The sequence below is a fragment of the Streptomyces sp. NRRL F-5122 genome (assembly GCF_001507435.1).
In the GTDB taxonomy this organism is placed as follows: Bacteria; Actinomycetota; Actinomycetes; order Streptomycetales; family Streptomycetaceae; genus Streptomyces; species Streptomyces lannensis.
Window position 1 is genome coordinate 1 of sequence record NZ_LMWH01000048.1, and the last position, 55,287, is coordinate 55,287.

Below are 55,287 nucleotides of genomic sequence, written 5' to 3' on the forward strand. Positions count from 1 at the left end.
AAACGCCCGGTTACATTCCGAACCCGGAAGCTAAGCCTTTCAGCGCCGATGGTACTGCAGGGGGGACCCTGTGGGAGAGTAGGACACCGCCGAACAAATATTGAGAGAGAGCCCCAACTCCGGGTGGATACCCGTGAGTTGGGGCTCTTTCGCGTTTCCGGCTCCGCTTGCCGGCGTTCATCGATCATGTGCGGCCGGGGCTCCGCGGAAAATTGGGGCGCATCTGCCGCGTGCGGCCGTTAGCGTGGCCGCATGTCTCACGTCATCCGATCCATACGTCCCGAGGACTGGCCCGCCGCGAAGAAGCTGCGGCTCGCCGCGCTCCAGGACCCGGTCGCCCATCTCGCGTTCCTGGAGACCTACGAGGACGCGCTCGCCAAGCCGGACTCGTTCTGGCAGGAGCGGACGGCGGGAGCCGCGGAGGGAGAGACCGGGGCCCAGCAGATCATCGCCGAGGCACCGGACGGGACATGGGCGGGCACCTTGACCGTGCTGCTCGAGGAGGCCGGCACGACGGACTGGGCCGGGTTCGATGTGGAGCGGAGACAGGGGCACGTCGTCGCGGTGTTCGTGCGGCCCGAGCACCGTGGGACCGGGCTGACCAAAGCGCTGTTCGACGCCGGTCTGGAGTGGGCGTGGGGACGCGGTGCCGAGCGCGTGCGGCTTATCGTGCACGAGGACAACGTGCGGGCCAGGGCCTTCTACCGCAAGGCGGGGTTCGTGCCGAGCGGGATCACCGTACCGCTGTCCGGGGACGGTGAGGACTCGGAGCTGGAGATGGTGATCGAGCGGTACTAGTGGCTCGGCACCGGCAGGTCGTACTGCGGCCAGCGTGCGCGGGCCTGCTCGCGTGAGCGGAGCAGGGCCAGAGTCGGCAGGCCGCGGGCTGCTCCGGTGGAGAGCAGCTCGGGGAGCTGTGGGAGCGGGGCGACCGCTGCCACGTCGTCCAGGACGAGGGTGAGTGGTGGGTCGAGGCGACCGGAGGATGACCGTTCGGCCATGCGCCGGCCGCGCTCGACCACGCTGGAGGAGAGGGCCGTCAGCAGGGGCATGGCGCCGGGGTGCTGCCTGGGGTCCTCGATGGATTCACCCACCACATAAAGCGTGCCCCCTTCGTTGACGAAGGAATCCAAGGCGAGGCTGTCACTTCGGTTGGATGTGCATGCCTCGCGGATATTGACCGTGAAGAGGCAGGACAGGGCACGTGCCGTGAGCTCCTGTGCCACGTCCTTGCGTTCGGGATGCGAGGTGAGCGCTGCCTCCAGCTCGCCGGCCGAGCCTGACGCAGCCTTGGGGTTCGTCCGCAGTACCCGTACCGCCTCCTGGACCTGGGTGCCCTGGGCCCAGCGGTGGATGTGCCGGGTGGTGCGGCCGTCGACGGCCGCCGCGTGGAGATAGCTCCGCAGGAGCGTTTCCGCGACGTCCGCGACCGCCTGGTCGATGCGGGCCGTGGGTCGGACCGGAGCGAGCAGCGCGACGGCCCGGGCCGTGGCGGTCGCCTTGTCCTCGCAGCCGGCGGACGGTGCCCAGTGGAGCCGGGCCGGGGTGTCGCACAGGTGCGAGGGGTCGTAGAGGAGGACCGGGCCGAGCTTCGCGCGGGCATCCTTGGTCTCGGACCACAGCGCGGGGCTCGAAGTGACGACCAGGACGGGTCCTTCGGCGTCGCGTACCGCCTGGGCGGCGGCGGGATGACGGATGTCGGGCGCTCCGAGGACCACGGACGCGGGCGTCAACGAGGCGGACGGTGAAGCTCCGAGGCCGCCGCTCTGCTCGCTCACCACGCCGACGTGCTCGGCGGTCCTGACGGGTTCCGCAGTGGCGGCGGCGAGCTGTTCGACAGTGGTTTGGGCGGGTGCCTGTGCCGGAGCCGTGGGCTCGGGGTCATGGTGCTCCCCCGCACCGGGGCGGGGGGCGGGAACCGGTGCCGGATCGGCGACGAGGGCCGTGCCGGTGTCCCGGGCCGAGACGTCCGGGACAGGGCTCGGTGGGCCCGCGACCCGGGCCGGTGACAGGGTTTGGATGGGCGTGGCCCTACGGCGCGCCCGTACCGCCTTCCAGCGTGCCACCGTGCCGATCGCGAAGACGGTGAGCACGAACAGCACCATCAGTTCGCCTATGAACAGGCCCCAGAACAGCCCGTATCCGGAGAGCTGGTCCGCGGGGGTGTCGGGCCAGGCGGCCGCGATGTCGTGCGGCTCGGCCATGAGATGGCGCATCGCCACCGGTGTGTTGCTGAGCCCGACGCCATGGGGCCATGCGCCCTGGGCGAACCAGCCGGAGAGGCCGGTGGCCGTCCACACCATCAGCGTCACACCGAGCAGAAAGGCCAGTACACCCACCAACAGGCCGTCGGAGATGCCGCCCTGGCCGTCCCGCTGCTCCTTGCCTGGTCTCATCGGGACCCCATGTCTATGCCACCGTGGACTCGGACGAGCCGTCCATGTCGCTCAGCCGCTGCTCCATGAATGCTGCCGCGCGCTCTTCCGCCTCCAACTCCGCCGCGCGCAGGGCGTCGTCCGTCCGCCGGTCGCTGGACGACTCCGTCATGGCGCGGTCGGTGAACACGAGCGGCCGCTCCGACTCCGTGACCAGGTGCTTGACGACCTGGACGTTGCCGTTGACGTCCCAGACCGCGATGCCCGGTGTCAGCGTCGGGATGATCTCCACAGCCCATCGAGGCAGGCCGAGAACGCGGCCGGTCGCCCGTGCCTCGTCCGCCTTCTGGGCATAAATCGTCCTGGTGGACGCCATCTTCAGGATGGCGGCGGCCTCTTTCGCGGCCGCCCCGTCCACCACGTCACTGAGGTGGTGGACGACCGCCACGAAGGACAGGCCGAGCCGTCGCCCGAACTTCAGCAGCCGCTGGAACAGCTGGGCCACGAAGGGGCTGTTGATGATGTGCCAGGCCTCCTCGACCAGGAAGATGCGCTTCTTCCGGTCGGGGCGGATCCAGGTGTGCTCCAGCCACACGCCCACGATCGCCATCAGGATCGGCATGGCGATCGAGTTGCGGTCGATGTGGGACAGGTCGAACACGATCAGCGGCGCGTCCAGGTCGATGCCGACCGTCGTGGGCCCGTCGAACATGCCCCGCAGGTCACCGTCGACGAGGCGGTCCAGGACCAGCGCCACGTCCAGGCCCCAGGCCCGGACGTCGTCGAGGGCGACGTTCATCGCCTCGGCCGACTCGGGCTCGGGGTGGCGCAGCTGCTCGACGATGTCCATCAGCACCGGCTGGCGCTCGACGATGGTCTCGTTGACGTAGGCGTGGGCGACCTTCAGGGCGAAGCCGGAGCGCTCGTCCAGGCCGTGTCCCATCGCGACCTCGATGATCGTGCGGAGCAGGGCGAGCTGTCCCGTCGTCGTGATCGAGGGGTCCAGCGGATTGAGCCGGATGCCGTGGTCGAGCGCAGCCGTCGGGTCGAGCCGGATCGGCGTTATGCCCAGCTCCTCCGCGATCAGGTTCCACTCGCCGACGCCGTCCTCGCCCTGAGCGTCGAGGACCACGACCTGCCGGTCCCGGAACCGCAGCTGGCGCAGGACGTATGTCTTCTCCAGGGCCGACTTGCCGTTGCCGGACTCGCCGAGGACGAGCCAGTGCGGAGCAGGGAGCTGCTGACCGTAGAGCTGGAAGGGGTCGTAGATGTATCCCTTCCCGGAGTACACCTCGCGGCCGATGATCACGCCGGAGTCGCCGAGGCCCGGTGCGGCCGTCGGCAGGTAGACGGCCTGGGCCTGGCCCGTGGAGGTGCGGACGGGCAGCCGGGTGGTCTCGACTTTGCCGAAGAGGAAGGACGTGAAGGCGTCGGTCAGGACGGACAGCGGATCCCGCATCAGGTCCTTACCTCCGAATGCCGGTGGCGAAGGGGAGCGTGTTGACGAAGGCGCGGTGGTGCTCGCGGTCGCACCACTCCAGCTTCAGATAGGACTTGCCGGCCGAGGCCCGGATGGTCCGCTTGTCCCGGGCCAGGGCCTCCGGGGAACGGGCGGACACGGTGATGTAGCCGACCAGGTTGACGCCGGCCGCGCCGCTCGCGAGGTCCTCGCCCCGCTGGTCCAGACGGGAGTGGGAGGCGATGTCGCGGGGGTCGACGGTGCGGTTCATCTTGGCGGCGCGGCTGGCCTCCGCCTCGTCGTTCGTCTTCTCGGTCAGCATGCGCTCGATGGCGACCTCGGTGGGTTCGAGGTCCATGGTGACGGCGACCGTGCGGATGACGTCCGGGGTGTGGACCAGGAGAGGCGCCAGGAAGTTCACGCCGACCGGCGTCATGGGCCACTCCTTGACCCACGCGGTGGCGTGGCACCAGGGCGCACGCGTCGACGACTCCCGGGTCTTGGCCTGGAGGTAGGTGGGCTCCATGGCGTCGAGTTCGGCGGGCCAGGCGTTGCGCCTCGTCATCGCCTGGATGTGGTCGATGGGGTGGTCGGGGTCGTACATGGAGTGGATGAGGGAGGCGAGCCGTCCCTGGCCCAGGGGCTGCCGTACGCGGATGTCGGCTTCCTGGAGCCGCGAGCAGATGTCGGTGAGCTCGCGCGCCATGACGACCGCGAGGCCCGCGTCCCGGTCGACCTTCCTGCCGCCGTGTGGGCGTGCGGCCCGCGCCATGGTATGGGCCTCGGCAGCCAGTTCACGGGTGTAGTGCATGCAGGCCACGAGGTAGGCGCGGTGCTGCTCGCTGCTGGTGGACACCATGGACTGGAGCTGGTCGTAGGACTGCCGCAGCCACGTGGGGGCGCGTTCGTCACCGCGCTGGGCGACGTCCTTCGCGTGTGCGTCCGGGTCCGCGGGCAGGGTCCGGGCGAGCATCTGGAGGCGGGTGACGAAGCCGTCGCCGTTCGCCACGTGCTTGAGGAGCGTGCCGAAGCGGTCGACGAGGGCTTCCTGGTCCTCGCTGTCGCGCAGGCCCACGCCGGGACCCTCGATCTCGATGGCGGCGGTCACGGTCCGCCGGTCGGCGTGCAGCAGTACGGCGATCTCGTCGGGCCCGAACGGGGCGGCGAGCCAGCTGATACGCCCGATGCCCGGGGGAGGTCCGATCTCGACCTCGCGTCCGTCGAGGGCGGTGCCGGCTTCCATCACGCTGCTTCGATACGTCGTTCCCTGCCGCAGCGTCCTCTTGTACGTGCGGTTGATCTCGAACCACCTGTAGAACGTGCGGTGCTTGTAGGGGACGTACACGGCGGCCAGGGCGAGCAGCGGAAAACCCATCAGGAGCACGATACGCAGCGCGAGGAAGGGGACGAGGAGGCCGCACATCATGCCGAGGAACGCGCCCGCGATGATCAGCACGATCTCGCCGGACTCGCGGTTGCGGCCGATGATCGCGTTCGGCCGGGCGCGGCCGATCAGATATGTCCGGCGGGGCGTGACCGGATGCGACAGGTGGGACTCGGTCGTCAACGCCCTTCACCTCCCGTGCGGTTGGTACTGCTGTTGGGGGTCCTGCCGGCGTGCGGAGTGTCGGCCGGGCTGGTGCGCGGTGGGGGCGTGGCGGGGACGGATCCGCCGCCGGGGGCGCGGGTGCTGTGCGCGGCCACGCCGCCGGACACCGGGTTTGCGGGGCGCGGCGGTTGGTTGCCGCCACCGCCGCCGCCGTTGCTGTCGGCGCGTGTGCTGTGGGTCTTGATGCCCTGGGCGACGAGGGTCGCCGGGGAGCTGATGACGGCGGCGGCCTTGCGTTCGGCGCCCTGCATGATGCGGTTGCTGCGGGAGGCGGCGATCTCGTCGCCGAATCCGGGCACGAACCGGTAGATCATGGCGCTCGCGAAGATGGCGAGCAGGACGATGGCGAGCCCGGAGACCACGGCTGCCAGGGAGTCGGGTCCGTTGTCCGTGGCCAGCGCGCCGGCGAGCCCGAGCACTATGACGATGACCGGCTTGACCAGGATCACCGCGATCATGATTCCGGCCCAGCGGCGGACGTGGCCCCAGAGGTTCTTGTCGACGAGGCCGGAGTAGACGACGACGCCGAGGAGGGCGCCGACGTAGAGCAGGACGGCCCGCAGGAACAGTTCCAGGTAGAGGACGCCCGCCGCGAGGATCGACACGAGCGACACCAGGATCAGCATGATGGGGCCGCCGCCGATGTTCGACCCCTTGCTGAGCGCGCCGGAGAACGCGCCGAAGAACGTGGTGGTCTGGTCGCCGGTTGCCTTGGCGAGGACGTCACTGACGCTGTCGGTCGCGGAGACCACCGTGTAGAGGACCAGCGGGGTGAAGGCCGAGGCCAGCACGGTGAGCCAGAGGAAGCCGACCGCTTCGGAGAGGGCGGTGGTGAGCGGGACGCCCCGCACGGCCCTCTTGGCGACGGCCAGCAGCCACAGCAGGAGGGTGAGGATGGTCGACGCGGCGAAGACGATCTCGTACTGGTGCAGGAACTGCTGGTTGGTGAAGTCGACGCTGGCGGTCTCCTTCACGGCCTCGCTGAGCTTGTCCACGGTCCAGGACGCGGCGTTGGCACAGCCCTTGGCGAGGGAGGAGAGGGGGTCGAGGGGATCGGTGAGGGTATCGGGACCGGGTCCTCCGGAGGTGTCGCCGTTTTCGCAGTATTGCTTGGCGGGGCCGATGAGGAGGTCGCACGGATCGTTCGATGTCGTGGGAGTAGGCGTTGGTGACGGTGCGGCCAAAGCCCGCGCAGCCAGCGGAATGGTCAGCGCCTGAGCGGCGGCCACTACAGCCGCGAGTTTGAGTACGAAGCGCGGGCTACCGGGCATATGTGAACCCTCCGTACTCCTCGATGGCCTTGCTGATCTCGTCGGACGTTGCGGCCTTGTCGTCGCCGGGCACGGGGGCGGGGCCGTCGGTCTGGGAATCTCTGACGATCTTCCAATCACCGTTGAGCCACTGCAGGTCGAAATTCCACGTCTTCCACGTTGAGCTGACCGGATCGGTCGAGCCCTGGCCGGACATGCCGATGAGGCCCATGTACCACACTGAGACCTTGGCGTTGTCGGCGGTGTAATGCGTGCTCTTGGTGCCAACGGGGACTGTCCGCGACACGAAGGTGCTTCCTGTCGGCGCGTTGCCGTTGGTATCCAGCCCCAACTTGGCGAGGAAATCTGTCGAATAGGCCTGATCCATCGGGCCTTGAAGCTTGCCCGCGGCGGTCGGCGTGTAGATGGCGTCGACGATGCTGTGCCGGCTCTCCTTGTTGAACATGCCGTCGGACCCCAACACCACCGCATAGTTCGCCGCAGCCGACGCCGCCCCCTGTTGGTCGTGGGCGAAGCCCGAGGGGATGCCGGACGACTTCGACTTGACCGGGCGTGTGCCGGAGGCCGCCGTCGCGGACGTGTTCGGCTTGTTGTCGCCGCTGTCCGAAGAGGAGTCCCCTCCCCCGCGGTTCGCGAAGGCGATCGCCGCGATCAGGAGGACCACCACGCCGACGACCGTCACCAGGCTGCGGGACGACGACCGGCCCCGCCGGGCGCCCCCGTACACGTCACCGCCCCGCTCGGGCAGCCGTGTGCGGGTCTGTCCCACCCCGCCGTACTGTTCGTCGCCCCCGCCGGAGGCACCGTCATCGAGATTCACGCCGCGCACGCCCCCTCGACCTCGTAGCCGATTCGCATTTCGTGTCGGAACTCGTAGAAGTACGACGGTAGCCGTGCTGGCTTCCGCGCGGGCGCGGTGTGGTGACTCGACATCTGGGGAACGCAACCTCAGCCGGTGGGCGCGACGGACGGGTGGGTCGGAGGGTGGGAACCCTGCGCACCCGGGCGGGGACTGATGGTGCGTCAGGGTCGTGGTGGTCCGGGGCGGGGTCTAGACGGCCATGCCGTACACGATCGTGAAAAGCGTGCCGAGCGAGCCGATGATGAAAACCCCGGTCAGGCCCGCGATGATGAGGCCCTTGCCCTGCTCGGCGCTGAACGTGTCGCGCAGGGCCGTTGCGCCGATGCGCTGTTTCGCCGCGCCCCAGATCGCGATCGCCAGGCAGAGGAGGATCGCGATGGCCATCACGACCTCGACCATCACGCGAGCCTCGTTGCCCAGGCTGCCGAAAGGACCCCAGTCTGGGGCGATACCGCCGATGATCGTGTTGATGTCGCCTTTTGCGGCTGCGAGATACATGTAAGTCACCGCCCCTAGTGGGTAGTTCCGTACCCCTGCCACCGTCGCAGAGGTCAGGGTCATTGTCGCTGACGATGGCGCTGTCGCATGTCGACTTGGCGTCATTGATTGGCGGGTTTCGTACGTGTCCCTTGCCATCGGCCCGCGCGGGACCTTCTCGGGGGCGTGGGACGGTTCACCGAGGGGCATTTGGTTACTCTGTGTATCATGCCTGGTCACGCCGGGCAATGAGGGTCGGGCGGAACCTCCGGTGCGGCTCCGTCGGTGACCTCCTCCGTGCGGCGGGGACCTGGATCGACCCGCGACGCGGCCCGGACGTGTTGACCGTTCCGTCGGGGTGTCACCCGTACGAGCGGAAGGCTATCGCTGGACGGCGGAACGGGCCGCGGCCGGGTGCCGTGGCCCGTTCCGCCGGTGCGCCGGCGGACGGGGTCCCCACGACCCCCGCCGCCGGCCTCCCCGGTGGCCGGAGGTCAGCCCGTCGGGGCCGTGACGACGGCCGGTTGCTCGGTCTCAACCGCCTTACGGAGAAGGCGGGAGGGCGCGATGTCCGCCGAGAGGCCCTTCGCGGGCCGGTCGTTGGCGGCTGTGCGGGTCGCGATGCCGTCGCAGAAGCGGTACTTGGCGAGGGCGGCCGGTGTGCTCGCGCAGTCGTGTGCGCCGGCTCGGGTGCCGCGTTCGTTCGTCCGGGCGGAGCGGGGCGGGCGCAACGTACGGCCTCCTGAGCATCCGGTGACAGGGGCGGTGAGGGGATGTGCCGCACGCCGGTGCGGTGTTCCCGGCGGCGGCTCGGCGGCCCGTGGACGACGATGACTTGTTGCGTCCGCGACAACAAGAGGTCTCGGGAATCCTGACGTCCGCCTTACCGAACGAGGGCCTTGCCTTACGTGTCGATGGCCGCTCGATGGTGGTCCGCTGGGCACGGCTTGACCGGACTCCCGGGAGATGCGACGCATTTCCCCGCGGGGCCCGCGCGTGTCCGCCCGGCGAGCCGCCGGGCACGCTCGGATCGATTGTTCAGTGCTCGCTTATATAAGCACATGCTGATAGCTTGCCTCCCATGCACGCATTCGATGTGCTGGGAGACCCTGTGCGCCGCAGGATCCTCGAACTGCTGGCCGACGGGGAGATGACGTCCGGGTCGGTCTGCGAGGTCATCACGGCGGAGTTCGGGATATCGCAGCCCGGTGTCTCCCAGCATCTGAAGGTGCTGCGCGAGAACGGGTTCGCGACGGTGCGCCCCGAGGGGACGCGACGCCTGTACGCGGTGAACTCCGAGCCGCTGCGGGACGTCGACGAGTGGCTCGGGCGCTTCCGGCGCTTCTGGGCCCCTCGGCTGGACGCGCTGGAGACGGAGTTGGCACGGGGGAAGCGGGAGCGCCGCCTCGGGCGCCGGACGGGAGAGAGTGAGGGCTGACGACATGGACGTCACGCACGAGATCAATGCGGTACGGCGGCAGGTGGGCCGGCGGGAGTTCAAGGCGGGCGAGGCGCGGGTGGTGACGGTCTCGCGGACGTACGGCACCTCGCTCGACGACCTCTGGGACGCCTGTACGAACCCCGAGCGCATTCCGCGCTGGTTCCTGCCGGTCTCCGGAGAGCTCCGCGTCGGCGGGCGTTTTCAGCTCCAGGGCAACGCGGGCGGCACCATCGAGCGCTGCGATCCGCCGAAGAGCTTCTTCGCGACGTGGGAGTACGGCGGTGAGGTGAGCTGGATCGAGCTGCGCCTGACGTCGGTCGAGGACGGTGGGACACGGTTCGAACTCGAGCACATCGCGCATGTGGACGACGAGCGCTGGGCGGAGTTCGGCCCGGGGGCCGTGGGCGTGGGCTGGGACACCGGTCTGCTGGGCCTTTCGCTGTACCTGGCGACCGGGGCCTCGATGGACCCCGCGGAGGGCATGGCGTGGCTGATGTCCGACGAGGGCCGCCGCTACGTGACGCTGAGCAGCGAGGCCTGGCGGGAGGCGAACGTGGCGTCCGGTGAGCCGGAGGAGTCGGCGCGCGCCGCGGCGGAACGGACGACGGCGGCGTACACGGGCGCCTAGGCCCCGCGTCCGAGAGGGCTCGCCGTGCCGGTGGACGGCCCGGTCCCCGTGCGTGCGGGTGCCCTTTCGGGGGAGGAGTCGTGAGTCGCACCGGTGCGTCCGAAAGGGGGACGCGGCAACCGGCGGCGTGCCCGTGCCGACCTGCGGCGACAGAGGCTCACAGAGGAAATTCAGATTGCTCGCGGGGTCTTTCTCACCTTCCTGGGCCACAGTGGGAGGTGATGAACCGCATCCCACGCCCCCCAGGCAACCGGCGGCACGCGTTCTTCGGTGCCTTCGTGATGCTGGCCGTCACGACCTCCTCCGTGTCCGCCGCCGACGGCGGCCCCGGACCGCTGGGCGTCACCACCGTGGCGAAGGCCACCGCGGCAGGTGCGAGGGTCGGTGCGCTCTTCGAGACGGGCGACGCACAGGCGGGCGGCCACTTCTGCACGGCCTCCGTGGTCCACAGCGCACAGGGCGACCTGATCGCGACCGCCGCGCACTGTCTGGGCGGTGGCGCGGTGTGGTTCGCTCCCGGGTACCGGGAGGGCAAGGCGCCCTACGGGGTGTGGAAGGTGACCAGGACGTTCGTCGACGACGCCTGGAGCGGTGACGAGGACGAGGACAGCGACGTCGGTTTCGCCACGCTGGAATCCATCGGCGGTGTCGACGTCGAGGACGTCGTCGGGGCCGACAAGTTCGTCACCGGACGCGGGACCGGGGCGACCGCGGTGACCGTCACGGGGTACCCCGACTCCGCGGAGACACCGATCACCTGCACCAACAAACCGACCGCGCTCAGCGGTACGCAACAGCGCATCGCCTGCCCGGGATTCACCGCCGGCACCAGCGGCAGCCCCTGGGTGAACACCCACGGCGAGGTCGTGGGTGTGCTCGGCGGCCACGAACAGGGCGGCTCCACGCCGGACGTCTCCTACAGCGTCGTGCTGGGGGACGAGGCGCAGGACCTGTACCGGACGGCGTCGGCTCCCCGATAGCGACGGGTGCCGGACGCGGGCAGGCCGTCCGTGGACGGACCGCCGAACGCATGCGGCAGTCGTGCTTGCCCCGGGTGGCCGATCTCGTACCCCCGTGTGGCCGGACCAGGACTTTTCGGGTCCGGCTCCCCCGCGCGCCCCTACACTGACCCTCGGCGGACTCCCGTGCGAAGAGGGGCGGTTGACGGTGCGTAAGGCGTGGATCTGGACGACGGTCGCCGTCGGTGCCGCGCTGAGCTTCGTGATGGTCCTCGTCGTCGGCGTCTACATGGTCGCCGGCAACCTCGCGAACGGCATCGGGGGAGGGTCCGTCGGGCTCGCCAAGAACGCCGTGCCGGCCGCGTACGCGACGCTCGTACAGAAGTGGGGCAATCTGTGCCGCGCGATCAACCCCGCGCTGCTCGCCGCCCAGCTCTACCAGGAGAGCGGCTTCAACCCGAACGCCAGGAGCCCCGCGAAGGCAGAGGGGATAGCGCAGTTCATCCCCGGCACCTGGGCCGCGCACGGCATCGACGGCAACGGCGACGGAGTTGCCGACGTGTGGGACCCGCGCGACGCGATCCCCTCCGCCGCCTCGTACGACTGCAAGCTCGCCTCCTATGTGAAGGACGCGCCCGGGAACCCGACGGAGAACATGCTGGCGGCGTACAACGCGGGGGCGTACGCGGTCATCAGGTACGGGGGCGTGCCGCCGTACCGGGAGACCCGGAACTATGTGAAGACCATCACCACCCTGGCGAAGAGCTTCGCCGCGCCCGTTCAGCGGCTCCAGCCGTCCAGGCAGGCGGCCGGCGCCATCTACTACGCACAGAAGAAGCTCGGCACGCCGTACCTGTGGGGCGGCAACGGTACCCCCGAACAGGGCGGCCGCTTCGACTGCTCGGGACTGACCAAGGCCGCGTACGCGAGCGTGAACATCACGCTGCCGCGTGTCGCCAACGACCAGTACAACGCCGGGCCGCACCCGAAGCGGGACGAACTGCTCCCGGGCGACCTGGTGTTCTTCTCGCACGACCCCACCGATTCCCGTGCCATCCATCATGTCGGGATCTACGTCGGCGGCGGCTACATGATCGACGCGCCGAGGACCGGTGCCGTGATCCGCTTCGACCCGATCGACACCTCGGAGTACTTCGGGGCGACGCGTGTCACCGAAGATGGCGCGAAAGCACTGCCCACGACGGTGTGAATCGGGGTGCGAACGACACGTCGAAGGATGCGTCCTGGCTGGAACTATCTCCTGCGAGTGCCCGCTGAGCTGCGAAGACGAGTCTCTCTTCGATAACGTCTACGTGATCATTCGGTGGAATGCGGAACGTCGGGAAGACGACTGTGCGTTCCTTCTGACGTAGAGCGCCGACGTGGACGGACAGCTTGACGTGGAGCGTATCTACGACCACGGGGGTGGTGGAGCGGCGCGCACGCGCGCGTCCGCGGAACGCGACAGAGTACGAAGGGGCCGCGCACCATGGCTGGACTCGCCGAATCCGGGTCGAACCCCGACGTCGATCTGCTGTACGACATCAATGGCCTGGCCAAGGACGTGCCGCACTGGCTCGACCGGGGCCTGGGGTTCGTCGGCGAGTACGGCATTCTTCTCGCCATGGTTCTGCTGGTCGTGGGGTGCTGGTGGGCCGTGCGTCGACGCGGTGGCGAGGGCGTCGCGTCCTCCGTCGCCGCGCTCGTCTGGGCGCCGCTGGCCGCGGGCATCGCCGTGCTGGTGAACATGCCGATCCGGGGCTTCGTCCAGCGCCCGCGCCCGTTCGTCGACCATCAGGGGATCGACGTCCTCGTCTCCGGCAGGAGCGGTTTCTCCTTCGTCAGCGACCACGCCACGCTCACCATGGCGATGGCGGCCGGACTGTTCGTCGCCCACCGGAAGTTCGGCCTCGCCGGTCTCGGCCTCGCTCTGCTCGAGGGGTTCAGCCAGGTCTACATGGGCGCGCACTACCCGACGGACGTCGTCGGCGGCTTCGCGCTCGGTACCGCGGTGGCCCTGCTGCTCTCCCCGCTCGCCACGGCCCTGCTCACCCCGGTCATGAAGGCGATCGAGCACTCGCCGCGCGCGGGACGGCTGATCCGCGCCCGTGACGCCCGGGCCGCGGACCCCGTGATCGCCGACACCAGGACGGACTGCGCGACGGAGGAGCGGGGTCTGGCGGCGTGAGGCGGGGGCGGCCTCTCGGCCACCCCGACACCCGCCCTCGTCCGGCGAACGCCCGTCACGGCGCCCGGTGCGGGTGCTCGCCTCCGTCAGAGCGCCTGCGGGAAGGTGAAGAACCCGTTCGGGTCGTACTGGTGCTTGAGCTGTGCCAGCCGAGGGGCCGCGTCGCCGTAGTACGCCTTCCGCCAGTCCGTCAGGGTGGCGTCCGTGTAGTTCTGGTAGGCCGCGCCGGAGGCGTAGCCGCGCATCGACGTGTGCGCGGACGTCAGCCACGACTGGGCCGTCGTGCCCGAGGTGCCGGGCTGCCAGCTCGCGATGTACTGCGCCAGCATGCGTGAGCGGCGGTGCACGAACGCCGTCGCCGTCGGTGAGACCCGGTTGACCGCCCCGCCGAGGGCGGTGAACGCGACACTGCCCGCGCCGCCCCGCGCCTGCGCGACCTGGGCGAGAATCGTCTGGATGCCCGCGGCCGGGATGGAACGGTCGAAGAAGTCGGAGCGGGCCGCGTACGTCTCGCGGCCGAGGGCACCCTGCGCCGAGCGCCCCGGCGTCGAGCCCGGCAGATGGCACTGGGCGTCGGTGGGGAAGGACGAGCAGCCCGCGTAGGACTCCATCGCGCTTTCATACGAATGCCGGTTGAGCGAGACACTGCGGGCCGGGGCCCCGACCCGCGCGGCCAGACGGTCGACCGCGTTCTGGAGTTCGCCGTACGTGCCGAGCGAGAACGCGGCGACGGAGACGGTCGGTGTGCCGCCGTTCTCGAGGTGGCAGGAGGACCAGATCTCGTCCGGCTGGTCGGGGCCCCACTCCTGCCAGGCTCCGAGCACCGCGGCGGCCCGCGACCACGGCCAGGTCATATAGGCCGACACCGCCTGGGGCGCCGGGTGGGTCCTGAAGCGCAGCTCGGTCACGACGCCGAAGTTGCCGTTGCCCGCGCCGCGCAGGGCCCAGAAGAGGTCCGTGTTCTCGGTGGCGCTCGCGACGACCTGCTTGCCGTCCGCCGTGATCAGGGTCGCCTGGGTGAGGCTGTCGCAGGTCAGTCCGTACGCCCGGGAGACCACGCCGTGGCCGCCGCCGAGCGTGAGACCCGAGACGCCGACGGTGGGGCAGGAGCCCGCGGGAATCGTCACGCCCTTCGCGGTCAGCGCCCGGTAGACGTCGATGAGCTTGGAGCCGGCACCGACGACCGCCTCGCCGGCGCTCGCCCGTATCGTGTTCAGCTTGCCCACGTCGATGATCAGACGGTCGTCCCCGGAGGACCAACCGGCGTAGGAGTGGCCCCCATTGCGTATGGCGACCTTGACGCCCCGGGCGCGTGCGTACGCCAGCACGGTGCGGATGTCGTCCGCGTGTGCCACGTATGCCACCGCCGCGGGCTTCAGGGAGTCGAAGCGGGTGTTGTAGAGCTGCCGGGCCGTGGCCCAGGCCCGGTCACCGGGGCGGACCAGGGCGCCGTCCAGGTCCTTGGACAGGGCCTTCAAGTCGGCCGCGGCACGAGGGCTGCTCGTGGCCGTGGTGGTGGCCGCGGCCGGTGTCGCGGTCGTCGTGGTCGCACGCACGGACGTGCCGGTGGCGGACGATGTGCCGCTGGTGCCGCCACCGCTGCAGGCGGTGGTGACCGCCGCCGCGACCGTGGCGGTGGCACCGCCGATGAACGTACGCCGTTGCATGTGCGCCTCCCATGGGTTCCGAGCAATGAGATGGGCCCACGCGGCGGAAAAGTTCGCGAGGAAATGCCACAGAATCGTCACGACGCCCAGGGTGAGCGCGACCGAAATGCCCGGAACAGCCCCAGCATGTCCGCCCCCCCAGGCGAGTTGTGCGGCCGGGGGCCGCCGAAGCGGCCCCCGGGACAGCACATTTAGGCGCTCGCGTGCTTCTCGGCGTCCGTTCTGGCCAGGCTGCGGGCTCTGCGTGCGGGACCTCGCCAGCCACAACTGCATCGGGCCACGCAGAAACGGCCCTGATCGACGGTCGAGGTGCGGTGCTCCAGCGGAATGGTGGGGGTGTCCTGTCGCTCCACGCCCACAAGGTTACCCGGGGCAAGTGTCCGGCCATGCGGTGCGCGTGACGGCTCCCCCGACCCGTCGTTAAGCGGAACGACAGGAGGGCACCGGGACGGACCGGCTGGGGGTAGGCAGGTGATGGTGGTGCGGCGGCACGGTCGGGTCGGTGCGGCGATCGTCGCGACAGTGGGACTGCTCGTCTGCGGCGCCCCGCTCACCGGATGTTCCGGTGGCGGGTTCGCCCTTGATGACGCGCGCTCCGGCTCGGGCGCCGTCGCGACGCTCCGGCAGGCGGCCTCGACCCTGGTGCGCGCGGGCAGCTCCAGGGCCCGTACCTCGATGGAGATGGCCACGGGCGGGACCCGGGTCACCATCCGCGGCGAGGGCGTCTACGACTACCGCGAGCGGCTCGGCCGCCTCAGGGTGACCCTGCCGCAGGACCCGTCGGGCGCCGAGGAGCACCGCCCCATCACGGAACTGCTGGCCCCGGGCGCCCTGTTCATGAAGAACCGCGGTGCGGGCGTGCCCGCCGACAAGTGGGTGCGGGTCGACACGACCGCGCTCAGCGACGGCAACCTCGTCACGGGAGGCGCCACCGACCCCTACGCGGCGGCGGAGTTGCTGCGGGGGGTGCGGCAGGCCACCTACGTGGGGCGCACCGAGGTCGCGGGGACGCCGGTGCGGCACTATCGAGGGGTCGCCGACATCGGGCTCGCGGCGCGGAGCGCGACCGGCGACAACAAGGTGTCGTTGCAGGCCGCAGCGAAAGGGTTCGCCACGGCCGAGGTGCCCTTCGACGCCTATCTCGACGATCAGGGCCGCATCCGCAAGATCCGCCACCGGTTCAGTTTCGTCAACGGCCGGCAGAAGACCGCCGTCGCCGTGGCCTCCACGACCCTGCTGTACGCGTTCGGCGCCCCCGCCGACGTACGGCTGCCGGACACCAAGGACATCTACGCCGGGAAGATCGCCGCGCAGTGACCGGGCGCCTGCCGGTCACGCGGGCCGACGACGGCTCGCGCCGGGGCGGTCCCGTTCGCCCCGAACCGGGCGGGTAGCGACCGCCGCCCGTCCGGGAACTGGCGCGGCTGAGGGGCCGGAAATGGTCCGTCCGTGCCATGCGCGGTGCGTAGCCGCTCCCTACTCTAGGAAGCTGGTGACAGCAGAAAGAGGTGATGCACGTGGCTCGGGTCGGCGGTACGGCAGTTCAGGACCACGTGGCCCTCGCCGAGATCGAACTGTGCGGTGACCTGATCATCGCGGCCTCGGCCGCACACGAGGACCGGCTCAGCCTGGAGAGCATCGACGAGGTGCTGAAGGTGGCCGAGGAGAGGGACATCCGCGGCGAGTGAGCGCGCCGCCGAGGGAAAGCGGCGGATCCACCGCCCCGGTCGCGCGGAATGTCGGGAACATCACGTCCGCAGGAGGCGGCCGATCGCCTTCGTCGCCTCCTCCACCTTCGCGTCGATCTCCGTTCCGCCCTTGAGCGCGGCGTCCGCCACACAGTGGCGCAGATGCTCCTCCAGGAGCTGGAGGGCGAAGGACTGGAGCGCCTTCGTGGAAGCGGAGACCTGCGTGAGTATGTCGATGCAGTACACGTCCTCGTCGACCATCCGCTGCAGGCCCCGGATCTGGCCCTCGATGCGGCGCAGCCGCTTGAGGTGCTCGTCCTTCTGCTTGTGATAGCCGTGGATGCCGCGGTCGTGGTCGGTCACCACGGTCCCGGTGGCTTCGGAGGGCGCTGCCGCGCCGGTCTCGCTCGTCATCGCGTCCTCCTGTCGACTGCCGTTCCGGGGGGCAGGATCCGGACAGACGACCGTCGGTCCGGATTCCGCGCATCCCGGTACGGACACATACCCCTGGTGGGTATATGGTAACGAACTTTGCTGGGTATAGGGCCCTTGGCCGGCCACGTGGTCGCACCCGCACCGCCCCCGTGCGGACCACCGTGTTCGATGGGCGACACTGGAGGACGGCCCCTTAGCCGTGGCCGGATGATGCGCTTAGCATCAGCCTGACCGAAACCGAAGGATCCTGAGGACCCCACGTGCGCTTTCGTCTGACCCCCAGGGAGACGAGCTTCTACGACATGTTCGCCGCATCCGCGGACAACATCGTCACGGGCTCGAAACTCCTGATGGAACTGCTCGGGGCGGACGCCTCCGCCCGGGCCGAGATCGCAGAGCGTATGCGGGCCGCGGAACACGCTGGTGACGACGCCACGCACGCGATCTTCCACCAGCTGAACTCCTCGTTCATCACACCGTTCGACCGCGAGGACATCTACACCCTCGCTTCTTCCCTCGACGACATCATGGACTTCATGGAGGAGGCCGTCGACCTGGTCGTCCTCTACAACGTCGAGGAACTGCCGAAGGGCGTCGAGCAGCAGATCGAGGTGCTGGCCAGGGCGGCGGAGCTCACAGCGGAGGCCATGCCGAATCTGCGCACGCTGGAGAACCTCACCGAGTACTGGATCGAGGTGAACCGCCTGGAGAACCAGGCGGACCAGATCCACCGCAAGCTGCTCGCGCACCTGTTCAACGGCAAGTACGACGCGATCGAGGTCCTCAAGCTCAAGCAGATCGTGGACGTGCTGGAGGAGGCGGCGGACGCCTTCGAGCACGTGGCCAACACCGTGGAGACCATCGCGGTCAAGGAGTCCTGAGGCGTCCATGGACACCTTTGCTCTGATCCTGACCATTCTGGTCGCGCTCTTCTTCGCGTATACCAACGGCTTCCACGACTCGGCCAACGCCATCGCGACATCGGTGTCGACCCGTGCGCTGACACCGCGGGCGGCGCTGGCGATGGCCGCGGTGATGAACCTCGCCGGCGCGTTCCTCGGCAGCGGGGTCGCGAAGACGGTCAGCGAGGGCCTGATCCAGACTCCGCAGGGCGGCAAGGGGATGGGGATCCTCTTCGCGGCACTGACCGGTGCCATCGTCTGGAACCTGATCACCTGGTACTTCGGTCTGCCGTCGTCCTCGTCGCACGCGCTGTTCGGCGGACTGGTGGGCGCGGCGCTGGCGGGCGGTACGACGGTCTACTGGTCCGGGGTCCTGGACAAGATCGTCACACCCATGTTCCTGTCGCCGGTGGTGGGCCTGATCGCCGGTTACCTGGTGATGACCCTGATCATGTGGATCTTCCGCCGGAGCAACCCGCACAAGGCCAAGCGGGGATTCCGTATAGCGCAGACGGTGTCGGCGGCCGGCATGGCCCTCGGCCACGGTCTGCAGGACGCCCAGAAGACGATGGGCGTCGTGGTGATGGCGCTGGTCATCGCCGATGTCGAGGACTACGGGGATCCGATCCCGGTGTGGGTCAAGCTCGTCTCCGCCGCGATGCTGTCCCTCGGTACGTACGCGGGCGGCTGGCGCATCATGCGTACGCTCGGCCGCAAGATCATCGAGCTTGACCCGCCGCAGGGTTTCGCGGCGGAGACCACCGGCGCGTCGATCATGTTCGCGACGGCGTACCTCTTCAAGGCCCCGATCTCCACGACGCACGTCATCACGTCGGCGATCATGGGTGTGGGCGCGACGAAGCGGCTGAACGCGGTGCGATGGGGCGTCGCGAAGAACATCGTCCTGGGCTGGTTCATCACGATGCCCGCGGCCGCGCTCGTGGCGGCGGCCGCCTTCTGGCTGATCAACCTGGCCTTTCTGTAATCGTCACGAGGTCCCGGCACCCACGGGACCGTTTTGCCGCCCGACTCCCGCCGCGGATGCCACCCAGTGTCGTGTGGCCCGCATCCCCCTCGGCGCCGTCCGCTTCAAGGGACGCCCCGTGCCCGGCCCCTCGGTGCCGCCTTCCCCGCACCCACGCCGGTGAGCTCCTCCAGGCAATCTCCTTCCTGCCCCCGTTCCGGAAAGCGCCGAGCGGTTTCCTGCTCCTGGCTCCTCCGTGCTTGCCCCCCTCCCAGTGAGCCACGGCATGACATGCGACGGGTCGCTCATCGGGGTGTCGGCCCGATGACCCCGTCCCCGCACAGGGGCCGCCCCGTCCCCGAGCCTTGCGGCCGTCGTCCGAGATCATGCGCCCCGTGGCCGGGCCCGGGCCCGGGCCCCGTGGCCGGGGTGGGGTTCGAGATGCGGGTGCCGATCGGGGGGCAAGACTGGAGCTATGACTAGCAAGGCACTCCTCGAAGGCGGGCCGGCGGATCTGGCAGGCCAGATCGTGCCGGTCGTGCCCCCGGGACAAGAGCTGAAGATTCCGCACCGCGGCGGATACGAGCACTACAAGGTCACGTCGCGCCACGAGGACACCAAGGAGGGGCAGGTGAACGTCTACCGCTGGTGGGAACGGACCGAGCTCGCCGAATGAACAACGCGAACGGGCCCGCCCCCGGGAGCCGGGGGCGGGCCCTCTTCGGCCTCGCGGTGGCACCGCCATGCAGCACCGCGAGGGGTTTCCACAGACCGTCGGATCAGCCGAAGCGGCCCGAGATGTAGTCCTCCGTCGCCTGGACGGACGGGTTGGAGAAGATCCGCTCGGTGTCGTCGATCTCGATCAGCCGGCCGGGCTGGCCGACGGCCGACAGGTTGAAGAACGCCGTGCGGTCCGAGACACGCGCCGCCTGCTGCATGTTGTGCGTCACGATGACGATCGTGAAGCGCTCCTTCAGCTCACCGATCAGGTCCTCGATGGCGAGGGTGGAGATCGGGTCAAGGGCGGAGCAGGGCTCGTCCATCAGCAGGACGTTCGGCTCGACCGCGATCGCGCGGGCGATGCACAGACGCTGCTGCTGACCACCGGACAGGCCGGAGCCCGGCTTGTTCAGGCGGTCCTTCACCTCGTTCCAGAGGTTCGCGCCCTTGAGGGACTTCTCGACGATGTCGTTCAGTTCCGACTTCCGGTAGTTGCCGTTCAGGCGCAGACCGGCGGCCACGTTGTCGAAGATCGACATCGTGGGGAAGGGGTTCGGGCGCTGGAAGACCATGCCGACCTCACGGCGGACGGAGACCGGGTCGATGCCGGTGCCGTAGAGGTTCTCGTCGTCCAGGAGGACCTTGCCCTCGACACGCCCGCCGGGCGTGACCTCGTGCATGCGGTTGAGCGTCCGCAGGAACGTCGACTTGCCGCAGCCGGAGGGACCGATGAACGCCGTCACCGATCGCGGCTCGACCGTCATCGAGATGTCCTCGATCGCCTTGTGGGAGCCGTAGTAGGCGGTGAGTCCGCTTACGTCGATTCGCTTGGCCATGACTACTTCACTTCCAGTATCAGTCGCTGATGGCCGCGTCAGCGACCGGTCTTCGGGGCCTTCCAGCGGGCGATGCCGCGGGCAACCAGGTTGAGGATCATCACGAAGGCGATCAGGGTGAGCGACGCCGCCCAGGCACGGTCGTACGCCGCGTTGGCGCCCGCGCTGTTCGCGTACTGCTGGTAGATGTACAGCGGCAGCGACTGCTGCGCACCCTCGAACGGGTTCGCGTTGATGAAGCGGTTGCCGAACACCAGGAGCAGCACCGGCGCGGTCTCACCGGCGATACGGGCGATCGCCAGCATGACGCCGGTGGTGATGCCGCCGATGGAGGTCGGCAGGACCACCTTCAGGATCGTGCGCCACTTCGGCACGCCCAGCGCCAGGGAGGCCTCGCGCAGCTCGTTCGGGACGAGCTTGAGCATCTCCTCCGTGGAGCGGACCACGACGGGCATCATCAGGATGGCCAGGGCCAGCGAACCGGCGAAGCCGAAGGGCTGCATCTTGAAGATGAGCATCAGGCTGAGGATGAACAGACCCGCGACGATCGACGGGATACCGGTCATCACGTCGACGAAGAACGTGACGGCCTGAGCGAGACGGCCGCGCCCGTACTCCACGAGGTAGATCGCGGTGAGCACACCGATCGGCGCACCGATCACGGTGGCGAGGCCGACCTGCTCGAGGCTGCCGAGGATGGCGTGGTAGATGCCACCGCCCGGCTGGGAGTCCGCGACGATACCCATCGAGTGGGTGAGGAAGTAGATGTCGAGGACCTTCACACCGCGCGCGACGGTCGTCCAGACGAGGGAGACCAGCGGGATGACGGCGAGCAGGAAGGCGACCCACACGAGCGAGGTCGCGATGCGGTCCTTGGCCTGGCGACGGCCCTCGACCTGCGCGGCGACGACGTAGGTGCCGATGAGGAAGAGGAGCGCGGCGATGACGCCCCACTGGACGTGGCTGCTCAGGCCGGCGGCGGCACCGATGCCGCACGCGACGGCGATCGAGCCGAGGGCGACGGCCCAGGGTGTCCACTTGGGGAGGCTGGCGCCGCGCAGCGTGCTGGGGCGCTTGTCGGCGACGGCTGCGTGGCTCATGCGTTGGCCCCCGAGTACTCCTTGCGGCGAGCGATGATCATGCGAGCCGCGCCGTTGACCAGCAGGGTGATGACGAACAGGACGAGACCGGAGGCGATCAGCGCGTCACGGCCGTCCTCGGTCGCCTCGCTGAACTTGCTGGCGATGTTCTGGGCGAAGGTGCCGCCGCCCGGGTTGAGCAGGCTGGCGTGGATCAGGAAGTCCGGGGAGAGCACGGTGGCCACGGCCATCGTCTCGCCGAGCGCGCGGCCGAGGCCGAGCATCGAGGCGGAGATGACACCGGAGCGGCCGAAGGGCAGCACGGCCATCCGGATGACCTCCCAGCGCGTGGCGCCGAGGGCCAGGGCCGCTTCCTCGTGCATCCGCGGGACCTGGCGGAAGACCTCGCGGCTCACGTTGGTGATGATCGGCAGGATCATGATCGCGAGCAGGATGCCGACGGTGAGCATCGAGCGGGGGGCGCCGCCCTCCCACGAGAAGATGCCGGTCCAGCCGAGGTAGTCGTTCAGCCAGCTGAAGACGCCGCCCAGGTTCGGTACGAGGACCAGGGCGCCCCACAGGCCGTAGACGATGGACGGTACGGCGGCGAGGAGGTCGATCACGTACGCGATGGGCCCGGACATCCGGCGCGGGGCGTAGTGCGTCAGGAAGAGCGCGATGGCCACCGCGATCGGAACCGCGATGATCATGGCGATGATCGAGGAGACCACCGTGCCGAAGGCCAGTACGGCGATACCGAAGACCGGCGGGTTGAGGTTGGTGTTCCACTCGAAGGTGGTCAGGAAGTTGCCGTGGTCCTTGCCGATGGCGAGGGTCGCACGGTAGGTGAGGAAGACCGCGATCGCGGCCATGATCACCAGCAGCAGGATGCCCGACCCACGGGAGAGACCGAGGAAGATCCGGTCTCCGGGTCGGGTGGCGCCACGGGCCGCGCGCTTCGTCTCGCCCGTGGTCGGCTGGGGGGCAGGGGGAGGCGCTTCAGTGTTCTGTGTGGATATGTCCATCGGGATCTCCGGTCTGCGGAGCCGCACGCGCTGTGCGACTCCTGGCGGCGGTGCACCGGACGGTGCGGTCCGGTCCCGTGGTGGGACCGGACCGCACACTCAGGTCAGCTCAGGCCCTCGATGGTGGTGCGGACCTTGGCGATGATCGCGTCGGGGATCGGCGCGTAGCTGGCGTCGGCGAGGATCTTCTGGCCGTCCTCGCTGGCGATGTAGCGCAGGAACGCCTTCGTGGCGGGCAGGGTGTCGGCCTTGTTGCCCTTGTCGCAGGCGATCTCGTAGGTGACCAGGACCATCGGGTACGCACCGTCGGCCTTGGTGTTGTAGTTCAGCTGCAGGGCCAGGTCCTTGCCGGTGCCGATGACCTTGGCGTCCGCGATCGCCTTGGTGGCGTTCTCGACGCTGGCCGCGACCGGGGCGGAGGCGCCCGTGTCGATCTGGACCGAGCTCATGTCCTTGGCGTAGGACAGCTCGAAGTAGCCGATGGCGCCGGCGGTCTGCTTGACCTGCTGGGCGACACCCGCGGACTGCGGAGCGGACTGGCCACCGGGAGCCTCCCAGGCCTTACCACCCTCGTACTTGCCCCAGACCGACGGAGCCGCGGCCTTGAGGTACTTGGTGAAGTTGTCCGTGGTGCCGGACTCGTCCGAGCGGTGGAACGCCTGGATCTTGGTGGAGGGGAGCTTGGCGTCCGGGTTCAGCTTCTTGATCTCCGGAGCGTTCCAGGTCTTGATCTGGTTGTTGAAGATCTCGGCGATGGTCTTCGCGTCCAGAACCAGGTTGTCGACGCCAGGCAGGTTGTAACCGAGGGCGATCGGGCCGCCGACCATCGGGAGGTCGATGCCCTGGCCGCCGGAGCAGACCTTCTTGGAGGCCGTGACCTCTTCGGGCTTGAGGGCCGAGTCGGAGCCGGCGAAGGCGAGCTGGCCCTGGTTGAACGACGTCACACCAGCGCCGGAACCGCTGGCCTTGTAGTTGATCTGCACGCCACAGGCCTGGCTGAACTGCGCGACCCACGCGTCGATCGCGTTCTTCTGCGCGGACGAGCCGTCGGCGAGGAGCTGACCCTTGGCGTCGTCACACTTGATCGAGCTGGCGTTGGCCGTGGACGACGACGAGGCGCTGCTGCCGCCACTCTTGCCGCTCGTGTCGTCGGAGCCGCACGCCGTGAGGGCCAGGGCGCCGGAGACGGCGAGAGCACCGAGGGTGAGGGCCCGCCGGTTCATGCGCTGAAGCTTCACTTTCGGGAGTTCCTTCCTGAAGCCGCCGTCCTGTCCGGCGGCGTGCGAAGTGTTGGTGATACGAGCGCGTATTCGAGGCCGCGCTCGCCATCAGGTAAGGCCGAAATTAGGCAGAACAGGTGAAGCCGCTTATGGCCGTAAGTGAACGGAGGGTGAACCCCTGTGGTCGGTGCGGTTAGATCACGGAACGCTTACATCGAGGACACGGCGCGGTCCCGGGGGTCGACCCCGATTGTCGTCACTCTGCGCAACCGACTTGGGCTGTTCATGTCCGAGAAGTCCCGTCGTTCCGGCATCTTCGCCGGTTACGGAGCGCATTCCCCTTCTCTTCGTGGGAGGCCTCGGTGGACCCCGCGGGGGAAGGGCGCTCGAGCTGTCTCCAGGACCCAAGTTAGCTGCCGCGGGTGCGGCGGGCGCGGTGTCGGCCACGGGTATGGGTGATGAATTCGGTGTGCGCGACCGAACACGTGTATGTGGAACGTGTGTACGGCCGCGAAGGATGCCTCCAGGGCCGGAGGCGCCTCTTCGACGGCGGCGAACCCGGGTTACGTGGGATTCAGCGCGTTCAGCAACGCGTCGACCAGATCGCGGTCGCGCGGCTGGGTCAGGCGGTGTCTGGCGGCCGTCGGCGGGAGCCAGAGGATGCGGTCGACCTCGTTGTTCGGGATGAAGTGACCGCGCGCCCCCTCCGCCGCCCAGTACCGGACCTCCTTGGGACGGCCGTTCGCCTCGTAGCGGGCCGTGGGCAGGGGCGATCCGGGCACGGCGAGATAGCCGGTCTCCTCCTCTACCTCCCGCAACGCACCCGCGAGGGGATCCTCACCACGCTTCAGCTTGCCCTTCGGGTGCGACCAGTCGTCGTACTTCGGCCGGTGGACCAGACAGATCTCCAGCTCGCCGTCGACGGGCGAGCGGCGCCACAGGACGCAACCCGCCGCGCGGATGGTGTCGTCGGTCATCGGGTGCTCCGGCTCCTCTCCGTGCCTGCGGCGCGCCCGTCGGCGCGCCGTGCCGTCGTACGAGTGCCTCGTCGTCGAGGCGCCTTGCGCACCGGCGCCTAAGGAGTCACCACCGTCTGCTTCTGCCATGCCTGCTGGAAGGCGAAGCGGGCCGCCTCCACCTCGTGCCGCTGGTCGGCGTGGAGCACGCCGAGCGCGTACGCCGTCGCGGGGGCGATGCGAGGGGTGCGCGCGGCGGCGGCCGCGGCGGCCGCCGCCTCCGCGGCGTCACGGTGGCGGTTCAGCGCCTCGCCGGCCGCGAGCAGACGGACGTCCACGGCCGTTTCCGCCCCGTGCAGCACCTCACGGGCATAGCGGTGCAGGCGCAGCAGCAGCCGGACCTGGTGCCAGGGGCCGTCCTGCGGGTGCGGGGACGGGTCCGGCGACAGTCCGTGGACCAGCGCCTCCGCGTTGTACGGGTGGCCGGCGGTGACCAGCGGCAGAGCCGTCACCGCGTCGCACAGCCGTTCCTCGGCCGCCGCCGCGAGCGGGCGCAGGTCGGCGTCGGCCGCGGCGGGCGTGAGCGGGACCTCGCTGGCGAGAACGGCGACACTGTCCGCCACCGCGTGGAACCGGCTCGAACCGAGGGCCTGCAGGGCCGCGGAGTGCGCACGTGTCCGGGCCAGGGTCAGCTGGCGCTCCAGCAGGGCGCCCGCCTTCGCCGCGCCGACGGTCAGATTGCCCCGCTCCGGGATCGCGGTCTGGGGGTGCGGGCCGGCGCCGGCGGTCTCCCCGGCGCTCGAGGACTGGGCGGGGAACACCGACGAGCCCGACAGCCGGTGCAGGGCGAGGAGCAGGCGCTCGAGCCGGGCCGCGTACGCGTGCTCGCGGGCCAGCGTGCCGGAGAGCCAGGCGAGCTCGGGTCTCATCGCCTCGGACCAGTCGGCGTCGAGGAGCGGCCGGAACGTGTGCAGGGTGCCGCTGATCCGGCGGGCCGAGCGGCGCAGGGCCAGCGCCGCGTCGGCGGCGTCCTCCGTGCCGCCGTCGCCGGCTCTGGAGTCCTCTCCCGCTCTCGACTTCGCCCGCGCGGGAGAACCGCCCTGAGCGGGGGGACCGCCGGCGGTGCCGTTCTCCCGGTGCTGCCGCAACGAGCGCAGGAACTCCGTGGCCTGGGCCCGCAGGTAACCCGCGAGGGCGTCCCCGGACGTCGGCGCGGCCGTGGGGTCGGTCGGGGGATCAAGGTGTTGCTGTGCCACGCCGGCGCCTCCGGGCGTCTATGAGCATCTCCTGGATGTTCCGCAGGGGCTGGCCGTCCGCGTCGGTGGCGTGACGGATCCACTCGCCGTCCGGGCCCAGATGCCAGGAGGACGTGGTGTCGGACATACCGGTCTCCAGGAGCCGGTTGAGTGCCGCCCGGTGGGCCGGGTCGGTCACCCTGACGAGTGCCTCGATGCGGCGGTCGAGGTTGCGGTGCATCATGTCGGCGCTGCCGATCCACACCTCGGGCTCGCCTCCGTTGCCGAAGACGAAGACCCGGGAGTGCTCGAGGAAGCGGCCGAGGATGGACCGGACACGTATGTTCTCGGACAGGCCGGTGACGCCCGGGCGCAGCGCGCAGATGCCGCGCACCCATACGTCGACCGGGACTCCGGCCTGCGACGCGCGGTAGAGCGCGTCGACGATCGCCTCGTCCACCATCGAGTTGACCTTGATGCGGACGCAGGCGGGCCGACCGGCCCGGTGGTGCTGGATCTCCTTGTTGATCCGTGAGATCAGGCCGTCGCGCAGGGACTTGGGGGCGACCAGCAGACGGCGGTAGGTCTCCCGGCGCGAGTAGCCCGACAGCCTGTTGAAGAGGTCGGACAGGTCGGCGCCGACCTGTGGGTCCGCGGTCAGCAGCCCCAGGTCCTCGTACAGCCGTGCGGTCTTCGGGTGGTAGTTGCCCGTGCCGACGTGGCTGTAGCGGCGGAGCGTTTCGCCTTCCTGCCGCACGACGAGCGACAGCTTGCAGTGCGTCTTCAGGCCGACGAGTCCGTACACCACATGGCAGCCCGCCTCCTCCAGCTTGCGGGCCCACTTGATGTTGGCCTGCTCGTCGAAGCGGGCCTTGATCTCGACCAGCACCAGGACCTGCTTGCCGGACTCGGCCGCGTCTATCAGTGCGTCGACGATCGGCGAGGTCTCCGAGGTCCGGTAGAGCGTCTGCTTGATCGCGAGGACGTCCGGGTCGGAGGCCGCCTGCTCCAGGAAGGCCTGGACCGAGGTGGAGAAGCTGTCGTACGGATGGTGCAGCAGGACGTCCCGCTCCCGCAGCGCCGCGAAGATGTCGGGTGCCGACGCCGACTCGACCTCGGCGAGGTCGCGATGGGTGCCCGCGACGAACTTCGGGTACTTGAGCTCCGGCCGGTCGAGGTTGGCGATGCCGAAGAGGCCGGTCAGGTCCAGCGGGCCGGGCAGCGGGTACACCTCGGCCTCGGAGATCTTCAGCTCGCGCACGAGGAGGTCGAGCACGTACCGGTCGATGGACTCCTCGACCTCGAGGCGCACCGGCGGCCCGAAGCGACGCCGCATGAGCTCCTTCTCCAGGGCCTGGAGCAGGTTCTCGGCGTCGTCCTCCTCGACCTCGAGGTCCTCGTTGCGGGTGATCCGGAAGGTGTGGTGCTCCAGCACCTCCATGCCGGGGAACAGCTCCTCCAGGTGCGCCGCGATGACGTCCTCGATGGGGACGTAACGCTGCGGGGAGGCCTCCAGGAAGCGGGAGAGCAGTGGCGGGACCTTGACCCGTGCGAAGTGGCGGTGGCCCGAGACCGGGTTGCGCACGACGACCGCGAGGTTGAGCGACAGGCCCGAGATGTACGGGAAGGGGTGCGCGGGGTCGACGGCCAGCGGGGTGAGGACCGGGAAGATCTGGTGGCGGAAGAGCGTGAACAGGCGGGCCTGCTCCTTCTCGCCCAGTTCGTTCCAGCGCACCAGGTGGATGCCCTCGTCCGCCAGTGCCGGGGCGACGTCCTCGTGGAAACACGCAGCGTGCCGGGCCATCAGCTCACGGGAGCGGGCCCAGATCATCTCCAGCACCTCGCGGGGCTGGAGTCCGGACGCCGACCGGCTGGCGACGCCCGTGGCGATGCGGCGCTTCAGACCGGCCACCCGGACCATGAAGAACTCGTCCAGGTTGCTGGCGAAGATGGCCAGGAACTTCGCCCGCTCCAGAAGCGGCGTGTTCGGGTCCTCGGCCAATTCGAGCACACGTTCGTTGAACTGAAGCCAGCTGCGCTCCCGGTCGAGGAAGCGGCCCTGGGGCAGAGCCCCCTCGGCCACGTCGTACGACGAGAGGTCGGCGTCGATGTCCGGCTCCAGCTCGGAGACCGTCGCGGCCAGGGTGTGCGGGCGGTGCGCGGCGATGGACCCTACGGAGGGTTGCAGGTGCTGCTGGTTCGCGCGGTCCGAAGACTCTCCGTCACTCGGGGCGGTGGGGGACGTGTGGGCCGCTGCCTGGGCGTTCTGCTGGCTCATGGACCCATTCTTCCGCGCGGACCGGGTGGCGGGCGCGTCGGAAGGCCGGGACGGTGGTGCAGTGAAGGCATGACCGTGCCCCGCACCGGCCCCGTTCTCCGAGGGGGGTGTGTGTTCTGGCACGGCGGTGTTCATTGGCCGAGCGTCGCAAGCCCGTCTGAATCAATGGTTACGGCGACATGACGTGCGGGATAGCGGGGAGGGGCTCGCGGACGTCTACAGACGGCGCTGTGGCGTACGGGGGCGCTGGAAGCCCGGCGCGCGCCGTCTCTGTCGGGGGGCGTGCCGGGCGGCCGGTCGTGGTCCGCCGAAAATGTTCTCCCGAACGTGAACCGGTCGCGGGGGCTCGTCCGATGAGGGGGCGTGAGGGATACGAGAAGTGACGGGGAGCTGCTGCGTGCCGCGGCAGACGGGGACCGTCGCGCCTTCGAGGAGCTGTACCGGCGCTATGCGCCGTGGCTCACCGCACGGCTTCGCGGCCGGTGCGCCGACCCGGGGGTCGTGGACGACGTCGTACAGGAGACCTTCCTGGCCGTCTGGCGCGGTACCGCGCGCTACCGCGAGGACGGCGACGTGGCCGGCTGGCTGTGGCGCGTCGGCGCCCGGCGGCTGGTGGACGCGCTGCGCGGCGACGGCGCGCGCGGCCGGCTCCGTCAGACGCTGGCCCGGCTGCGGCACCGGCACGAGGCCTCCGCGGAGGAGCGCGTCCTGGCGGGGGTGGAGCACGGCGACCTGGCGGGAGCCCTGACCCGGCTCTCGCCCGATCTGCGGGCCGTCCTGCAGGCGACGGTGATCGACGGACTGACGACCAGGGAGGCGGCCGTCCTGCTCGGCATTCCCCCCGGAACGGTCAAGACGCGGGCGCTGCGTGCACGCAAGCGTTTGCGGGAGGAGCTGGCATGAGGGACGACAGGCACGACGGCACCGGATGGCACGCGGACATCGACGACCTCCGCGCCTATGCGCGCGGCGAGCTGCGGGCGCCCCGCCTGTGGTCGGTCGACACACACCTCGTCACGTGTGCGACCTGCCGTGGCACACTCGCCGAGGTCAGCGATCCGCCGGCCCTGGACGCCGGCTGGGAGCGCCTCGACGCCGAGCTGGATGCGCCGAGGCCGGGTTTCGTCGAGGGACTGCTGCTGCGGATCGGCGTCGCGGACCACACCGCGCGGCTGCTCCTGGCGACACCTGTGCTGCGGGCCTCCTGGCTGGGTGCGGTCCTGCTGGTCCTGGCCATGACCGTGGCCAGCGTGTACACGTCGGACTCCCCCGTCCTGTTTCTGGCACTCGCCCCGCTGCTGCCCCTGGCGGGCGTCGCGCTCTCCTACGGCCCCGCTCTCGACCCGACCCATGAGCTGGCGATCGTCGCGCCGCTGCACGGCTTCCGCCTGCTGATGACCCGCACGATCGCGGTGCTCGTCGCGAGCCTGGGACTGAACGGGCTGGCGACGCTGGCCCTCCCCGGATACGGACTGCGCGCCCTGGCCTGGCTGGTGCCTGCTCTGGCGCTGACGGCGACGGGGCTCGCGCTGACGGCACGTCTCGGCCCCGTCCTCGCACCCGCCCTGGTCAGCGGAGGCTGGGTCGCCCTGCTGATGGTGACCGAGGCGACCACGCACGGGATGCTCGCGGCCTTCACGGGGCCCGGCCAGGGTGTCGCGGCGGCGGTCGCCGTGCTTGCGGCCTGTGTGCTCCACCGCATGCGTGACCGGTTCGACGCCTCGCCGGTCCCCTCCCCCTTCACCCACTTCGCCCGCAGGAGCACCTCATGACCAGTGCCCCCACCGTCTCGGCCGCCGGCCTGACCCTGCGCTACGGCCGCACGGCCGCTCTGGACGACGTCACCCTCGGCCTCGGCGAGGGCGTGACCGGCCTGCTCGGGCCCAATGGCGCGGGCAAGACGTCCCTGCTGCGGGTGCTCGCCACGGCCGTGCCCGCCGACCGTGGCGCGTTCACCGTCCTCGGGCACGATCCGGCCACGGCCGCCGGACGCCGGGAAGCACGGCGCAGGCTCGGCTATCTGCCCCAGAACCCGGGCTTCCACCCCGAATTCACGGCCTTCGCGTTCGTCGACTACGTCGCGATCCTCAAGGAGCTCACCGACCGGGGCGCACGTCACCGCGAGGTGCGGCGCGTGCTCGAGGCCGTCGACCTGACCGATGTGCGCGGCAAGCGCATCAAGCGGCTCTCCGGCGGTATGCGCCAGCGGGTCGCCCTCGCCGCCGCACTCGTCGGAGACCCCGGCGTGCTGCTGCTCGACGAACCCACCGTCGGCCTCGACCCGGAGCAGCGCATGCGGTTCCGGGAGCTGATCGCCGACGCGGGCGCGAGCCGCACGGTGTTGCTGTCCACCCATCAGACGGAGGACGTGGCCATGCTCTGCCACCGTGTGATCGTCATGGCACGCGGCCGCGTCCGCTTCGCGGGCACCCCGGCCGAGTTGACCGCCAAGGCGGCGGGCCGGGTATGGATCGGCACGGAACGCGACCCGGGCGCCCGCGCCGGCTGGCGGACCGGTCTGGGCACGTTCCGGAACGTGGGCGACCCGCCGAAGGGCGCCGATCTGCTCGAACCCACCCTGGAGGACGGCTACTTGCTCGTCCTGGACGGAGAACCGGCGGAGGTGGCGTCCGTATGAGCACGGTCGTCGAAAGGACCTCCGTGGTCCCCGCTCGCGTGCGGACCGGCCGTCACTCGGCCTCAGCCGTCGTCGCCCTCGCCCGCTTCGAGGCCCGCGAACTCCTCCTCACGATCCCGGTTTTCGTGTTCTTCGCGCTCTACCTCGGCGCCACGGTCTGGAAGCCGCTCTTCTCCCGGGACGGCATGGATGACTTCCCCGTCCTCCAGAACGCCGATCGCGCCACGCAGTCCGGCTCCCTGTTCCTGGGCATCGCATGCCTCGTATGTGTGCACGCCGCCGCGCTGCGGTCCCGGCGCCACGGGACGGACCGGCACTTCGGCGTCCTCGTCATGGAGCCCTGGCGGCGCACGGTGGCGCACGCGCTGTCCGTGGTGCCGTTCGCGGCGGTCACCGCGATGGTCACCGCGATCGAGTACGGCTGGGCGGCCCTGAAGCCGGGTGCCGTGGGCCGGGGGTCGGCGGCCGAACTGGCCGTGGCGCCTCTCGTGGTGCTTCTGTGCGGCGCCGTGGGAGTGCTGCTCGCGCGGTTGTACCCCCGCATGGCCGGAGGTCCGCTCTTCGTGGTCGTGGGGTTCGCCACGTTCATGGTCGCCTCCTCCGTCACCGGCGGCCGGCTGCACTGGCTGAACTGGCTGCAGCCGGTCCTCACGGAGGACGGCTCCCCTCCGGTGCCCTCCGGCGTCCTGGGCCGTCCGGCCGGCTGGCACGCCTTGTACCTGGTGGGCTTGACCGCGCTGGTGCTGTGCCTGGCGGTCCTGCTCAGCGGGGGACGCACGCGGATGCTGAAGGCGCTCACGTTCGTCGCGCTCTGTGCCACGGCCGTGGGGATCGCGGGGCAGTCCCCGAACCACGAGGCCGCTCTGACCGAGGCCCGTGCGCAGCTGAGTCGTACGCCGCAGACGGTTCAGTCGTGCGTGGCGCACGGCCGGTCGATGTACTGCTCCTTCCCGGAGTGGACCAACTGGCGGGACGACTGGGCGCGGGTCGTCGACCGTGTCCAGGACCTCGCGGCCGGCGCCGCCGGAGGGACGCGCCTGACGATCCGGCAGCGGATACCGGTCCTTCACGACCTGAGCAGCGACTCCGCCATGACCCCTTCGAGTACGCCGCGCGAAGTCACGGTCGGTACGCGCTGGGGTGGCAGTCGGGTTCCCGAGTTCGCCGTCGGGGTGGCGTCGGTTCTCGTCACCGGCGACGAGGAGGCCGTCCCGGGCGTGTGCGACGCCCGCGTGGTGACCGTGATGTGGCTGGCGCTGGCGGCGCAGGACGACCCGGTGGCCGCGTTGCGCTCGGTCAGCCTGAACGGCGGGGGCGGCGGCTCCGCCGTCGTCATGTCTCCCACCGAACCGCTCTCCATGAGCGGCGAGCAGGCACGCATCGTCCGGGAACTGCTGCGGCGTCCCCACTACGAAGTCACGGCCAGGGTGAAGGCCCACTGGACGGAGCTGACGTCCCCGGCGACGTCCCAGGCACGAGTGGCGGAGCTCCTCGGGGTGCCCCCGGCGAAGGGGGTGGCAGGCAAGGGGGAGCCGTGCGAGGAGTAGCGCGGCGGGTACCGGGGCTGACAGGTCCGTGCCCTTCTCCCGCCGGTGTGGCGCAGTCCGCCCCGGCGGCAGCCCGGTGCCGCCGGGGGGCCCGGGCCTCGCTCTGGCCGGAGCGGCCCGGTCGGTCTCCGGCAAGTCCGGTACGGCGTACGCGGCGGCGCTCACGGCCCTGGCGGCCGTGCTGCCGGTGGGCGTGGTGCTTGCGATGCTGCCCCCCGAGCGCTGGGCCCTGTTCGTCGTGGCGGGAGCCCCTGCTGGACGGCGGCCCATCGGCGGTGGGCGGCGCCGTTGATGATCACCTGCTCCTGGGTGCGGCGCTGCTGCCGGAGCCGGTCCGCGGACGCCGGATCCCACCGCTGCCTCGGCGCCGGTCCCGGCGCTGAGGCCATCACCCGGCCGGCGGCTTCCGCGTCTCACGTCTCCGTGCGGTACATCAGATCCGTCTCGTAGGTCGTGAAGCCCAGCCGCTCGTAGACGGTCAGCGCGGCCTTGTTGTCCGCGTCGACGTAGAGCATGGCGGTGGGCAGGCCCTGGGCGGCGAGATGCCGCAGGCCGATGGTGGTGAGCGCACGGCCGAGGCCGCCGCCCTGGGCCCCGGGTCGGACGCCGAGGACGTAGACCTCGCCGAGCCCCTCCTCGGCGTGGACCTTCGTCCAGTGGAATCCGATGAGCTCGGGCCCCTGCTCGCCCGTGCGCTCCGCGAGGAAGAAGCCCTGCGGGTCGAACCACGGCTCGGCCTTGCGGTCGTCGAGGTCGCGCTGGGTGAGAGAGCCCTGCTCGGGGTGGTGGGCGAAGGCCTCCGCGTTGACGGCGAGCCAGGCCGCGTCGTCCTGCCCGGGCACGAAGGCGCGCACGGTGACGCCGTCGGGCAGCTTCGGATCGGGCAGGTCGAGGTCGGTCAACGGGCGGCGCAGCTGGCGCAGTTCGCGGAAGAGGGAGAGGCCGAGGACCTGGGCGAGGTGCCGGGCGGCGGAGTGACCGCCGTGCGCCCACACCCGCAGCCGCTTGCCGGACGTGGCGAGGAGCGCGGAGCCCAGCGCCCGGCCGTGCCCGTGACCGCGGTACGAGGGGTGCACGACCAGCTCGGCGGCCGGGGCCTCCACCGGGTCCGTGTCCTCCAGTTGCGCGTAGCCGATGAGCGTGTCGCCCACCGACAGCAGCAGATGCGACACCCCTTCCCGCTCACCGCCGCGCAGCTGCAGACGGCCCTGCTCGGACACGGCCTGCTGGCCGTCGACCCGGGCGGCTTCGGCGAGCAGCGCGAGCACGGCCTCGCTCTGTTCGGGCGAGAGTTCCGTGACGGTCTCGAGGGAGCGGGGCAGTGCCGGGCGGGCGGTGTCGTCGCTGGTCATGGGTACGAGGGTAAGGGGCGGACGGGGGAAAAGGGAGGCAAAGGCAACGCGCTTGTAACCCCGAACCCCCTGTTGCGCTACGCGCGTTGATCCTAGGCTGCGCGAATGGCCGCCTTGGCGCACTCTTTACACAACGCGCGCACAGGCAGCCGGCCGCCGGTACGGGGCCGGCTGTGCGCACGCGGCCGCTGCGCGCACTACACAGAGGGGGGCACATGCCGCCGATCCACCGGCACAGACGTCTTCACCGCACCCTGGGGGCGGCCGCGAGCCTGGCCACGGTCGCAGCCCTGGTGGCGGCGCTGCCGGCCGGCGCCCACGGCAACTCGTCCGGTCACGGGCACCCCGGCCGCTACCAGGACATCCAGCTGCTGTCCTTCAACGACCTGCACGGCAATCTTGAGCCGCCGTCCGGATCCTCGGGACGGGTGACCGAGCAGGAGGAGGACGGCACCACCAAGACCATCGACGCGGGCGGTGTCGAGTACCTCGCCACGCATCTGCGCCAGGCCCGCGAGGGCAACCGCTACTCGATCACGGCCGCAGCCGGTGACATGGTCGGCGCCTCGCCGCTGATCTCCGGACTGTTCCACGACGAGCCGACCATCGACGCGCTCAACAAGCTGGACCTGGACGTCACCAGCGTGGGCAACCACGAGTTCGACGAGGGCGCCAAGGAACTGGGCCGGCTCCAGAACGGCGGCTGCCACCCGACGGACGGCTGCTACGACGCGCACAAGAAGTTCCGCGGGGCGGACTTCCCCTACCTCGCCGCGAACGTGACGGACGAGAAGACCGGCAAGCCGATCCTCGCGCCGTACTGGGTGTGGAAGAAGAACGGCATCAAGGTCGGCTTCATCGGCGTGACGCTCGAGGGCACTCCGGACATCGTCTCCGCGGAGGGTGTCAAGGGCCTGAAGTTCGGCGACGAGGTGGAGACGATCAACAAGTACGCCAAGGTGCTCCAGCGCCAGGGCGTCCAGTCGATCGTCGCCCTCGTCCACGAGGGCGGGGCTCCCGCGTCCGGCTCCTACAACTACGACTGCGACAGCCCCGGTGCCGGCGACGGCATCTCCGGTCCGATCGTGGACATCGCCAAGCACGTCACCCCGGCCGTGGACGCCCTGGTCACCGGGCACACCCACCAGGCGTACGTGTGCACGATCGACGACCCGGCGGGCCGCCCGCGCATGGTCACGTCGGCCTCCTCGTTCGGCCGGCTGTACACGGACACCACGCTGACGTACGACCGCCGGACCGGGGACATTGCCCGGACGGCCGTGACCTCCGCCAATCACGTGGTGACCCGGGACGTCGCCAAGGCCCCCGACATGACGGAACTCATCACGAAGTGGAAGACGCTCGCCGCGCCCATCTCCTCCCGTCCCATCGGCTACATCGCGGGTGAGATCGGCAACAGCGGTACCGAGTCCCCGATGGGCGACCTGATCGCGGATGCGCAGCTGGCGTACGCCAAGTCCCTCGACCCGGAGGCCGATCTCGCCCTGATGAACCCCGGCGGCATCCGCGCGTCGCTCACCTACGCCTCCAGCGGCGGCGAGGGCGACGGTGTCGTGACGTACGGCGAGGCCTACACGGTCCAGCCGTTCTCCAACACGGTGAACCTGGTCGACCTGACCGGCTCCCAGGTGATCACCGCGCTGCAGCAGCAGGTCAGCGGCGCCAACGAGGCCTCGCCGAAGATCCTTCAGGTGTCGAACGGCCTGACCTACACCCTCGACCTGACGAAGTCGGGCGCCGCACGTGTGGTCGTGGACTCCGTCAGGCTGGACGGCACGGCGATCGACCCTGCGGCCACCTACCGCGTCGCGATGAACTCCTTCCTCGCGGGCGGCGGTGACGGCTTCGCGGAGCTCGGCAAGGGCGCGAACGTGCTTGTCGGCGGGGACGACCTGGCCGCGTTCGAGGGATACCTCACGGCCAACTCCTCGGCCTCGGCGCCGTATCCGGTGCCGGCGGCCCACCGGATCACCCTCGTGCAGTGACCGGGACGCAGTGATCGAAGGCCCGCCACCGTCCCTCGACGGGGGCGGGCCCTTCCGGTCCGGACGGCCGCGTGCGCATCACGCGAGTTCGTGTCTGCCGGTCTTCAACTGCGGCGTCGCCGTGCCCGGCAGCCGTACCGTCGCCACCGTGCCACCGCCCTCCGCCGGTGTCAGGGACACCTCGCCGCCCACCTGCTGGACCGTACGGGCCACGATCGACAGGCCGAGGCCCGAGCCGGGCAGCGCCCGGGCGCTCGGGGAACGCCAGAAGCGGTCGAACACGTGCGGGAGTTCCTCCGCGGCGATGCCGGGTCCGTGGTCGCGGACCGTCAGTACACCGTCCGCCAGCACGACCTCGATCGTGCCGCCCTCGGGGCTGAACTTCACCGCGTTGTCGAGGACGTTCACCATGGCCCGCTCCAGCGTGGACGGCTCCGCCCGTACGTACCACGGCTGGAGGTTCGCCATGATCGTCAGCTCCGGGCCGCGCAGCCGCGCCCGTTCCAGCGCCGTTTCGACGATGTCCTGCCACTCCACGGTCTGCGTCCTGCCCGTGTGCTGGCCCTGCTCCGGCCGCGACAGTTCCTGCAGATCGCCGATGAGCGAGGCCAGCTCGGTCATCTGCGCCTTCACCGAGGCGAGCAGCGCCTTGCGGTCCTCCGGCGGGATCGGGCGGCCCGTCTCCTCGCTGCGGGTGAGGAGTTCGATGTTGGTGCGCAGCGACGTGAGCGGCGTCCGCAGTTCATGTCCGGCGTCCGCGATCAGCTGCTGCTGCAGTTCGCGGGAGTTGGCCAGGGCCGAGGTCATCGAGTTGAAGGAGCGGGAGAGCCGGGCGATCTCGTCCTCACTGTGCGCGTCCACGGGGATGCGGATGGTCAGATCCTCGGTACGGGCGACGTGCTCGACCGCCTCGGTCAGCTTGTCGACGGGACGCAGGCCCGCGCGCGCCACGGCCAGACCGACCGCGCCGGCGCCCACCACCCCCACGCCGGAGACGAGGAGCAGCAGCAGGGCCAGGTCGTTGAGGGTGTTCTGGGTGCTCTTGAGCGGCACGGCGATGAGGAGAGCGGTGTCGGGGAACAGCCGGGGCTGGCTGCCGATGCCACCCGTGCTGACCACCAGGGGCAGGGTCAGCACCCGCACGTCGGTGCCTTCCGTGTCCGTGCCGTTGCGAAGGATCCCCTTGTTGCTGCTGGCGTTCTCGATCACGTCCTTGTCGGCGTCGGTGACCTTGACCATGCCGGCGGAGTGGGAGGAGAGGCAGGGTGTCCCGTCGGCCTTGACCAGCTGGACGTAGAGGTTGTCGCGGACACGGAAGTCGTCGCTGTCCGTCCCCGGGCTCTGCGGGCAGGAGGCCAGCGTGCCCAGTACATCGGCGTACCCCTGCGGTTTGGCCGCCGACTTCTGCAGGTCGTTGTCCACCTGCTCGTACAGCTTGCCCTGCACGACGAACCAGCAGCTCACCGATACCGCCGCCACCCCGAACGCCACGGCCGCAGCCACCAGCAGGGCCAGCCGGGAACGGAGCGGAAGGGACCGGAACCGCTTGATCACTCGGCGCCGCCCTGCCGCAGGACGTAGCCCACACCGCGGACGGTGTGCACGAGTCGCGGTTCACCGCCTGCCTCCGTCTTGCGGCGCAGGTACATCACGTAGACGTCGAGGGAGTTCGACGACGGCTCGAAGTCGAAGCCCCACACCGCTTTCAGGATCTGCTCACGGGTCAGCACCTGGCGCGGATGGGCCATGAACATCTCCAGGAGCGTGAACTCGGTCCGGGTCAGTTCCACCGGCCGCCCGCCCCGGGTGACCTCACGTGTCGCGAGGTCCATGCGGAGGTCGGCGAACGTCAGCGCCTCGTCCTCCTGAGCGCCGACCGCCACGGCGGCGTAGGAGCTGCGCCGCAGCAGGGCGCGGATGCGGGCGAACAGCTCGTCCAGCTCGAACGGCTTGACCAGGTAGTCGTCGGCCCCTGCGTCGAGGCCGGTGACACGGTCGCCGACCGTGTCGCGGGCCGTGAGCATCAGGATGGGTGTGGTGGTGCCCGCGCCGCGCATCCTGCGAGCGGCGGTGAGACCGTCCATGCGCGGCATCTGGATGTCCAGGACGACCAGGTCCGGCTGGTACGCGGTCGCCTTGTCCAGCGCGTCCGCGCCGTCCACGGCGACCTCGGTCTCGTAGCCCTCGAAGGCGAGGCTGCGCTGGAGTGCTTCGCGCACCGCCGGCTCGTCGTCGACGATCAGGATGCGCTGGGGTTCACGGTCGCCTTCGGCGGGACTCATCGGGGTGGGGTGTCCTCAAGGTGCGGTGGGCGGGGCTGGACGAATTCAGCCTCGCACGTTTCCCGGCTGGGACGGAAAGGGCGGCTCGGGCTTTTTCGCCGGGTATCGCCGAGCCGTACGGCACACGGCTCAGCCGAGCACCGCGGTCAGCCGGTTCAGCGGCACCTTGCGGCGGTGGGGGCGTGCGGCGCTGGTGCGCAGGCCCATGAGCTGCGGGACCGCCACTTCCGGGAGACGGAACTCGCGTGCGGGCGCCTCGTGGGGCTTCGGCACGCGCCTGATCGACGGTGCGTGCAGTTCGTGGGCCACGGCGAGGGCGAGGGAGATGCCGGCGGGGGCGATGGGGGCAGTGGCCTCGTGCAGAACCTTCTTGATCATGTCGTGCTCCTTACCGATCGCGGCGGCGGGAGGTCCGCTCAGCTCTGAGAGCCTGAGCGCAGCTTCGCCAGGTCGGACTTGACGGTGTTGATCGGGATGGCGAAGCCCAGGCCGACACTGCCGGCGCTCGACGAGGTCGAGTCCGAAGCGTCCGAGTACATCGCCGAGTTGATGCCGATGATGTTGCCGTTCATGTCGATCAGGGCGCCGCCGGAGTTGCCCGGGTTCAGGGACGCGTCCGTCTGGATCGCCTTGTACGTGGTGGTGGACGAGCCCGTGTCGCCGTTGAAGTGCCGGCCGCCGAACTCGAAGGGCCACTGGTCGTTGCCCTGGCCCTGCCCTTGCCCTTGGTTTTCGTCGGTCGAGACGGTCACGTCGCGGTCGAGGGCGGAGACGATGCCGCTGGTGACCGTGCCGGTCAGGCCCTCGGGGGAGCCGATCGCCACGACCTGGTCGCCGACCCGGATGCCGTCGGAGTTGCCCAGCGTGGCGGTCTTCAGACCGGAGGCGCCCTCCAGCGCGAGCAGTGCCAGGTCCTTCTTGCTGTCGGTGCCGACGATCCGCGCCGTGTACGACTTGCCGCTGCCCGTCGTCACCTTGATCGAGGTGGCGCCCGAGACCACGTGGTTGTTGGTGATGATCTCGCCGTTGCCGGTGATGACCACGCCGGAGCCGGTCGACTCGCCGGCGTTCGAGGCGGCGTTGATCTCCACGATGCTCGGGCTGACCGCGGCGGCCACACCGGACACCGTGCCCCTCTTGCTCGAGGGCACCACGGCGGTGCTGGTGGAGCTGGAGGAGACCGTGTTCTTGCCGGTCAGCTCCTGGATGCCGTAGGCCGTGCCGCCGCCTATGGCCGCGGCGACGATCGCCACGGCGGCGAGGAGGGCGAGCGGACCCTTGGAGTGCTTCTTCGGCGTCCCGGGCTCGGCGGGGACCGCCGCCGGGGGAGCCGTGCCACCGCCGTCGCCCGTGCCGCCGTGCCCCGCCGCGGCCGTGGCGGCCGGGTACGCGGGCTGCTGTCCCGGCCAGACCGTGGTCCCCGGCTCGACGGCCACCGGATGGGCCGGACGGTATGCCGGCGGGGGCGGCCACTCGGGGTCGACGGGGGAAGAGGCGTGCTGCCCGGGGTGTGCGAACTGGTGCCCGTCACCCTCGGGGTGCTCGTACTCGCCGCTGCGGCGGAAGCTCTCGGTCATGTAATAGAGGTTGTCCCGGGATCATGAGAGCCAGCTGAGTCGTCCCTGAGAAGCCCGACAGAACCTCGTATGCCCGATATAAAGATGCCTCGGAGGGCCTTCCGGAGCGGAATGCGCGGGCCGGTGGTCCGCCTCCGACTTCCGTCGATCAGGGAAACACGGGATGTCCGGTGGGTGAGCGTGCGTGAAGCGTCAGGCGAACATCTGTCTGAGATCTGTGCAGGGCGTGTGCGCAGGGGCCGCTGAGGCTACGATCACGGCGACCGGAGGGGGGCTCCGCGGTTTCGCCCGACTGTGCTGCGCTGTTTTGTGCGCGCTGCGTCGGGCTGGTGTGTCGTACGCCCTTCTCGGGCCCTTCCTACGACGTCACCCCAGGAGTCCTGAGTGATACGTGCCCCGCGCGGCCGTTGGAGACGCACTGCGACGACGCTCTCGGCGGCCGCCCTCGCGCTGGCCCTGAGCGGCGCAGGCGCCCTGGCGGCCCAGCCGGCCGCCGCCGCGGGCGGACTGCCGAAACCCGGAGTCCTCCAGCAGCGGACCGCCGCCCCGAAGCCCACCGCTTCCACCAAGGAACTGCGCGACCGACTGCTCAACGCCGCCAGGAAGCAGGCGGTCGAGAACAAGGAACAGAAGCGGGAGGCGGCCACCGAGGCGCCTGCCGCCGCCACCGGGTCGGGCAAGGTGTCCCCGTTCATCATCGGTGGCACCCAGACGACGATCGCGTCCGCGCCCTGGATGGTCCAGCTCGGCTACTACGACCCCGCCACCGACAAGGGCTACTTCTGCGGCGGCACCCTGGTCGCCCCGAACAAGGTCCTCACCGCCGCGCACTGCGTCGCGGGGCTGAACTGGGCGAAGAACGGGACGGTGCTGGCCGGTGCCACCGCGCTCGACGACTACAGCGGCGGAACCGTCGCCGGTGTCCTGCGTCAGTGGAGCCACCAGCACTACAACCCCGACACCATCCAGAACGACATCGCGGTCCTCACCCTCGACCGCCCGCTGGAGCAGCCCTGGCTGCGCCTCGCCGCCTCGAACGACAGCACCCTGTACCGGGCGGGCACCAATGCCACCGTGTACGGCTGGGGTCTGACCGCCGGCGGCGGTTCGGAGCTGTCCGCCACCCTGCGCAAGGCCACCCTTCCGCTGGTCGCCGACTCCACCTGCAACACCGCCATGCGGTCGGTCCTCGGCGGGGACTACTTCCGCGAGGGCTCGATGATCTGCGCGGGCACTCCGGCCACGGGCTCCGACGAGGGCACCAAGAGCACCTGCAACGGCGACTCCGGTGGCCCGCTGGTGGTCAGCGGCAGGATCGTCGGCATTGTGTCGTGGGGCGTGGAGGGCTGCACGGCCAAGGGCGCCTACCCGGTCTTCACCAAGGTCTCCACCTACACCGTGGGGGCCCAGCCGCGCATCGACGACGCCGACCTGTCGTACGACGGCCGCGCCGACCTGCTGCTGCGCACCCCCTCGGGTGGCCTGTTCCAGCAGAACAGCAAGGGCACCACGCTGGGGCGGCCCGGCTACCAGAGCGCCGGCTGGCAGGACATGAGCTGGGCCCTGCAGGCCGATCTGGACCGGGACTACTTCCAGGACCTGATCATCCGGGACAAGCACGACGGCAAGCTGTACCGCAGCTACTTCAACCACTCCACCCAGGACTTCGCCTGGATGCAGATCAGCACGGTGTGGGGCGGCTACAAGTCGTACGCCATTCCGGGCGACATGACGGGTGACGCCCGCCCCGACCTGGTGGCGGTGGACGCGGACGGCTCCGTGTACCTGTACCCGGGCAAGGGCAACGGGCAGTTCTACGGCAAGGTCAAGGTCGTCAACAAGGCCTGGAAGGGCGTGAAGATCTTCGGCCACGGCGACCTGTCCGGCGACGGCAAGGCGGACCTGCTGGTCCGCTCCGGCGACGGCACCCTGTGGCTCTACCGGGGCACCCAGCAGGAGCACACCCCGTGGTCCACGCGGATCAAGGCGCGTACGGGCTGGAAATTCACCTCGTACGTGGCGAACGGCGATGTGACGGGCGACGGCATCGCCGATGTCATGGCCCGCGACTCCGGTGGCACGCTCTGGCTCTACCGCGGCACGAACAAGGCCACCACCGGCCTCTTCGGCGCCCGGATCAAGCTGGGCACCGGCTACAACAAGTACAACCTGCTGTTCTGATCAGCTGAGCGCACCGACGGCCCGCCGGTTCACCGGCGGGCCGTTTGCGTGCGGGGTGTCCGGCGGCAGGGGGTTTCCGGTGGCAGTGGCGTCGCATGACTGCGCGGGTCCGCCCAGGCAGGGCGCCGCCGCTCGGCGCCTACGGGTCGCTGCACGGCGCCTGCGGGTCGACGGCCGGGGCCGGACTCCGGCCGGCTCAGCCCGTGCAGCCGCAGGAGCGCCGTACGACCAGCCTGGACGGGAACAGCTTCAGCCGCTCCCGGCGCGATCCCGCGACCCGCAGACCGTCGTCCAGCACCAGGTCGACGGCCGCCCGGGCCATCCCCGAGCGGTCCGAGGCCACGGTCGTCAGCGGCGGATCGGTCAGCGCCGCTTCCTTGACGTCGTCGAAGCCCGCCACCGCGAGCTCCCCCGGCACGTCGATGCGCAGCTCGCGCGCCGCGCGCAGCACGCCGATCGCCTGGTCGTCAGTGGAGCAGAAGATGGCCGGCGGACGGTCGGGGCCGGACAGCAGTTCCAGTCCCACCTGGTAGGCGTCGTAGCGGTTGTACGGCGCCTCGAAGAGCCGGCCCTCCGTGGGGATCCCGGCCTCCTGCATCGCCCGACGCCAGCCCTCGACGTGGTCGGAGACCGGGTCGCCGACCGCCGGGGTCTCCGCGGTGCCGCCCACACAGGCGACGTACTCGTAGCCGTGCTCCAGGAGGTGACGCACGGCGAGCTGGGCCCCGCCGAGGTCGTCCGTGACGACCGCGACGTCGTCGATCGCCTCGGGCCGCTCGTGCAGCAGCACCACCCGGGCCTCCCACGCGTCGATCTCGGCGGCGGCATGGTCGTTGAGCGCGTGGCTGACCAGGATCAGACCCGAGACGCGCATACCGAGGAAGGCCCGCAGATAGTGGACCTCGCGCTCGGCCACATAGTCGGTGTTGCCGACGAGGACCATCTTTCCGCGCTCGGCGGCGGCCTGCTCGACCGCGTGCGTCATCTCCCCGAAGAAGGGCTGACGCGCGTCGGGGACGATCATGCCTATGAGGTCCGTGCGCCGGGAGGCCATGGCCTGGGCGACCCGGTCGGGCCGGTACCCCAGCTCCTTGATGGCGGCGAGCACGCGCTCGCGCGTGGCCGGGGCGACCGGCCGGGGTCCGTTGTTGATGACATAGCTGACGACGGCGGTGGAAGTACCCGCCAGCCGCGCCACATCGTCCCGAGTCACCTTGGCCACGCGCGGAGTCTACGCGGATGGACCCGCCCTGGGCAGGGCATACGCCTTTCTATGCCTCAGCCGTGACCTCGGTCGAGGACAGGGCGGCCATCTCGCCCGCATCCTCCGGCTTTGACCGGGCGGCCTTCGCGCTCGTCCCCTCACCGTTCTCGGCCTCGCCCGGGCGGGAGGCGCGGTCCGCCTTCTCCGGGGTGACGAAGCGGTAGCCGACGTTGCGGACGGTGCCGATCAGCGACTCGTGCTCGGGTCCGAGCTTGGCGCGCAGCCGCCGTACGTGCACGTCGACCGTGCGCGTACCGCCGAAGTAGTCGTACCCCCAGACCTCCTGGAGCAGCTGGGCGCGGGTGAAGACGCGGCCCGGGTGCTGGGCGAGGTACTTCAGGAGCTCGAACTCCTTGAAGGTGAGGTCGAGGACGCGGCCCTTGAGCTTGGCGCTGTAGGTCGCCTCGTCCACGGACAGGTCGCCGTTGCGGATCTCCATCGGGGAGTCGTCGTTGACGATCTGCTGGCGGCCCATGGCCAGGCGGAGGCGGGCCTCCACCTCGGCGGGTCCCGCGGAGTCCAGCAGGACGTCGTCGATGCCCCAGTCGGCGGTCACCGCCGCGAGGCCCCCCTCGGTGACGACGAGGACGAGGGGACAGCCGGGCCCGGTGGACCGCAGCAGCTGGCACAGGCTGCGCACCTGCGGAAGGTCGCGCCGGCCGTCGATCAGGATGACGTCGGCGCCCGGGGTGTCGACGAGAGCGGGGCCTTCCGCCGGTGCCACTCGCACGTTGTGCAGGAGCAGGCCGAGAGCGGGAAGCACCTCCGTCGACGGCTGTAGGGCATTGGTCAGGAGCAGCAGAGAACTCATAGCACCCCACCCGCCCCGGTCGTCATACGTTCGTGCACGGTTCGCTCGCCCATAGCGTCTGGTTCCTCCTCGGTCCCTGCGAGTGGGGGTACCTCCCACGCCCTCCGGGCGGTGGGGGAGCCTTCGGCACAGCTTCGTACGGTGCGGATCCCACGCCGGGGACCCGCTTTCACGTTCGGCGGCCCGTACACCTGCGGTTTCCCGCTTCGTATACAACGCTTCCGAAAGCACAAAAGGACCCGGGGGCTACGCTGCCCGAGTCCTCTCCCCAGCAGAATAGCCCACATGAGCTCTGGTCCGGCAGGTCATACGGCACGATCCACGCTTCGTCCGAACTCTGAGACGGCCCGACGGGGCCCGCTGCGGACGCTGCTGCACACGGTCGACGGGGTGCAGATCGACGCCGCATACGATCCAGGCGCGGCCGCGACGGACATCGGGCATGCACCTTCCGGTCATCTCGAGGATCCCGCGATCGTGGTCGCCCACGGTTTCACGGGCGACCTGGAACGGCCCCATGTACGCCGGGTGGCGGGCGTCCTCGCCCGCCACGGCGCGGTGGTCACGTTCTCCTTCCGGGGCCACGGTGCGTCGGGGGGACGCTCGACGGTCGGCGACCGCGAGGTGTACGACCTGGCGGCCGCGGTGGAGTGGGCGCGCGCCCTCGGGCACACACAGGTGGTGACCGTCGGATTCTCCATGGGCGGGTCCGTGGTGCTGCGGCACGCGGCGCAGCACCTCGGGGACGCCGGTACGGACGCCGTGGTGGCGGTCAGCGCCCCCGCCCGCTGGTACTACCGGGGCACGGCCCCCATGCGCCGGCTGCACTGGCTGGTGACCCGGCCGGAGGGGCGTCTGCTGGGCCGCTACGGTCTGCGCACCCGTATCCACCACCGCGACTGGGACCCGGTCCCCACCTCGCCGGTGGAGTCCGTCCCCCTGATCGCACCGACCCCGCTGCTGATCGTGCACGGCGACCAGGACGGCTACTTCCCCGTCGACCACCCCCGGATGCTGGCCGACGCGGCACCGGGTCATGCCGAACTGTGGCTGGAGCCCGGCATGGGCCACGCCGAGCACGCCAGCGACGACGAACTCGTGGCGCGGATCGGGGCGTGGGCGGTCTCCCACGCGGGCTAGCCTGACGGTGTTCACCACGACCGAGTTGAGGAAGCAGATGGCACAGGGCACAGTGCGCTACTGGGCCGCCGCAAAGGCCGCGGCCGGGACCGCCGAGGAACCGTACGACGCCACCACGCTCGCGGAGGCGCTCGACGCGGCCCGCGGCCGGCACCCGGGCGAACTCGTCCGCGTCCTGCGGCGATGCTCCTTCCTTGTCGACGGTGACCCCGTCGGGACCCGTGAGCACGAGACGGTACGGCTGGCCGAGGGCGGCACGGTCGAGGTGCTCCCACCGTTCGCAGGAGGATGAGCACAGCGATGAGCAACCAGCCGTACGAGGGCTACGACCCGGGCTTCGACCCCCACCAGCAGCACTCCCATCCGCAGCAGTCGCGACAGCAGGAGTGGTACGACCCGAGCGCCGGGTATCCGCAGCAGCCCTCGGCCTACCCGCAGCACTGGGACGGACAGTCGTACGGACCCGCCCAGCCGCTGCCGCCGGAGTCCCAGGCGTACGACCCCCACGGTTACGCCGCGCACGGCGTGGGCGGCCGCGCCCATCCCTCCGGCCCCGGCGGGACGGCTGCCCAGGGCGGTGGCGGCACGCAGACCAGGACCGCGCCCGCGGCACCCCCCGTCGACATCTCCCGACTCCCCGCGAATCAGCGGGCCCGGCTCGAAGGGCGTTCGCCCATCATCGAGCCAGGTCTCCAGCCCGCCGCGCTCACCGCGCTGCTCGGGGCGCTGCTCGCCGGTGGCGCGGCCCTCGGCCCGTACGCCCTGGTGGTGCCGCTGGTGATCCTCCAGGGTGTGACGGCCGCGGGATGGTTCCGGCTGAACGGCATGTGGCCCGCCCGGCAGGGCATCGCGCTGGCTTTCCTGGGCGCCGTCGCCGCGGACGTCGCGGTGCTCGTGGCCGGCCGTGAGCACGCGCCCGCCGCGATCCTCGGCGCCCTCGGCGTCTGGGTCCTGCTCTCCCTCGTCCTGCAGCTGAGGTCGCACGCCGACCCGGACACCCGGATGCACGGTCTGATGGCGACCGTCGCCTCGGCCTCCCTGTCGATCATCGCGGCGGGGCACCTCGCGGCCGAGGCGGACGCAGTCACCGTCGGAGCCGTCGCTGTCGCCGTGGCGGTCCTGGCACGGGTGCTGCCGCTGCCGACCGCGGCCTCGGTCGTCGTGGCCCTGCTGGCGGCGACCGGCGCGGGCATCGCGATGGGGAACGCCACCGGCGCCGGTACGTCGGGCGCCTTCCTCGGTCTGGGCGCGGGCGTCTGCGCGCTGGTCGGCCACCGGGTCGCCTCCTACGACTACCCCTCCCGCTTCGTCCACTTCACGGCGGGCGTGGCCCTGCCGCTGACCGCGGCGGCGCCGGTGATCTATCTGCTGGGGCGTGCCATCGGCTAGCCAGTGTCACAGGTGATCGACAATTCGGAGGACCTCCGTCCGCACGGGGTTACAGTCGCGCTCGACGGCCACCCGGTCCGTCATCGACCGCCTAGGTGGGGGAAACACCGAGCATGCGCGCACTGCGGAGACTGCTGATCGTCGTCCTGGTCCTGGGCGTCCTCTTCGTCGTGGTGGACCGTGTCGCGGTCCACTTCGCGGAGAGCGAGGCGGCCGACAAGCTGAAGACCTCCGAGGGGCTGACCGACACCCCGGACGTGTCCATCAAGGGCTTCCCCTTCCTCACCCAGGTGGCCGGCGGGGAGCTGGACGACATCGAGGTCGGGATCAGGAACTACGAGGCCCCCAGCGGCGACGGCGGCGAGAAGATCCGCATAGACGACCTGAACGCCGACATGAAGGGCGTGAAGTTCACCGGCGACTACAGCTCCGCGACCGCGGCCACCGCCACCGGAACGGCGCTCATCTCCTACGACGAACTGCTCAGGACCGCCAAGGCCGAGCCCACCCAGGTGGCGCCCGGTGTCACCGCCCGGGTCGTCGGCCTCTCGGACGGCGGCAACGGCAAGATCAAGGTCGCGGTCGAGGCGACGGTCCTCGGCAAGACCCTGCCGGACCCGGTCACCGTGCTCAGCTCGGTGACGGTGCAGGGCAAGACCGTGAAGGTGCACGCCGACACGCTGCCGAGGTTCGGGGGCGTCCAGCCGGCCGAGGGCCGGGTGCGGGCAGTCACCGACTTCCAGCAGGCCGTCGACCAACTGCCCGGCGGCATCCGGATCGACTCGGTGCGGGCGGCCCAGAAGGGCGTGGAGATCACGGTGAAGGGTTCGGACGTCAGGCTGGCCGGGTAGGACGAGTCCTGAGCACGGGGCGTCCGAAAGACGAGACGTCTGGTCCGTACCGCGGCTGCGACAGGGTGCCCGGCGAGCCGGGGGCCCTGCGCCTGCAGGTTCGACGTCTCATCTTTCTCAAAATGCGGACGATCGTATCTCACCATTCGACACCCCGGTGACATGCCCGGCGGTCCGTCCCTACGATCGACCCCATGCAGCGACAGGCGGATCTCACGAAGCGGCGGGCAGTAGACCTGTGCCGCGTCGCCGCCATGCTCTGTCGCACTTCCTGAGCGGGAGACCCGACTCCCGTATCGCCGGCCCTGGTCCTGACGCAGGGCCACCCGTGCGCCGTGTACGCCGGCCTGAAGCCGCGCACCCGCACCCCACCCCGACTTGCAGACCCCGCCGCAACTGCCCCGGAGGAGATAGAGCATGAGCCGCAGCGACGTCCTGGTAGACGCCGACTGGCTGCAGGAGCACCTGGACGACTCGACGATCGCCATCGTCGAGGTCGACGAGGACACCTCCGCCTACGACAAGAACCACATCAAGAACGCCATCCGGATCGACTGGACCAAGGATCTCCAGGACCCGGTCCGCCGTGACTTCATCGACCAGGCCGGCTTCGAGAAGCTCCTGTCGGAGAAGGGCATCGCCAACGACCACACGGTGGTCCTGTACGGCGGCAACAACAACTGGTTCGCCTCCTACGCCTACTGGTACTTCAAGCTGTACGGCCACGAGAACGTCAAGCTCCTCGACGGCGGCCGCAAGAAGTGGGAGCTGGACGCGCGCGAGCTGGTCGACGGCGCGGAGGTCCCCGAGCGGGCCGCCACGGAGTACCGGGCCAAGGAGCAGAACACGGCCATCCGCGCCTTCCGCGACGACGTGGTCGACGCGATCGGCCTGCAGAACCTGGTCGACGTCCGTTCGCCCGACGAGTTCTCCGGCAAGCTGCTCGCCCCCGCGCACCTGCCCCAGGAGCAGTCGCAGCGTCCCGGCCACGTGCCGAGCGCCCGCAACATCCCCTGGTCGAAGAACGCCAACGACGACGGCACCTTCAAGTCGGACGACGAGCTCAAGGCGCTCTACGCCGAGGAGAACGTCGACCTGGCCAAGGACACCATCGCGTACTGCCGCATCGGTGAGCGCTCCGCGCTGACCTGGTTCGTCCTGCACGAGCTGCTCGAGGTCCCGAACGTCAAGAACTACGACGGCTCCTGGACCGAGTACGGCTCCCTCGTCGGCGTCCCGATCGAGCTCGGCGCCGCCAAGTAACCCCGGATCCCCGGACCTACCCCTAAGGAAGAGCCATGTGTGGAGCGAAGGCCGGCGGTCCCGACGCCTCGACGATCAAGCCCGGTGAGACCACGATCCAGGGTCAGGTGACCCGCGACGGCGAGCCCGTCGTGGGCTACGTGCGCCTGCTCGACGCGACCGGTGAGTTCACCGCCGAGGTCCCGACCTCGGCGACCGGACAGTTCCGCTTCTACGCGGCCGAGGGGACCTGGACCCTCCGGGCCTTGGTGCCGGGCGCAACCGCGGACCGCACGGTCGTCGCGCAGACGGGCGGCCTCGCGGAGGTCGCGATCGCCGTCTGACGATCACTCCACGACGGTCCGAGGGGCCGTACGTGCACGGCTGAAGGGCCGCATCCCGGGGCAGGACACCTGCCCGCAGGGGTGCGGCCCTTCGGCGTGTCCGGGCATAGCCTTGAGGTATGTACGCGCGACGGCGGCACGTCTACTTCGCCATGATGGGGACCTGCATCGGCCTGTTCGTCCTGGCCTGGGGGGTCGTGCGGATCTGGTCGGTCCCCGCGGCCGTCGGGATGTGCCTGCTCGCGATGGTGATCCCGCCGCTGGCGGCCATGGTGGCGAACCGTCGGGGTCCCGAGGACCGGTGGTGGGACGACCCGTCCGGGGACCCCAAGTCCGACGAGTGGTGGGACGAGCTGGACGGCAAGAAGCGGCACTGAGGTATGCGCCCTCGCCGGGCACGTCTCAGTACACGAGTGCCTGGGTGTCGTCCGCCAGCGCCTCCTGGACGAACACCTGTGCGCCGGCGATCCGGATGCCGTCGATGACGTCCTGCTGCGTGATGTCCCGGCGGGCTGCGCACTGGGTGCACAGGGTGATCCGCCCGGCCGCCATGATCGCCTCGATCAGATCGGGCAGCGGCGCCGCGTGCGGCAGCTCGAACTCCGCGGCCCGGCCCGGCAGGGCGAACCACGAGGACTCACCGGTCAGCCAGAACGAGACGTCGACTCCACTGGCAACGGCCACGGAAGCGACGGTGAACGCCTGGGAACAGCGCTCGGGGGCGTCCGCACCGGCCGTCACCTTGATCACGAGCTTCTTCGACATGCCCGAATCGTAGTCCGAATCGTGATCAACTCCCGTGCAACTCCGTTCAGTAGCCATGAGTCTCCTGTGTGCGCGGATACGGAATCCGTGCTTCTCGTTCTGTGGGGGGACGTCTTGGAAGAACCGGAAAGACCCGAAGAGAGGCCGGGAAGCTCCGCTGTGGCTCCGGAAACACCGGAAGCGCAGTCGCCGGAGGGCGAGGCCGGAGAATCGGCACAGGCTACGGACGGGCCCGTCGGCGGCGCACCCCGCCCCCGTCGGCGTGGCCGGACCGCCATGCTCGTCGTCGGTGCAGCCGTGCTGGGCGTCGTCGCCGGGACCTGCACGGGTTATGTCGTGCAGGCCAACCGCACGCCCACCCCCTTGCCGCCGCTGTCCCAGTCGGTGGTCAAGCAGTCCAAGGGCGAGACGGAGCCGCTGTCGGCCGCGCAGGACCGCCGTGTGAAGACCGACGGCGATCTGCGCAAGCTGCTGGTCGAGCGGCCGGCCGGGGCCCGCAACGCCCCGTTCCAGGTGGGCGACGACGGCTGGATGAGCCTCGCCTCGTACGCGGAGGCCTACGAGAAGCCCGACCAGGCCTTCACCGACCAGATCACGAGCGAGTTCCGGCGTGCGGCCGTCACCTCCTGGCGGACGAGCGACACGCACTACGTCGAGATCCGCCTCGTCCAGTACCGGCAGGAGGAGGACCTGGACGCCTCGGATCAGGCGGAGAACGGCACGTACTGGGCGGAGCGCGAATCCGGCTCGCACGGCTGGCCCGTTCCCGGTACGGGCGACGGCATGGCCTACGTGGACTCGACACCCGACCGGGAGCCGGGCTACCTCCCGTTGTACGGGGCCGAGGCACACGCCTGGCGCGGCGACATCTCCGTCGAGATCTACGTCACCGACACCAAAGCGATCACCAAGAAGGAGATCATGAGCCTGGCCGAGCGGCAGATGGGACGACTGTGAGCGAGAACCCGCAGACTCCCGTACCCGCCGGACCGGTGGACGAGGCCGGACAGCCGGGGCTCGTGGCCCCGGCGGCGGAGCCGTTCGCGGCGCCGGTGGCGGCCGCACCCGGAACCGGGCGACCCGTCCGCCGCCGACGCGTCGGTGTGATCGCCGGAAGCGCCGTGCTGCTTCTCGCTGTGCTCGGCGGTGCCGGGTACACCGTGGTCACCGTTCAGAACGCCGACCGCGATCCGGGCGCGCCGGTCTGGAGCCTGCCGAAGGCCGAGGCGGAAAAGAAGGTCCAGGCCGAGGCCACCGGCCTCAAGGGCATGCTGCTGCCCTTCGGCACCAGCGGCTACGGCCGCGGTCCGGACATGGGCGAGTTCGGCTCGGACACCGAGCTGAGCGGCAGGCAGGCCACCGAGCTGCGCAAGGAGTCGCTCCGCACCCTGCCCCGCTCCCAGCGGCTGCAGTTGGAGAAGGAGATCGACAAGCAGCACATCCAGGGCATGGCGATGCGCAGCTACCTCAGTTCGGAGAGCGCGACCGCCTCCACCGCGTACGCGGAGGACGTCTTCACCGTCGAGATCGTGCTGTCCCGGATGGAGAGCCGGCAGACGGTGCGTTCCATCGCGGCCTTTCAGCAGGAGTTCCTCGGCGCCATGAAGGTGTTCCGGGCGGGGCCGACGATCGAGGGCCACAAGAACGCCCGCTGCTTCCTGCCGCCGGCGGACCGCGACGAGAAGATCGACCTGATGGTCTGCTCCGCGTACGAGGGCGACGTCCTCGTCAGCGCCACCATGTCCGCGGCCAAGCCCCTGGACAAGAAGGGCGCGGCGGCCCTGCTCCGCGCACAACTGGACCGCATCAAGGACCCCGGGGAGGCGGTATGACCGAGCAGCAGACCACGGATCACCCGGCGGTGCCGGAGGGCTCGCCGAGCGCGGCGGCCACGCCTCAGCCGGCTGCTCCCCCGGTGCCCGAGGGGACTTCGCCGGAGGCCGGCGTTCCCGGCGCGTTCGTCGTCGCAGGGCCGCCGCCCGCGAAGAAGGACCGCCGGGTGCTGCGGGCCGCCCTGCGCTGGACCGCGGCCGTCGCCGTCTTCGCGGCGGTCGGTGCCGGCACGGCGTTCGGCATCACGAGCATGGACCGTACGGAGGTGCCCGGCCTTGCCACCGAGGCGGACGGGCGTTGGACCTTCCCCGAGATCGTGCGGCCGCCGCTGCCGTCCGGCAGCCCCCGCCCGTTCACCGAGGCCAACGCGGCCGGCACGCACTACGCCGACCTGCGTGCCCTGGTGCTGCCCGCCCCCGCGGGAGCCCGGGAGGACAAGGCGCTGCGCGGGAAGGACGGCTGGCTGCCGACCGAGGACTTCCTCGCGGAGTACTCCGACAAGCAGGACCGCAAGGAGTTCGGCCAGCGGCTGACCGACCACGGTCTGCGGCACATCGCGGGCCGGGGGTGGACCACGCAGGACGGCACGCACACCCGGATCTACCTGCTCCATTTCGACACCGCGACCGTCGTGGACGATCTCGCCTCGAACGAGTTCGCGAGTTTCAACAGTCTGGAGTACGCGGTCCGCGACGCCCACGACTCCGTCATGGACAGCGCCTTCCCGAGCGGGGCCCGGATCAGCGACATCTCCCACGCCATCTACGTCGAGCCCAAGCCGTACGGTGCTCAGCAGGTCCGCCAGGCCTACCTCCGCGCCGGTGACGTCTTCGCCGTGATCATCCAGTCCCGCAAGGGCACCGCCTCCTCCGTCCCCTTCCAGCAGACGGTGACCCTGCAGAGCGAGCTGCTGGACTGAGCCGACCTCGAAGAGAGGGCCGGGTTCCACCCGACTAGAGTGGGACCCGGCTCTTGTGTACCCACCCCCGCTCACCAAGGAGCACCCGTGGAGATCTTCTTCGAAACCCTGCTGGTCCTGGTCTGCGTCGGCGTGCTCGCCTTCGCCGGGCTGACCGTGAAGAAGCTGTACGAGGGCCAGCGCTGAGCCCCGCACCCACCACGTACGCGACCGCCACGACTCCCACGAGAAGCTGCTCATGATCGAGATCCCGTCCGACCTCCACAAGGACCTCGTGCCCCTGGTGTTCCTGCTCGGCGACTGGGCCGGCGCGGGCGTGCACGACTTCCCCGGTTCCGAGAAGTGCAACTTCGGCCAGGAGGTGTCCTTCACCCACGACGGGCGGGACTTCCTCGAGTACCACTCGCACAGCTGGGTGCTGGACAGCGAGGGGAACAAGGTCAGGCCGCTGGAGACCGAGGCCGGGTTCTGGCGGATCGACGCCGACCGCAAGGTCGAGGTCACCATGGTCCGCAACGACGGGGTCGTCGAGGTCTGGTACGGCGAGCTGGCCCAGAAGAAGCCGCAGATCGAGATGGCCACGGACGCCGTCGCCCGGACGGCCGCATCGGGTCCCTACAGCGGCGGCAAGCGGCTGTACGGATACGTCAACAGCGACCTGATGTGGGTGGGCGAGAAGCAGACCCCCGAGGTTCCGCTGCGCCCCTACATGTCGGCGCACCTGAAGAAGGTCGTTACCCCGGAGGACGTGGAGCGCTGGGCGAAGGCTCTCCCGGACGACCTTCCGGACGACGGGATCGCATTCTTCAAGTAGTCCTAGACTTTCCAGTGTGGTGAGCACCGACTGGAAGAGCGATCTGCGGCAGCGCGGCTACCGGCTGACCCCGCAGCGGCAACTTGTGCTCGAAGCCGTGGACACCCTGGAGCACGCGACCCCCGACGACATCCTCTGCGAGGTGCGGAAGACGGCGTCGGGGGTCAACATCTCCACGGTCTACCGGACCCTGGAGCTTCTCGAGGAACTGGGGCTGGTCAGTCACGCCCACCTCGGGCACGGAGCGCCGACGTACCACCTCGCGGACCGGCACCATCACATCCATCTGGTGTGCCGTGACTGCACGAACGTCATCGAGGCCGATCTCGACGTGGCCGCCGAGTTCACCGCCAAGCTCCGCGACACGTTCGGCTTCGAAACGGACATGAAGCATTTCGCGATCTTCGGCCGCTGCCAGGATTGCTCGCTCAAGAGTTCAACTACCCCGTCGTAGGCTGGACCCATGAAGAGTCCCCTGCTGGCCCTGCCCGGTGCCGTTCCCGCCGAAGGCGTGGACGAAGGCGTCGCCGCCCACTACGGCGACCTGTTCCGTGAGCAGCGTGCCCTTGCCGACGGCTCCGGATTCGTGGACCTCTCGCACCGCGGCGTCGTCACCGTCAGCGGAGAGGACCGGCTGAGCTGGCTGCATCTGCTGCTCACCCAGCACGTCAGCGACCTGCCTCCGCACCAGGCCACCGAGGCGCTCGTCCTCTCCGCGCACGGCCATATCGAGCATGCGCTCTATCTGGTGGACGACGGTGAGACGGTCTGGGCCCATGTCGAGCCCGGCACCCAGGACGCGCTCGTCGCGTATCTGGAATCGATGAAGTTCTTCTACCGCGTCGAAGTCGCCGACCGGACGGGGGACATCGCGGTGGTGCATCTGCCGGCCGGGTCGATCGCCGAGCCGCCCGAGGGTGTCGTGGTCCGCGAGACGCCGTACGGCCGTGACCTCTTCCTCCCGCGCGCGGACCTCGAGCCCTACGCGCACAAGAGCGGCCCCGCGGCAGGACTCCTGGCCTACGAGGCGCTGCGGGTCGAGCACCACCGCCCCCGCGTCGGCTTCGAGACCGACCACCGCACCATCCCGCACGAGCTGGGCTGGATCGGCACGGCCGTGCATCTTCAGAAGGGCTGCTACCGCGGCCAGGAGACGGTCGCCCGGGTGGAGAACCTCGGCAAGCCGCCGCGCCGGCTGGTCTTCCTCCACCTGGACGGCAGCGAGGTGCACCTGCCGCCGCACGGCACCGAACTGCGTCTGGCGGACGAGGGTCCCGACGGCCGCAAGATCGGCGTCGTGACGACCTCGGTGCGCCACCACGAGCTGGGGCCGGTGGCCCTCGCCCTGGTCAAGCGGAACGTGCCGCTCGACGCCCGCCTGGTCGCCGACACGACGGCGGCGGCCCAGGAAGTGATCGTGGAGCCGTAGGTTCAGATCTCCAGCAGCACGGTGAACGGGCCGTCGTTCGTCAGGGACACGCGCATCTGCGCACCGAACCGGCCCGTCGCCACCGTCGCACCCAGCGAGCGCAGCCGGGCGACCACCTCGTCGACGAGGGGCTCGGCGACATCGCCCGGGGCCGCCGCGTTCCAGGTGGGGCGGCGGCCCTTGCGGGCGTCACCGTAGAGCGTGAACTGGCTGATCACCAGCAGGGGCGCGTCTACGTCGGAGCACGACCTCTCGTCGTGCAGCATGCGGATCGACCAGAGCTTGCGGGCCAGCTGGGCCGCCTTCTCCTTGGTGTCCTCGTGTGTGACCCCGACGAGCACGCACAGCCCCTCGCCGCTGATCTCGCCGACCGTCTCGCCGTCCACGACGACGCTCGCGCCGTCCACCCTCTGCACCACCGCACGCATGAGGACCATGATGCCGTGCCTCCCGACGGCCCCGGGAAGGGGTCGACAACGCCGGCGCGACCGGCCGTCCGGGGCATTCCGCGCCCCTGTTTGTCCTCTATTACGAGGGCATTCTTATCGGCCCGTAACCCTCCATCCGGGGCAGATCAGGGGCACTCGGTCACATTGCGGCCACTCCGGGTGGCACGATGCCTGTGTTGC

General features: G+C 70.2%; 58 protein-coding genes and 1 rRNA gene. 33 read left to right on the forward strand and 26 right to left on the reverse strand.

Annotated elements, in window-relative coordinates:
• Positions 1 to 95, forward strand: a 5S ribosomal RNA gene (gene rrf, locus ADL25_RS07695); the annotation flags it as partial.
• Positions 96 to 252: 157 nt separating this feature from the next.
• A complete protein-coding gene (locus ADL25_RS07700) occupies positions 253 to 798 on the forward strand; it encodes a GNAT family N-acetyltransferase (RefSeq protein ID WP_059126898.1) in 546 nt (181 codons plus the stop codon).
• Here the strand turns inward: ADL25_RS07700 and ADL25_RS07705 are convergent.
• From ADL25_RS07705 to ADL25_RS07735, 7 genes are all read right to left on the reverse strand, one after another.
• Positions 795 to 2,396, reverse strand: a complete 1,602-nt coding sequence (locus tag ADL25_RS07705) for a TraM recognition domain-containing protein (protein ID WP_059126899.1) — start codon at positions 2,394 to 2,396, stop codon at positions 795 to 797. The two genes, ADL25_RS07700 and ADL25_RS07705, sit on opposite strands and share 4 nt — an antisense overlap.
• Before the next feature lie 13 nt (positions 2,397 to 2,409).
• Entirely contained in the window at positions 2,410 to 3,834 is a 1,425-nt protein-coding gene (locus tag ADL25_RS07710; protein ID WP_059126900.1) for an ATP-binding protein, read from the reverse strand.
• A 7-nt stretch (positions 3,835 to 3,841) separates the two neighbouring features.
• A complete protein-coding gene (locus ADL25_RS07715) occupies positions 3,842 to 5,401 on the reverse strand; it encodes an SCO6880 family protein (protein WP_059126901.1) in 1,560 nt (519 codons plus the stop codon).
• Entirely contained in the window at positions 5,398 to 6,714 is a 1,317-nt protein-coding gene (locus ADL25_RS07720) for a hypothetical protein (protein ID WP_059126902.1), read from the reverse strand. The genes ADL25_RS07715 and ADL25_RS07720 overlap by 4 nt, the downstream gene beginning before the upstream one ends.
• Positions 6,704 to 7,534 carry a hypothetical protein gene (locus ADL25_RS07725; RefSeq protein WP_059127103.1) on the reverse strand — a complete coding sequence of 277 codons (831 nt, stop codon included), beginning with the start codon at positions 7,532 to 7,534 and terminating at the stop codon, positions 6,704 to 6,706. Before ADL25_RS07725 ends, ADL25_RS07720 begins: the two co-directional genes overlap by 11 nt.
• A 231-nt stretch (positions 7,535 to 7,765) precedes the next feature.
• Entirely contained in the window at positions 7,766 to 8,074 is a 309-nt protein-coding gene (locus tag ADL25_RS07730) for a hypothetical protein (protein ID WP_059126903.1), read from the reverse strand.
• A 473-nt stretch (positions 8,075 to 8,547) separates the two neighbouring features.
• Positions 8,548 to 8,784, reverse strand: a complete 237-nt coding sequence (locus tag ADL25_RS07735; protein ID WP_059126904.1) for a hypothetical protein — start codon at positions 8,782 to 8,784, stop codon at positions 8,548 to 8,550.
• Between the two features lie 350 nt (positions 8,785 to 9,134).
• Here ADL25_RS07735 and ADL25_RS07740 point away from each other — a divergent pair, with 350 nt between their 5' ends.
• The 5 genes from ADL25_RS07740 (at position 9,135) to ADL25_RS07760 (ending at position 13,269) form a co-directional block, all read left to right on the forward strand.
• On the forward strand, positions 9,135 to 9,491 hold the full coding sequence (locus tag ADL25_RS07740; RefSeq protein ID WP_059126905.1) for an ArsR/SmtB family transcription factor: 357 nt from the start codon (positions 9,135 to 9,137) through the stop codon (positions 9,489 to 9,491).
• A 4-nt stretch (positions 9,492 to 9,495) separates the two neighbouring features.
• Complete coding sequence (locus ADL25_RS07745) at positions 9,496 to 10,122, forward strand: SRPBCC family protein (protein WP_059126906.1); 627 nt, start codon at positions 9,496 to 9,498, stop codon at positions 10,120 to 10,122.
• A 221-nt stretch (positions 10,123 to 10,343) separates the two neighbouring features.
• Positions 10,344 to 11,102 carry a trypsin-like serine peptidase gene (locus ADL25_RS07750; protein WP_059126907.1) on the forward strand — a complete coding sequence of 253 codons (759 nt, stop codon included), beginning with the start codon at positions 10,344 to 10,346 and terminating at the stop codon, positions 11,100 to 11,102.
• A 181-nt stretch (positions 11,103 to 11,283) separates the two neighbouring features.
• Positions 11,284 to 12,291: an NlpC/P60 family protein gene (locus ADL25_RS07755; RefSeq protein WP_234380715.1), complete on the forward strand. Its 1,008-nt coding sequence runs from the start codon at positions 11,284 to 11,286 to the stop codon at positions 12,289 to 12,291.
• A 279-nt stretch (positions 12,292 to 12,570) separates the two neighbouring features.
• Positions 12,571 to 13,269 (forward strand): phosphatase PAP2 family protein, encoded by a 699-nt coding sequence (locus ADL25_RS07760; protein WP_059126908.1) that lies wholly within the window; start codon positions 12,571 to 12,573, stop codon positions 13,267 to 13,269.
• 86 nt (positions 13,270 to 13,355) lie between these two features.
• Here ADL25_RS07760 and ADL25_RS07765 read toward each other — a convergent pair whose 3' ends face one another.
• Positions 13,356 to 14,936, reverse strand: coding sequence for an FAD-binding oxidoreductase (locus ADL25_RS07765; RefSeq protein WP_059126909.1), 1,581 nt, complete (start codon positions 14,934 to 14,936; stop codon positions 13,356 to 13,358).
• A gap of 191 nt (positions 14,937 to 15,127) precedes the next feature.
• The gene (locus ADL25_RS49700; RefSeq protein ID WP_199839126.1) at positions 15,128 to 15,289 is read right to left on the reverse strand and encodes a hypothetical protein; all 162 of its coding nucleotides are present in this window, start codon (positions 15,287 to 15,289) and stop codon (positions 15,128 to 15,130) included.
• Between the two features lie 121 nt (positions 15,290 to 15,410).
• Here ADL25_RS49700 and ADL25_RS07770 point away from each other — a divergent pair, with 121 nt between their 5' ends.
• Both ADL25_RS07770 and ADL25_RS49705 read left to right on the forward strand, forming a co-directional pair.
• Entirely contained in the window at positions 15,411 to 16,253 is an 843-nt protein-coding gene (locus ADL25_RS07770) for a hypothetical protein (RefSeq protein WP_059127105.1), read from the forward strand.
• Positions 16,254 to 16,453: 200 nt separating this feature from the next.
• Complete coding sequence (locus ADL25_RS49705; RefSeq protein WP_181923403.1) at positions 16,454 to 16,624, forward strand: hypothetical protein; 171 nt, start codon at positions 16,454 to 16,456, stop codon at positions 16,622 to 16,624.
• 60 nt (positions 16,625 to 16,684) lie between these two features.
• Here ADL25_RS49705 and ADL25_RS07775 read toward each other — a convergent pair whose 3' ends face one another.
• Entirely contained in the window at positions 16,685 to 17,038 is a 354-nt protein-coding gene (locus ADL25_RS07775) for a metal-sensitive transcriptional regulator (protein ID WP_059126910.1), read from the reverse strand.
• Between the two features lie 281 nt (positions 17,039 to 17,319).
• Here ADL25_RS07775 and ADL25_RS07780 point away from each other — a divergent pair, with 281 nt between their 5' ends.
• The 3 genes from ADL25_RS07780 to ADL25_RS07790 all read left to right on the forward strand — a co-directional run bounded on the left by ADL25_RS07780 (position 17,320) and on the right by ADL25_RS07790 (position 19,601).
• Positions 17,320 to 17,940 (forward strand): DUF47 domain-containing protein, encoded by a 621-nt coding sequence (locus tag ADL25_RS07780; protein WP_059126911.1) that lies wholly within the window; start codon positions 17,320 to 17,322, stop codon positions 17,938 to 17,940.
• Positions 17,941 to 17,947: 7 nt separating this feature from the next.
• Entirely contained in the window at positions 17,948 to 18,946 is a 999-nt protein-coding gene (locus tag ADL25_RS07785; RefSeq protein WP_059126912.1) for an inorganic phosphate transporter, read from the forward strand.
• A gap of 454 nt (positions 18,947 to 19,400) precedes the next feature.
• A complete protein-coding gene (locus tag ADL25_RS07790) occupies positions 19,401 to 19,601 on the forward strand; it encodes a DUF5988 family protein (RefSeq protein ID WP_059126913.1) in 201 nt (66 codons plus the stop codon).
• 103 nt (positions 19,602 to 19,704) lie between these two features.
• On the opposite strand, the gene pstB is transcribed toward ADL25_RS07790, so the two are convergent.
• From pstB to ADL25_RS07825, 7 genes are all read right to left on the reverse strand, one after another.
• The gene (gene pstB / locus ADL25_RS07795) at positions 19,705 to 20,481 is read right to left on the reverse strand and encodes a phosphate ABC transporter ATP-binding protein PstB (RefSeq protein WP_059126914.1); all 777 of its coding nucleotides are present in this window, start codon (positions 20,479 to 20,481) and stop codon (positions 19,705 to 19,707) included.
• A 38-nt stretch (positions 20,482 to 20,519) separates the two neighbouring features.
• Positions 20,520 to 21,581, reverse strand: coding sequence for a phosphate ABC transporter permease PstA (pstA, locus tag ADL25_RS07800; protein WP_059126915.1), 1,062 nt, complete (start codon positions 21,579 to 21,581; stop codon positions 20,520 to 20,522).
• A complete protein-coding gene (gene pstC / locus ADL25_RS07805; protein WP_059127106.1) occupies positions 21,578 to 22,585 on the reverse strand; it encodes a phosphate ABC transporter permease subunit PstC in 1,008 nt (335 codons plus the stop codon). The genes pstA and pstC overlap by 4 nt, the downstream gene beginning before the upstream one ends.
• Positions 22,586 to 22,689: 104 nt before the next feature.
• Positions 22,690 to 23,823 carry a phosphate ABC transporter substrate-binding protein PstS gene (gene pstS, locus ADL25_RS07810; protein ID WP_059126916.1) on the reverse strand — a complete coding sequence of 378 codons (1,134 nt, stop codon included), beginning with the start codon at positions 23,821 to 23,823 and terminating at the stop codon, positions 22,690 to 22,692.
• 545 nt (positions 23,824 to 24,368) lie between these two features.
• Positions 24,369 to 24,782: an NUDIX hydrolase gene (locus tag ADL25_RS07815; protein ID WP_059126917.1), complete on the reverse strand. Its 414-nt coding sequence runs from the start codon at positions 24,780 to 24,782 to the stop codon at positions 24,369 to 24,371.
• 98 nt (positions 24,783 to 24,880) lie between these two features.
• On the reverse strand, positions 24,881 to 26,017 hold the full coding sequence (locus tag ADL25_RS07820) for a CHAD domain-containing protein (RefSeq protein WP_059126918.1): 1,137 nt from the start codon (positions 26,015 to 26,017) through the stop codon (positions 24,881 to 24,883).
• Entirely contained in the window at positions 25,998 to 28,409 is a 2,412-nt protein-coding gene (locus tag ADL25_RS07825) for an RNA degradosome polyphosphate kinase (RefSeq protein ID WP_107116540.1), read from the reverse strand. The genes ADL25_RS07820 and ADL25_RS07825 overlap by 20 nt, the downstream gene beginning before the upstream one ends.
• A 228-nt stretch (positions 28,410 to 28,637) precedes the next feature.
• Between ADL25_RS07825 and ADL25_RS07830 the strand changes: the two genes are divergently transcribed.
• The 5 genes from ADL25_RS07830 to ADL25_RS07850 all read left to right on the forward strand — a co-directional run bounded on the left by ADL25_RS07830 (position 28,638) and on the right by ADL25_RS07850 (position 32,751).
• Positions 28,638 to 29,177 carry an RNA polymerase sigma factor gene (locus ADL25_RS07830; protein WP_059126919.1) on the forward strand — a complete coding sequence of 180 codons (540 nt, stop codon included), beginning with the start codon at positions 28,638 to 28,640 and terminating at the stop codon, positions 29,175 to 29,177.
• Positions 29,174 to 30,046 (forward strand): hypothetical protein, encoded by an 873-nt coding sequence (locus ADL25_RS07835; RefSeq protein ID WP_059126920.1) that lies wholly within the window; start codon positions 29,174 to 29,176, stop codon positions 30,044 to 30,046. Before ADL25_RS07830 ends, ADL25_RS07835 begins: the two co-directional genes overlap by 4 nt.
• Positions 30,043 to 30,912 (forward strand): ATP-binding cassette domain-containing protein, encoded by an 870-nt coding sequence (locus tag ADL25_RS07840; RefSeq protein ID WP_059126921.1) that lies wholly within the window; start codon positions 30,043 to 30,045, stop codon positions 30,910 to 30,912. Before ADL25_RS07835 ends, ADL25_RS07840 begins: the two co-directional genes overlap by 4 nt.
• Positions 30,909 to 32,459 (forward strand): hypothetical protein, encoded by a 1,551-nt coding sequence (locus tag ADL25_RS07845; RefSeq protein ID WP_059126922.1) that lies wholly within the window; start codon positions 30,909 to 30,911, stop codon positions 32,457 to 32,459. Before ADL25_RS07840 ends, ADL25_RS07845 begins: the two co-directional genes overlap by 4 nt.
• 76 nt (positions 32,460 to 32,535) lie before the next feature.
• Positions 32,536 to 32,751 carry a hypothetical protein gene (locus ADL25_RS07850; RefSeq protein ID WP_059126923.1) on the forward strand — a complete coding sequence of 72 codons (216 nt, stop codon included), beginning with the start codon at positions 32,536 to 32,538 and terminating at the stop codon, positions 32,749 to 32,751.
• A 121-nt stretch (positions 32,752 to 32,872) separates the two neighbouring features.
• On the opposite strand, the gene mshD is transcribed toward ADL25_RS07850, so the two are convergent.
• Positions 32,873 to 33,811, reverse strand: a complete 939-nt coding sequence (mshD, locus tag ADL25_RS07855) for a mycothiol synthase (RefSeq protein WP_059126924.1) — start codon at positions 33,809 to 33,811, stop codon at positions 32,873 to 32,875.
• Between the two features lie 215 nt (positions 33,812 to 34,026).
• Here mshD and ADL25_RS07860 point away from each other — a divergent pair, with 215 nt between their 5' ends.
• Positions 34,027 to 35,817, forward strand: coding sequence for a bifunctional metallophosphatase/5'-nucleotidase (locus ADL25_RS07860; RefSeq protein ID WP_059126925.1), 1,791 nt, complete (start codon positions 34,027 to 34,029; stop codon positions 35,815 to 35,817).
• 78 nt (positions 35,818 to 35,895) lie between these two features.
• Here ADL25_RS07860 and ADL25_RS07865 read toward each other — a convergent pair whose 3' ends face one another.
• From ADL25_RS07865 to ADL25_RS07880, 4 genes are all read right to left on the reverse strand, one after another.
• Positions 35,896 to 37,371, reverse strand: coding sequence for a sensor histidine kinase (locus ADL25_RS07865; RefSeq protein WP_059126926.1), 1,476 nt, complete (start codon positions 37,369 to 37,371; stop codon positions 35,896 to 35,898).
• On the reverse strand, positions 37,368 to 38,099 hold the full coding sequence (locus ADL25_RS07870) for a response regulator transcription factor (protein ID WP_059126927.1): 732 nt from the start codon (positions 38,097 to 38,099) through the stop codon (positions 37,368 to 37,370). The genes ADL25_RS07865 and ADL25_RS07870 overlap by 4 nt, the downstream gene beginning before the upstream one ends.
• A 129-nt stretch (positions 38,100 to 38,228) precedes the next feature.
• On the reverse strand, positions 38,229 to 38,477 hold the full coding sequence (locus ADL25_RS07875; protein WP_059126928.1) for a hypothetical protein: 249 nt from the start codon (positions 38,475 to 38,477) through the stop codon (positions 38,229 to 38,231).
• Positions 38,478 to 38,515: 38 nt separating this feature from the next.
• Positions 38,516 to 39,676, reverse strand: a complete 1,161-nt coding sequence (locus ADL25_RS07880; RefSeq protein WP_059126929.1) for a S1C family serine protease — start codon at positions 39,674 to 39,676, stop codon at positions 38,516 to 38,518.
• Between the two features lie 384 nt (positions 39,677 to 40,060).
• On the opposite strand from ADL25_RS07880, the gene ADL25_RS07885 reads away from it, so the two are divergent.
• A complete protein-coding gene (locus tag ADL25_RS07885; RefSeq protein WP_059126930.1) occupies positions 40,061 to 41,857 on the forward strand; it encodes a trypsin-like serine protease in 1,797 nt (598 codons plus the stop codon).
• 196 nt (positions 41,858 to 42,053) lie between these two features.
• Here ADL25_RS07885 and ADL25_RS07890 read toward each other — a convergent pair whose 3' ends face one another.
• Both ADL25_RS07890 and ADL25_RS07895 read right to left on the reverse strand, forming a co-directional pair.
• Positions 42,054 to 43,079 carry a LacI family DNA-binding transcriptional regulator gene (locus ADL25_RS07890; RefSeq protein ID WP_079050239.1) on the reverse strand — a complete coding sequence of 342 codons (1,026 nt, stop codon included), beginning with the start codon at positions 43,077 to 43,079 and terminating at the stop codon, positions 42,054 to 42,056.
• Between the two features lie 49 nt (positions 43,080 to 43,128).
• Positions 43,129 to 43,932 (reverse strand): response regulator transcription factor, encoded by an 804-nt coding sequence (locus tag ADL25_RS07895; protein ID WP_059126932.1) that lies wholly within the window; start codon positions 43,930 to 43,932, stop codon positions 43,129 to 43,131.
• 285 nt (positions 43,933 to 44,217) lie between these two features.
• On the opposite strand from ADL25_RS07895, the gene ADL25_RS07900 reads away from it, so the two are divergent.
• From ADL25_RS07900 to ADL25_RS07930, 8 genes are all read left to right on the forward strand, one after another.
• Positions 44,218 to 45,072, forward strand: coding sequence for an alpha/beta hydrolase (locus ADL25_RS07900; RefSeq protein ID WP_059126933.1), 855 nt, complete (start codon positions 44,218 to 44,220; stop codon positions 45,070 to 45,072).
• 37 nt (positions 45,073 to 45,109) lie between these two features.
• Positions 45,110 to 45,364: a MoaD/ThiS family protein gene (locus tag ADL25_RS07905; protein WP_059126934.1), complete on the forward strand. Its 255-nt coding sequence runs from the start codon at positions 45,110 to 45,112 to the stop codon at positions 45,362 to 45,364.
• 8 nt (positions 45,365 to 45,372) lie between these two features.
• Complete coding sequence (locus ADL25_RS07910) at positions 45,373 to 46,461, forward strand: hypothetical protein (protein WP_059126935.1); 1,089 nt, start codon at positions 45,373 to 45,375, stop codon at positions 46,459 to 46,461.
• 113 nt (positions 46,462 to 46,574) lie between these two features.
• On the forward strand, positions 46,575 to 47,312 hold the full coding sequence (locus ADL25_RS07915; RefSeq protein WP_059126936.1) for a DUF2993 domain-containing protein: 738 nt from the start codon (positions 46,575 to 46,577) through the stop codon (positions 47,310 to 47,312).
• Positions 47,313 to 47,506: 194 nt separating this feature from the next.
• The gene (locus tag ADL25_RS52135) at positions 47,507 to 47,587 is read left to right on the forward strand and encodes a putative leader peptide (protein ID WP_355139345.1); all 81 of its coding nucleotides are present in this window, start codon (positions 47,507 to 47,509) and stop codon (positions 47,585 to 47,587) included.
• A 142-nt stretch (positions 47,588 to 47,729) separates the two neighbouring features.
• Complete coding sequence (locus tag ADL25_RS07920; RefSeq protein WP_059126937.1) at positions 47,730 to 48,575, forward strand: sulfurtransferase; 846 nt, start codon at positions 47,730 to 47,732, stop codon at positions 48,573 to 48,575.
• A 35-nt stretch (positions 48,576 to 48,610) separates the two neighbouring features.
• A complete protein-coding gene (locus tag ADL25_RS07925) occupies positions 48,611 to 48,898 on the forward strand; it encodes a DUF1416 domain-containing protein (RefSeq protein ID WP_059126938.1) in 288 nt (95 codons plus the stop codon).
• Positions 48,899 to 49,017: 119 nt separating this feature from the next.
• Entirely contained in the window at positions 49,018 to 49,275 is a 258-nt protein-coding gene (locus ADL25_RS07930; protein WP_059126939.1) for a DUF3099 domain-containing protein, read from the forward strand.
• A 25-nt stretch (positions 49,276 to 49,300) separates the two neighbouring features.
• Here ADL25_RS07930 and ADL25_RS07935 read toward each other — a convergent pair whose 3' ends face one another.
• Positions 49,301 to 49,663 carry a DsrE family protein gene (locus ADL25_RS07935; protein ID WP_059126940.1) on the reverse strand — a complete coding sequence of 121 codons (363 nt, stop codon included), beginning with the start codon at positions 49,661 to 49,663 and terminating at the stop codon, positions 49,301 to 49,303.
• A gap of 276 nt (positions 49,664 to 49,939) precedes the next feature.
• Here ADL25_RS07935 and ADL25_RS07940 point away from each other — a divergent pair, with 276 nt between their 5' ends.
• From ADL25_RS07940 to ADL25_RS07965, 6 genes are all read left to right on the forward strand, one after another.
• Positions 49,940 to 50,620 carry a hypothetical protein gene (locus ADL25_RS07940; protein WP_059126941.1) on the forward strand — a complete coding sequence of 227 codons (681 nt, stop codon included), beginning with the start codon at positions 49,940 to 49,942 and terminating at the stop codon, positions 50,618 to 50,620.
• Positions 50,617 to 51,495 carry a hypothetical protein gene (locus ADL25_RS07945; RefSeq protein ID WP_234380719.1) on the forward strand — a complete coding sequence of 293 codons (879 nt, stop codon included), beginning with the start codon at positions 50,617 to 50,619 and terminating at the stop codon, positions 51,493 to 51,495. Before ADL25_RS07940 ends, ADL25_RS07945 begins: the two co-directional genes overlap by 4 nt.
• A complete protein-coding gene (locus ADL25_RS07950; protein WP_107116541.1) occupies positions 51,492 to 52,415 on the forward strand; it encodes a hypothetical protein in 924 nt (307 codons plus the stop codon). The genes ADL25_RS07945 and ADL25_RS07950 overlap by 4 nt, the downstream gene beginning before the upstream one ends.
• Positions 52,416 to 52,653: 238 nt before the next feature.
• Complete coding sequence (locus ADL25_RS07955; protein ID WP_059126942.1) at positions 52,654 to 53,229, forward strand: FABP family protein; 576 nt, start codon at positions 52,654 to 52,656, stop codon at positions 53,227 to 53,229.
• 16 nt (positions 53,230 to 53,245) lie between these two features.
• Positions 53,246 to 53,683, forward strand: a complete 438-nt coding sequence (locus ADL25_RS07960) for a Fur family transcriptional regulator (protein WP_059126943.1) — start codon at positions 53,246 to 53,248, stop codon at positions 53,681 to 53,683.
• A 9-nt stretch (positions 53,684 to 53,692) separates the two neighbouring features.
• Positions 53,693 to 54,658, forward strand: coding sequence for a YgfZ/GcvT domain-containing protein (locus ADL25_RS07965; protein WP_059126944.1), 966 nt, complete (start codon positions 53,693 to 53,695; stop codon positions 54,656 to 54,658).
• A gap of 2 nt (positions 54,659 to 54,660) precedes the next feature.
• Here the strand turns inward: ADL25_RS07965 and dtd are convergent, their stop codons facing one another.
• Positions 54,661 to 55,086, reverse strand: coding sequence for a D-aminoacyl-tRNA deacylase (dtd, locus tag ADL25_RS07970; RefSeq protein ID WP_059127110.1), 426 nt, complete (start codon positions 55,084 to 55,086; stop codon positions 54,661 to 54,663).
• Positions 55,087 to 55,287 lie beyond the last annotated feature (201 nt).

Bases quoted from the DNA above. Each gene is read 5' to 3' on its own strand.
- ADL25_RS07700 (WP_059126898.1), top strand. From the start codon at position 253: ATGTCTCACGTCATCCGATCCATACGTCCCGAGGACTGGCCCGCCGCG.
- ADL25_RS07705 (WP_059126899.1), bottom strand. From the start codon at position 2,396: ATGAGACCAGGCAAGGAGCAGCGGGACGGCCAGGGCGGCATCTCCGAC.
- ADL25_RS07710 (WP_059126900.1), bottom strand. From the start codon at position 3,834: ATGCGGGATCCGCTGTCCGTCCTGACCGACGCCTTCACGTCCTTCCTC.
- ADL25_RS07720 (WP_059126902.1), bottom strand. From the start codon at position 6,714: ATGCCCGGTAGCCCGCGCTTCGTACTCAAACTCGCGGCTGTAGTGGCC.
- ADL25_RS07730 (WP_059126903.1), bottom strand. From the start codon at position 8,074: ATGTATCTCGCAGCCGCAAAAGGCGACATCAACACGATCATCGGCGGT.
- ADL25_RS07740 (WP_059126905.1), top strand. From the start codon at position 9,135: ATGCACGCATTCGATGTGCTGGGAGACCCTGTGCGCCGCAGGATCCTC.
- ADL25_RS07745 (WP_059126906.1), top strand. From the start codon at position 9,496: ATGGACGTCACGCACGAGATCAATGCGGTACGGCGGCAGGTGGGCCGG.
- ADL25_RS07750 (WP_059126907.1), top strand. From the start codon at position 10,344: ATGAACCGCATCCCACGCCCCCCAGGCAACCGGCGGCACGCGTTCTTC.
- ADL25_RS07760 (WP_059126908.1), top strand. From the start codon at position 12,571: ATGGCTGGACTCGCCGAATCCGGGTCGAACCCCGACGTCGATCTGCTG.
- ADL25_RS07765 (WP_059126909.1), bottom strand. From the start codon at position 14,936: ATGCAACGGCGTACGTTCATCGGCGGTGCCACCGCCACGGTCGCGGCG.
- ADL25_RS07770 (WP_059127105.1), top strand. From the start codon at position 15,411: ATGGTGGTGCGGCGGCACGGTCGGGTCGGTGCGGCGATCGTCGCGACA.
- ADL25_RS07775 (WP_059126910.1), bottom strand. From the start codon at position 17,038: ATGACGAGCGAGACCGGCGCGGCAGCGCCCTCCGAAGCCACCGGGACC.
- ADL25_RS07785 (WP_059126912.1), top strand. From the start codon at position 17,948: ATGGACACCTTTGCTCTGATCCTGACCATTCTGGTCGCGCTCTTCTTC.
- ADL25_RS07790 (WP_059126913.1), top strand. From the start codon at position 19,401: ATGACTAGCAAGGCACTCCTCGAAGGCGGGCCGGCGGATCTGGCAGGC.
- pstB (WP_059126914.1), bottom strand. From the start codon at position 20,481: ATGGCCAAGCGAATCGACGTAAGCGGACTCACCGCCTACTACGGCTCC.
- pstA (WP_059126915.1), bottom strand. From the start codon at position 21,581: ATGAGCCACGCAGCCGTCGCCGACAAGCGCCCCAGCACGCTGCGCGGC.
- pstC (WP_059127106.1), bottom strand. From the start codon at position 22,585: ATGGACATATCCACACAGAACACTGAAGCGCCTCCCCCTGCCCCCCAG.
- ADL25_RS07815 (WP_059126917.1), bottom strand. From the start codon at position 24,782: ATGACCGACGACACCATCCGCGCGGCGGGTTGCGTCCTGTGGCGCCGC.
- ADL25_RS07825 (WP_107116540.1), bottom strand. From the start codon at position 28,409: ATGAACACCGCCGTGCCAGAACACACACCCCCCTCGGAGAACGGGGCC.
- ADL25_RS07835 (WP_059126920.1), top strand. From the start codon at position 29,174: ATGAGGGACGACAGGCACGACGGCACCGGATGGCACGCGGACATCGAC.
- ADL25_RS07840 (WP_059126921.1), top strand. From the start codon at position 30,043: ATGACCAGTGCCCCCACCGTCTCGGCCGCCGGCCTGACCCTGCGCTAC.
- ADL25_RS07845 (WP_059126922.1), top strand. From the start codon at position 30,909: ATGAGCACGGTCGTCGAAAGGACCTCCGTGGTCCCCGCTCGCGTGCGG.
- mshD (WP_059126924.1), bottom strand. From the start codon at position 33,811: ATGACCAGCGACGACACCGCCCGCCCGGCACTGCCCCGCTCCCTCGAG.
- ADL25_RS07860 (WP_059126925.1), top strand. From the start codon at position 34,027: ATGCCGCCGATCCACCGGCACAGACGTCTTCACCGCACCCTGGGGGCG.
- ADL25_RS07870 (WP_059126927.1), bottom strand. From the start codon at position 38,099: ATGAGTCCCGCCGAAGGCGACCGTGAACCCCAGCGCATCCTGATCGTC.
- ADL25_RS07875 (WP_059126928.1), bottom strand. From the start codon at position 38,477: ATGATCAAGAAGGTTCTGCACGAGGCCACTGCCCCCATCGCCCCCGCC.
- ADL25_RS07880 (WP_059126929.1), bottom strand. From the start codon at position 39,676: ATGACCGAGAGCTTCCGCCGCAGCGGCGAGTACGAGCACCCCGAGGGT.
- ADL25_RS07895 (WP_059126932.1), bottom strand. From the start codon at position 43,932: ATGAGTTCTCTGCTGCTCCTGACCAATGCCCTACAGCCGTCGACGGAG.
- ADL25_RS07900 (WP_059126933.1), top strand. From the start codon at position 44,218: ATGAGCTCTGGTCCGGCAGGTCATACGGCACGATCCACGCTTCGTCCG.
- ADL25_RS07905 (WP_059126934.1), top strand. From the start codon at position 45,110: ATGGCACAGGGCACAGTGCGCTACTGGGCCGCCGCAAAGGCCGCGGCC.
- ADL25_RS07910 (WP_059126935.1), top strand. From the start codon at position 45,373: ATGAGCAACCAGCCGTACGAGGGCTACGACCCGGGCTTCGACCCCCAC.
- ADL25_RS07915 (WP_059126936.1), top strand. From the start codon at position 46,575: ATGCGCGCACTGCGGAGACTGCTGATCGTCGTCCTGGTCCTGGGCGTC.
- ADL25_RS52135 (WP_355139345.1), top strand. From the start codon at position 47,507: ATGCAGCGACAGGCGGATCTCACGAAGCGGCGGGCAGTAGACCTGTGC.
- ADL25_RS07920 (WP_059126937.1), top strand. From the start codon at position 47,730: ATGAGCCGCAGCGACGTCCTGGTAGACGCCGACTGGCTGCAGGAGCAC.
- ADL25_RS07925 (WP_059126938.1), top strand. From the start codon at position 48,611: ATGTGTGGAGCGAAGGCCGGCGGTCCCGACGCCTCGACGATCAAGCCC.
- ADL25_RS07930 (WP_059126939.1), top strand. From the start codon at position 49,018: ATGTACGCGCGACGGCGGCACGTCTACTTCGCCATGATGGGGACCTGC.
- ADL25_RS07935 (WP_059126940.1), bottom strand. From the start codon at position 49,663: ATGTCGAAGAAGCTCGTGATCAAGGTGACGGCCGGTGCGGACGCCCCC.
- ADL25_RS07940 (WP_059126941.1), top strand. From the start codon at position 49,940: ATGCTCGTCGTCGGTGCAGCCGTGCTGGGCGTCGTCGCCGGGACCTGC.
- ADL25_RS07950 (WP_107116541.1), top strand. From the start codon at position 51,492: ATGACCGAGCAGCAGACCACGGATCACCCGGCGGTGCCGGAGGGCTCG.
- ADL25_RS07955 (WP_059126942.1), top strand. From the start codon at position 52,654: ATGATCGAGATCCCGTCCGACCTCCACAAGGACCTCGTGCCCCTGGTG.
- ADL25_RS07965 (WP_059126944.1), top strand. From the start codon at position 53,693: ATGAAGAGTCCCCTGCTGGCCCTGCCCGGTGCCGTTCCCGCCGAAGGC.
- dtd (WP_059127110.1), bottom strand. From the start codon at position 55,086: ATGCGTGCGGTGGTGCAGAGGGTGGACGGCGCGAGCGTCGTCGTGGAC.